Annotated in this window: 49 protein-coding genes and 1 other annotated feature (2 of these 50 only partly in view); of the genes, 41 read left to right on the top strand and 8 right to left on the bottom strand. The window is 52.9% G+C overall.

Going from position 1 to position 57671, the window contains the following annotated elements; all coding sequences use genetic code 11:
- Positions 1 to 507, bottom strand: partial view of a methyltransferase domain-containing protein gene (locus MKX76_RS16220; protein ID WP_144879152.1) — the 5' portion only. The gene continues 318 nt to the left of window position 1, outside the view; the window shows 507 of its 825 coding nt (coding positions 1-507); it begins with the start codon at positions 505 to 507; its stop codon lies beyond the left edge, outside the window.
- Between the two features lie 487 nt (positions 508 to 994).
- Here MKX76_RS16220 and MKX76_RS16215 point away from each other — a divergent pair, with 487 nt between their 5' ends.
- From MKX76_RS16215 to MKX76_RS16200, 4 genes are all read left to right on the top strand, one after another.
- Positions 995 to 1561 carry a DUF4256 domain-containing protein gene (locus MKX76_RS16215; protein ID WP_373872055.1) on the top strand — a complete coding sequence of 189 codons (567 nt, stop codon included), beginning with the start codon at positions 995 to 997 and terminating at the stop codon, positions 1559 to 1561.
- Positions 1562 to 1814: 253 nt separating this feature from the next.
- Positions 1815 to 2168, top strand: a complete 354-nt coding sequence (locus tag MKX76_RS16210) for a VOC family protein (protein WP_144879148.1) — start codon at positions 1815 to 1817, stop codon at positions 2166 to 2168.
- A 39-nt stretch (positions 2169 to 2207) separates the two neighbouring features.
- Complete coding sequence (locus MKX76_RS16205; RefSeq protein WP_341034189.1) at positions 2208 to 3605, top strand: MDR family MFS transporter; 1398 nt, start codon at positions 2208 to 2210, stop codon at positions 3603 to 3605.
- Between the two features lie 150 nt (positions 3606 to 3755).
- Entirely contained in the window at positions 3756 to 4331 is a 576-nt protein-coding gene (locus MKX76_RS16200) for a PadR family transcriptional regulator (RefSeq protein ID WP_213615983.1), read from the top strand.
- A 181-nt stretch (positions 4332 to 4512) separates the two neighbouring features.
- Here the strand turns inward: MKX76_RS16200 and MKX76_RS16195 are convergent, their stop codons facing one another.
- Positions 4513 to 5067 carry a histidine phosphatase family protein gene (locus MKX76_RS16195; RefSeq protein ID WP_144879144.1) on the bottom strand — a complete coding sequence of 185 codons (555 nt, stop codon included), beginning with the start codon at positions 5065 to 5067 and terminating at the stop codon, positions 4513 to 4515.
- 208 nt (positions 5068 to 5275) lie between these two features.
- Positions 5276 to 5506 (top strand) — a binding site (T-box leader).
- A gap of 56 nt (positions 5507 to 5562) precedes the next feature.
- Here MKX76_RS16195 and MKX76_RS16190 point away from each other — a divergent pair.
- The 13 genes from MKX76_RS16190 to MKX76_RS16130 all read left to right on the top strand — a co-directional run bounded on the left by MKX76_RS16190 (position 5563) and on the right by MKX76_RS16130 (position 16546).
- Positions 5563 to 6369 carry a class I SAM-dependent methyltransferase gene (locus tag MKX76_RS16190; RefSeq protein ID WP_341034188.1) on the top strand — a complete coding sequence of 269 codons (807 nt, stop codon included), beginning with the start codon at positions 5563 to 5565 and terminating at the stop codon, positions 6367 to 6369.
- Between the two features lie 76 nt (positions 6370 to 6445).
- On the top strand, positions 6446 to 7912 hold the full coding sequence (locus tag MKX76_RS16185) for a serine hydrolase domain-containing protein (RefSeq protein WP_341034187.1): 1467 nt from the start codon (positions 6446 to 6448) through the stop codon (positions 7910 to 7912).
- A 45-nt stretch (positions 7913 to 7957) separates the two neighbouring features.
- Entirely contained in the window at positions 7958 to 8749 is a 792-nt protein-coding gene (locus MKX76_RS16180) for a class I SAM-dependent methyltransferase (protein ID WP_051425067.1), read from the top strand.
- An 18-nt stretch (positions 8750 to 8767) separates the two neighbouring features.
- On the top strand, positions 8768 to 9316 hold the full coding sequence (locus MKX76_RS16175) for a histidine phosphatase family protein (RefSeq protein ID WP_341035052.1): 549 nt from the start codon (positions 8768 to 8770) through the stop codon (positions 9314 to 9316).
- Between the two features lie 173 nt (positions 9317 to 9489).
- Positions 9490 to 9867: a MerR family transcriptional regulator gene (locus tag MKX76_RS16170; protein ID WP_341034186.1), complete on the top strand. Its 378-nt coding sequence runs from the start codon at positions 9490 to 9492 to the stop codon at positions 9865 to 9867.
- Between the two features lie 3 nt (positions 9868 to 9870).
- Entirely contained in the window at positions 9871 to 10188 is a 318-nt protein-coding gene (locus tag MKX76_RS16165; RefSeq protein ID WP_007130915.1) for a thioredoxin family protein, read from the top strand.
- Between the two features lie 386 nt (positions 10189 to 10574).
- Positions 10575 to 11450 (top strand): 23S ribosomal RNA methyltransferase Erm, encoded by an 876-nt coding sequence (gene erm, locus MKX76_RS16160; RefSeq protein ID WP_341034185.1) that lies wholly within the window; start codon positions 10575 to 10577, stop codon positions 11448 to 11450.
- A gap of 200 nt (positions 11451 to 11650) precedes the next feature.
- Positions 11651 to 11833 (top strand): hypothetical protein, encoded by a 183-nt coding sequence (locus tag MKX76_RS16155; RefSeq protein WP_341034184.1) that lies wholly within the window; start codon positions 11651 to 11653, stop codon positions 11831 to 11833.
- A gap of 114 nt (positions 11834 to 11947) precedes the next feature.
- Entirely contained in the window at positions 11948 to 12328 is a 381-nt protein-coding gene (locus MKX76_RS16150; protein ID WP_341034183.1) for a CPBP family intramembrane glutamic endopeptidase, read from the top strand.
- A gap of 132 nt (positions 12329 to 12460) precedes the next feature.
- Positions 12461 to 12841 (top strand): MerR family transcriptional regulator, encoded by a 381-nt coding sequence (locus MKX76_RS16145; RefSeq protein ID WP_007130912.1) that lies wholly within the window; start codon positions 12461 to 12463, stop codon positions 12839 to 12841.
- Positions 12834 to 13586, top strand: coding sequence for an SDR family oxidoreductase (locus MKX76_RS16140; protein ID WP_144878429.1), 753 nt, complete (start codon positions 12834 to 12836; stop codon positions 13584 to 13586). The genes MKX76_RS16145 and MKX76_RS16140 overlap by 8 nt, the downstream gene beginning before the upstream one ends.
- 30 nt (positions 13587 to 13616) lie before the next feature.
- A complete protein-coding gene (locus MKX76_RS16135; protein WP_007130910.1) occupies positions 13617 to 14516 on the top strand; it encodes a hypothetical protein in 900 nt (299 codons plus the stop codon).
- Positions 14517 to 14599: 83 nt separating this feature from the next.
- Positions 14600 to 16546: a PAS domain S-box protein gene (locus tag MKX76_RS16130; protein WP_341034181.1), complete on the top strand. Its 1947-nt coding sequence runs from the start codon at positions 14600 to 14602 to the stop codon at positions 16544 to 16546.
- Positions 16547 to 16700: 154 nt separating this feature from the next.
- On the opposite strand, the gene MKX76_RS16125 is transcribed toward MKX76_RS16130, so the two are convergent.
- From MKX76_RS16125 to MKX76_RS16115, 3 genes are all read right to left on the bottom strand, one after another.
- Positions 16701 to 20156: a copper amine oxidase N-terminal domain-containing protein gene (locus tag MKX76_RS16125; protein WP_341034180.1), complete on the bottom strand. Its 3456-nt coding sequence runs from the start codon at positions 20154 to 20156 to the stop codon at positions 16701 to 16703.
- A 207-nt stretch (positions 20157 to 20363) separates the two neighbouring features.
- On the bottom strand, positions 20364 to 21797 hold the full coding sequence (locus MKX76_RS16120) for a HAMP domain-containing sensor histidine kinase (protein ID WP_144878431.1): 1434 nt from the start codon (positions 21795 to 21797) through the stop codon (positions 20364 to 20366).
- Positions 21794 to 22531 carry a response regulator transcription factor gene (locus MKX76_RS16115; RefSeq protein WP_028404515.1) on the bottom strand — a complete coding sequence of 246 codons (738 nt, stop codon included), beginning with the start codon at positions 22529 to 22531 and terminating at the stop codon, positions 21794 to 21796. The genes MKX76_RS16120 and MKX76_RS16115 overlap by 4 nt, the downstream gene beginning before the upstream one ends.
- Positions 22532 to 22710: 179 nt before the next feature.
- On the opposite strand from MKX76_RS16115, the gene MKX76_RS16110 reads away from it, so the two are divergent.
- The 4 genes from MKX76_RS16110 to MKX76_RS16095 all read left to right on the top strand — a co-directional run bounded on the left by MKX76_RS16110 (position 22711) and on the right by MKX76_RS16095 (position 29444).
- On the top strand, positions 22711 to 24198 hold the full coding sequence (locus tag MKX76_RS16110; RefSeq protein ID WP_144878432.1) for an alpha/beta hydrolase family protein: 1488 nt from the start codon (positions 22711 to 22713) through the stop codon (positions 24196 to 24198).
- Between the two features lie 126 nt (positions 24199 to 24324).
- On the top strand, positions 24325 to 25341 hold the full coding sequence (locus MKX76_RS16105; RefSeq protein WP_144878433.1) for a C45 family autoproteolytic acyltransferase/hydolase: 1017 nt from the start codon (positions 24325 to 24327) through the stop codon (positions 25339 to 25341).
- 514 nt (positions 25342 to 25855) lie between these two features.
- Positions 25856 to 27601 (top strand): ABC transporter ATP-binding protein, encoded by a 1746-nt coding sequence (locus MKX76_RS16100; protein WP_341035051.1) that lies wholly within the window; start codon positions 25856 to 25858, stop codon positions 27599 to 27601.
- The gene (locus tag MKX76_RS16095) at positions 27582 to 29444 is read left to right on the top strand and encodes an ABC transporter ATP-binding protein (RefSeq protein ID WP_341034178.1); all 1863 of its coding nucleotides are present in this window, start codon (positions 27582 to 27584) and stop codon (positions 29442 to 29444) included. The genes MKX76_RS16100 and MKX76_RS16095 overlap by 20 nt, the downstream gene beginning before the upstream one ends.
- A gap of 243 nt (positions 29445 to 29687) precedes the next feature.
- Here MKX76_RS16095 and MKX76_RS16090 read toward each other — a convergent pair whose 3' ends face one another.
- Complete coding sequence (locus MKX76_RS16090; RefSeq protein WP_341034177.1) at positions 29688 to 31079, bottom strand: MFS transporter; 1392 nt, start codon at positions 31077 to 31079, stop codon at positions 29688 to 29690.
- A 119-nt stretch (positions 31080 to 31198) separates the two neighbouring features.
- Between MKX76_RS16090 and MKX76_RS16085 the strand changes: the two genes are divergently transcribed.
- The 18 genes from MKX76_RS16085 to pepT all read left to right on the top strand — a co-directional run bounded on the left by MKX76_RS16085 (position 31199) and on the right by pepT (position 52994).
- The gene (locus tag MKX76_RS16085; protein WP_028404518.1) at positions 31199 to 32137 is read left to right on the top strand and encodes a LysR family transcriptional regulator; all 939 of its coding nucleotides are present in this window, start codon (positions 31199 to 31201) and stop codon (positions 32135 to 32137) included.
- Between the two features lie 788 nt (positions 32138 to 32925).
- Entirely contained in the window at positions 32926 to 33702 is a 777-nt protein-coding gene (locus tag MKX76_RS16080; RefSeq protein WP_341034176.1) for an ABC transporter permease, read from the top strand.
- Positions 33699 to 34499 (top strand): ABC transporter permease, encoded by an 801-nt coding sequence (locus MKX76_RS16075; protein WP_028404521.1) that lies wholly within the window; start codon positions 33699 to 33701, stop codon positions 34497 to 34499. Before MKX76_RS16080 ends, MKX76_RS16075 begins: the two co-directional genes overlap by 4 nt.
- A 17-nt stretch (positions 34500 to 34516) precedes the next feature.
- Positions 34517 to 35509 carry an ABC transporter ATP-binding protein gene (locus MKX76_RS16070; RefSeq protein ID WP_341034174.1) on the top strand — a complete coding sequence of 331 codons (993 nt, stop codon included), beginning with the start codon at positions 34517 to 34519 and terminating at the stop codon, positions 35507 to 35509.
- Positions 35510 to 35688: 179 nt separating this feature from the next.
- Positions 35689 to 36201 (top strand): DUF3995 domain-containing protein, encoded by a 513-nt coding sequence (locus MKX76_RS16065; RefSeq protein WP_341034173.1) that lies wholly within the window; start codon positions 35689 to 35691, stop codon positions 36199 to 36201.
- Positions 36202 to 36417: 216 nt separating this feature from the next.
- On the top strand, positions 36418 to 38388 hold the full coding sequence (locus MKX76_RS16060; protein ID WP_341034172.1) for a tetratricopeptide repeat protein: 1971 nt from the start codon (positions 36418 to 36420) through the stop codon (positions 38386 to 38388).
- 169 nt (positions 38389 to 38557) lie between these two features.
- Positions 38558 to 39316: a methionine ABC transporter ATP-binding protein gene (locus tag MKX76_RS16055; protein ID WP_341035050.1), complete on the top strand. Its 759-nt coding sequence runs from the start codon at positions 38558 to 38560 to the stop codon at positions 39314 to 39316.
- Complete coding sequence (locus tag MKX76_RS16050; protein WP_007130892.1) at positions 39303 to 40007, top strand: methionine ABC transporter permease; 705 nt, start codon at positions 39303 to 39305, stop codon at positions 40005 to 40007. Before MKX76_RS16055 ends, MKX76_RS16050 begins: the two co-directional genes overlap by 14 nt.
- Positions 40008 to 40085: 78 nt before the next feature.
- The gene (locus tag MKX76_RS16045; protein ID WP_341034170.1) at positions 40086 to 40919 is read left to right on the top strand and encodes a MetQ/NlpA family ABC transporter substrate-binding protein; all 834 of its coding nucleotides are present in this window, start codon (positions 40086 to 40088) and stop codon (positions 40917 to 40919) included.
- Between the two features lie 186 nt (positions 40920 to 41105).
- Complete coding sequence (locus tag MKX76_RS16040; RefSeq protein ID WP_007130890.1) at positions 41106 to 41726, top strand: LysE family translocator; 621 nt, start codon at positions 41106 to 41108, stop codon at positions 41724 to 41726.
- A 283-nt stretch (positions 41727 to 42009) separates the two neighbouring features.
- Positions 42010 to 43080, top strand: coding sequence for a LacI family DNA-binding transcriptional regulator (locus tag MKX76_RS16035; RefSeq protein WP_312889665.1), 1071 nt, complete (start codon positions 42010 to 42012; stop codon positions 43078 to 43080).
- Between the two features lie 118 nt (positions 43081 to 43198).
- The gene (locus MKX76_RS16030) at positions 43199 to 44374 is read left to right on the top strand and encodes a Gfo/Idh/MocA family protein (RefSeq protein WP_007130888.1); all 1176 of its coding nucleotides are present in this window, start codon (positions 43199 to 43201) and stop codon (positions 44372 to 44374) included.
- Positions 44375 to 44470: 96 nt separating this feature from the next.
- Complete coding sequence (locus tag MKX76_RS16025; RefSeq protein WP_050954053.1) at positions 44471 to 45388, top strand: ABC transporter permease; 918 nt, start codon at positions 44471 to 44473, stop codon at positions 45386 to 45388.
- 37 nt (positions 45389 to 45425) lie between these two features.
- The gene (locus tag MKX76_RS16020) at positions 45426 to 46283 is read left to right on the top strand and encodes a carbohydrate ABC transporter permease (protein ID WP_445669854.1); all 858 of its coding nucleotides are present in this window, start codon (positions 45426 to 45428) and stop codon (positions 46281 to 46283) included.
- A gap of 52 nt (positions 46284 to 46335) precedes the next feature.
- The gene (locus MKX76_RS16015; RefSeq protein ID WP_341034167.1) at positions 46336 to 47937 is read left to right on the top strand and encodes an extracellular solute-binding protein; all 1602 of its coding nucleotides are present in this window, start codon (positions 46336 to 46338) and stop codon (positions 47935 to 47937) included.
- Positions 47938 to 47949: 12 nt separating this feature from the next.
- Complete coding sequence (locus MKX76_RS16010; protein ID WP_341034165.1) at positions 47950 to 50310, top strand: glycoside hydrolase domain-containing protein; 2361 nt, start codon at positions 47950 to 47952, stop codon at positions 50308 to 50310.
- 70 nt (positions 50311 to 50380) lie between these two features.
- Positions 50381 to 51211, top strand: a complete 831-nt coding sequence (locus MKX76_RS16005) for an MBL fold metallo-hydrolase (RefSeq protein WP_251537090.1) — start codon at positions 50381 to 50383, stop codon at positions 51209 to 51211.
- Between the two features lie 550 nt (positions 51212 to 51761).
- Complete coding sequence (pepT, locus tag MKX76_RS16000; protein WP_213616090.1) at positions 51762 to 52994, top strand: peptidase T; 1233 nt, start codon at positions 51762 to 51764, stop codon at positions 52992 to 52994.
- A gap of 275 nt (positions 52995 to 53269) precedes the next feature.
- Here the strand turns inward: pepT and MKX76_RS15995 are convergent, their stop codons facing one another.
- Complete coding sequence (locus tag MKX76_RS15995; protein WP_213616005.1) at positions 53270 to 54151, bottom strand: AraC family transcriptional regulator; 882 nt, start codon at positions 54149 to 54151, stop codon at positions 53270 to 53272.
- A gap of 203 nt (positions 54152 to 54354) precedes the next feature.
- On the opposite strand from MKX76_RS15995, the gene MKX76_RS15990 reads away from it, so the two are divergent.
- Positions 54355 to 55653: an alpha-glucosidase/alpha-galactosidase gene (locus MKX76_RS15990; protein ID WP_341034164.1), complete on the top strand. Its 1299-nt coding sequence runs from the start codon at positions 54355 to 54357 to the stop codon at positions 55651 to 55653.
- Positions 55654 to 55902: 249 nt separating this feature from the next.
- Here MKX76_RS15990 and MKX76_RS15985 read toward each other — a convergent pair whose 3' ends face one another.
- Positions 55903 to 57051, bottom strand: a complete 1149-nt coding sequence (locus MKX76_RS15985) for a HAMP domain-containing sensor histidine kinase (RefSeq protein ID WP_341034163.1) — start codon at positions 57049 to 57051, stop codon at positions 55903 to 55905.
- A 393-nt stretch (positions 57052 to 57444) separates the two neighbouring features.
- Here MKX76_RS15985 and MKX76_RS15980 point away from each other — a divergent pair, with 393 nt between their 5' ends.
- Positions 57445 to 57671, top strand: partial view of an ABC transporter substrate-binding protein gene (locus MKX76_RS15980; protein ID WP_007130876.1) — the 5' portion only. 1615 nt of this gene lie beyond the right edge of the window; only the first 227 of its 1842 coding nucleotides appear in the window; its start codon is at positions 57445 to 57447; the stop codon falls past the right edge of the window.

The following is a 57671-nucleotide window of genomic DNA, read 5'->3' as shown; positions in this document are numbered from 1 at the left end:
AGTATCTAAACGGTAATCCAAAATGTCTGCCTTAAAGACATGAACGTGAACTCCGGTTTTTTCAGCAAGGCTTCTTGTCTTCTCGATCCCCGCGTCAGAAACGTCAAATGCGCTAACCTCATATCCATTTCTTGCAAAGAATACGGCGTCTTTCCCTTCGCCGCAACCAATATCCAGTAATCTCAGGCGTTTGGTCGGAGGCATAAGTTGCAAGACCTGATAGCATGCATCATTAGGCTCAGTCCCCCAGTAATAATCTTGTGTTTTATATTCTTCCTCATAAATCGTAATCCGTTTGTCCTGCGCTGTATACCCAAGAAGTTTATCGATGCTTACTTCTAACGATCTCGATAACTCAGGGAGTAATGCAATATCAGGCATCGACTGAGCATTCTCCCATTTGGAGACTGCTTGGAAAGAAAGCCCAAGGATTTGTGCAAGCTCTTCTTGGGTAAGTCCCTTCTCTTTGCGGTATATGGCTATGTTCCTTGCTAATGTTTCCTTCATGATCTCTCACGCTCCTTCTAGTAAACCAATTGTATTGGAGCTGCCTGCAATGAACAATAACTTCATATTTGAGCTTTTATAATATTCAACCACCAGTTGAGCCAATAATAATTCATAGAGTCGCTTCCTGAGAGGGCGTAAGTTAAAGCCGACAGAGTCTATCATTGCTGAGAAAAAGCAAACCATAAGAAATGGACGCTTTTGATTTGATATAAAATAGGGCTAAATTGCGAGTTTCATCGGTGTATAATATGGAAAGGACTGATGATGATGTTGGAAAGATCTAGAAGAAAGGACATCGCATCAAGAATCGTCAAAGCGCCGCCGCACGCAGTTTATGAAGCATTCATGAATCCTAAGGCACTCGTTGCCTGGCTTCCGCCGGAAGGGATGGAAGGCCGGATCGACGCATTCGATGCCCGGGAGGGCAGCATTGAATGCAACATATATGCCCGATAGTAGATGCGGCAGATCAAGCGAAGGAGAAATGAACATGACAATGAGGGAGTTATCGCCAGAACAACGTGAAGAACTACTCCAAACATTGAAAGCCCGTTTCGAGAAAAACATGAACCGCCATCCAGGACTTGAATGGGCTGACGTACAAGCAAAGCTTGAAGCAAATCCTGAAAAACTGTGGTCGCTCCATGAAATGGAGGAAACCGGCGGAGAGCCGGATGTCGTTGGTCACGACGGCAAGACAGGCGAGTACATATTCTATGATTGTTCGGCTGAAAGTCCAAAAGGCCGCAGGAGCGTCTGCTATGACCGCGAAGCGCTGGAGTCAAGGAAAGAACATAAACCGAAAAGCAGTGCCGTCGAAATGGCAGCTGCCATGGGCATTGAGCTGTTAACGGAAGAGCAGTACCGGGAGCTGCAGCAGCTTGGCAATTTCGATATGAAGACATCGAGCTGGGTGATCACACCTGAAAGGATTCGAAAACTCGGCGGGGCCCTCTTTTGCGATCGCCGTTACGACACGGTCTTTGTATACCATAATGGAGCGGAATCCTACTATGCAGCCAGGGGGTTCCGCGGCTCGCTAAGAGTCTAAAAAACAGGGAGTCGGCGCTGCTGCGGGGCTTCCATGGTTTTGGATTGTACTAATAGATCCGCACGTCGATTGAGAATTTTTAATGGAATAGGAAATGTTTTTAGGGAGCGTCTTTTTGGGCGCTCTCTTTTTATTTGGCTGGCAGGGAATGGGGCTAGCTTTGGTAATTATTATTATATCAATTTAATATGTTTACTTATTATATTATTTTGATATAATAAAAATCGATCAAACAAATAAGGAGGAAAACACGATGTTTAAGAGTGGCAATGTAACGGTGATGGTGTCGGATATGAAGAAGGCGGAGCAATTTTATGTCGAAACCCTTGGATTAAAGCTGTTGCCTGAAAGCGACGGGCATTTTGCGCAGATCGAAGCACCAGGGGTGACGATCGGACTCCTGCATCTAGACGGCGAACATGGGGGTGACCCGGTAAATTCGGGCAGCATGTCGATTGGCTTGGAGGTAGAAGAAATGAAGTCGGCCATCGAGACACTTAAGTCTCGCGGCGTAGAGTTCCATCATGCTGTAGAAGGCGAAGCCGCCAAAGTCGTACATTTCAGTGACCCTGACGGCAATGCCCTCTACTTGGTTTGTAACCGATAAGCCGAGGAAATTGAGACAAAGTAAGGAGGCATCTTCGGCATGGGCCCGAAAACCAATGTCATTATGGTCGTTGCCGGATTGCTGGCGGCGATGTTTATCGGCGCTTTGGACGCGACAGTCGTCGCCACCGCGACGCCGCATATCATCACGGATTTGCATGGCCAGAACCTGTTCAGTTGGGTGTTCGCCGTTTATACGCTGACTACTTGCGTGGCGACGCCCATTTTCGGCAAGCTGGCCGATTTGTTCGGGCGCAAAGCCGTGTTCGCGGTCGGCATCGGTTTATTCGTCCTCGGTTCCATATTGTGCGGGGCTGCACAGTCGATGCTTGAGCTCATTTGGTTCCGGGCTTTGCAAGGCTTCGGTGCCGGGGCACTCGCGCCCGTATGCTTTACGATTATCGGCGACTTGTTCTCGGGCAAGCAGCGCGGCAAAATGATGGGGATTTTCTCATCCGTTTGGTCTGTAGCTGGCCTTCTAGGCCCACTGATCGGGGGGTATTTCGTCGATCAGGTGTCATGGCGCTGGATATTCTACATCAACGTGCCGATCGGTGCCGCGGCCCTGCTGCTGGTCGTCCTATTTTTGCACCAACCGATCGAACGCCGGGCGAAAAAGATCGATTACCTCGGAGCGCTGACCTTTACCGTATCCTTCTCTACGCTCCTTTATGCACTGCTGAGCGGGGGAGCCGAGCATTCGTGGAATTCCCCGTTGATCGTGGGGCTGTTCACGGCATCCGCCGTATTTTTAATGCTGTTCCTCTGGATTGAGAAACATGCGGATGAACCCATGATCCCTTTGTCGATTTTCCGGATTCGCGTATTGAACGTGACCAATATCAGCGGTTTTCTGACGTTCGGCATTACGACAGGGTTGACGGTTTACACGCCGATCTGGATTCAGTCGGTGCTCGGGAACTCCGCGACGAGCTCGGGACTGATCGTCATGCCGATGTCCCTGGCCTGGCCGCTTGCCGCCAACATCGCTGGCAGGCTGATGTACCGGGTCGGGGTGAAAACCTCGATTGTATTCGGGTCTGCTCTGGTAGTGGCCGGCTCAGTCTGGCTTATTGCGCTTCAGTTGAACTCCCCTTACGTATTCTGGATTGGCATCCTCATTCTAATCGGGCTGGGAATGGGCTTCGTGGCGACACCGTCCACGGTTGTCGTGCAATCGGTCGTCGGCTGGGAGCAACGCGGCGTCGCGAACGCTTCCAGCATGCTGTTCCGTTCGCTGGGCCAAACGGTCGGCATCGCGGTGTTCGGTACGATTTATAACCAACATGTGACATCCCTCAGCTCCAGATCGGAGCTGGCTGCCGGTTTGCATGCCGTTTTTCTGCTCCTGTTCGGCATAGCGGTTGCGAACATGCTTGCCGTGATGCTTCTGCCAAAACGTCGTAATATGATGGCGCAGCAGCAGGCCGGGGGATAGAGGAGTGGACAATAGGCCGACAATCGGCCCTCCAAACGGATCGGACTTGGAAAAGTCGCGGTGACCGCGGCTTTTCTGTTTTTTCAGCCCACCGTATGTTATACTGTTGTTTACTTAATAGCAGTAGAACGGATAAGGGAGGCCATTCGCTTGTACGAATTGTTCATACTCGGCGAATTGATGAATAACCCGATGCACGGCTATTTGCTGCATCAGATTTTGAACGGAATTGTTGGACCCACGCGAAAGGTCAGCTGGGGGGCGATTTATCCGCTTATCCACAGCATGCTTGCAGACGGTCTGATCGAACAGGTTCCCGATGAACAACCGGAGGGTGCCCGGCAGGGAAGAGGTAAAAAGGTAAAGACTTATAAACTTACAGACGAAGGCAGAATTCGTTTTTTCCGGCTGATGGAAGAACCGATTCCATACTCCCCGGATTACGAGCTGCATTTTTATACGAAATTGAAAAACTTTGAAATGATCAGCAAGGAATTGCAGTTTTTGATTTTACACCAATACAAGGATTACCTGCGTTATGAAATCCGTCATGAAGAAGAACGGTTGGAATATGCTAGCAAGGACGAGCGGATTCCTGCCGGAGAGCAGCGCTACATTCAGATCTTTTTCCGGCATCGACTGGAGAAGCTCCGCTTTGACGAAGAGTGGGTTTTACAGTTAATCGATAGCCATCGAGCGGAAGGAAAAGAGCTTGAACGGAAGTAAGAGCTGATAAGCTGAAAGCAAACCATGAGAAGTGGTCGACCATAGTGAACTCGAAATGACAATGTGTCGAAAATATGGACTGAAATAATAGAGAAGAGGGGCATGCCCCTCTTCTTGTTTTTTTAATCAGCTCTGGTGACATTGAATCGTATTAAGACCCTCACCAAGTGGATGGCGAGGGTCAGTTCCATATCCGTTGTACCTCCACAAGGTCTTGATCGCTGAAGCTTAGCTTGTAAATGTCAGGCATATCGAGCTGTCTCCAGAAGCTAAAATCAAACCGCGGATCGAAATGGTTCATGATCAACACCATGATGTTTCCATGAGTCCCGATGGCGATGTTGTTCCCTTTATACTGTTCCAGTACTCTTTCAAGTGCCCGGACCCCTCTCGATTGGGCAGCCTGATTGGACTCTCCGCCTTCCCAGGCGAAAGAGTAGTCCTCCCACACCTTGGCGACTGCATGCTCGAAGTCGTCGACGGGGTGCTCTGATAATAATCGTTCTCGAAAATCTTCTTCGAGGATGATCCCGGCCCCGATTCGTTCCGCTAGCCCCTCGATCGTTTGAACGGCTCTCTTATACGGACTCGATATGAGGACATGAATATATTCAGGCTCCAGCAGCTCCGCAACTCTTGCAGCGTCCTGATGTCCGCGTTCCGATAAGGGTCTGTTTCGTTCATCCGGGGAATATACCGAGTGCGCATGCCGAACGAAATAGAGGTTTGTCATCATGTGCGCCAACCAACTCTCTTCTCAAGATTATGCACCATATTTTAACATATCGATCGATGCAATATAAGCTGAAGGATTGAACGGGATTAGGAAGAAGCAGCGTAGAAGCCTCTATTGCTTCACCATCCGCTCCCGGAATATTGGATATTGAAATGGGTGTTGACAGGGATTATTTGGAAGGGGTATACTGTGTGAAATTTAATCAAGGGAAAACGCAATGAATGGGAACAGTAAGGAGCTGCATTGTTCAGAGAGCTGTCGGTATCGGTGGGAGACAGTCAATCAGGCCCTGAAGCTCACCCATGAGCGGTGAGGCTGAATTTCAGTAGGTCTTAACGGATGACCTCCGTCAGAAGGTTCCAAGATCATTCGCGGATTCTTTAGGCTTCCAGCGAATTGAAAAGAGTGGTACCGCGAGGGAAAACCTATCGCCTCTTTATAGGCATAGGTTTTTTTTTGTAACAACAAACCATGAATAAAAGGCAGGGGATCGGCATGGAACATGTGATTGAATACTATTCCCGGTTCGATGAGTGGGGAAGGCTGGATCGGGAGCCGCTCGAATTTATCATTAACTGGCATTATATGAGGCATTATTTGCCTTCAAGCGGGAGGGTATTGGATAACGGCGCAGGGCCCGGAAAATATGCGATGGCATTAGCGGAGCAGGGCTATCAAGTCACCCTTTCCGATTTAACGCCCCGGCTTGTTGAAACGGCAAGGGAGAAGGCGGCCGAACGGGGGCTCATGGAACGCTTCGCCGGCTTTCATGTATTGAATGCAACGAATTTAAACGGATTTCCCGATGAGTCCTTCGATGCCTCGCTCATGTTAGGACCCCTCTATCATTTGCAGCGGGAAGAAGAACGAATTCGTGCCGTTCGAGAGCTGTTCCGTGTTACGAAGCAGGAAGGGATGGTGTTTGTTGCTTTCCAGAGCCGAATGCGGATGACATTGACGTCGTTACAATTCCCGGATTTCTGGAAGCCGAATAACACGATGGATGCGATCGATCAGTTCCGCAGGACAGGGATACTTAATCACGCCGATCCGGGGCGCTTTACGGGTGCGTATTATTTCAACATTGATGAGATCAAGCCCTTCATGGAAAGCCATGGATTCGAAACGATCGATTTGATCGGCTCTTCTAGCATCGGCGGCTTGCTGTCGCAGGAACAGCTGCAGGCATGGGAGGACAAGGGCGAGTCTGAACAGCTGCTGAACACGCTGAATGATATGGCAAGGGACCCATCCATTGCGGGGATCTCCTCTCATTTGCTGTACATCGGCAAAAGGAAATAGCGGCAGAACCGTGAAATTATACGTACGCCAACGAAAAATACATCGATATATATAAAAGGATAGGGGAGGAGCACGGTTGGAACGTATCATCAACATCGCGAAATCTGGGCATCAAGGATTGTCAGCCGCCGCCATAAACTCGTTCTTTACGCGGCTTGAGCAGCAGGCCCTGGAAGTGAATCATTTTATTCTGCTGAAGGAGGGGAGGACGGTGGCCGAATGGTACCGCGCCCCCTACCGGAAGGAATGCCCGCAGTTGCTGTTTTCCTTGAGCAAAAGCTTTACCTCGATCGCAGCGGGGATCGCCTGGGATCAAGGATACTTGGAGCTTTACGACCCGGTCATCTCGTTCTTTCCCGATGAACTCCCGGGCCGGGTGTCACCGAATCTTGCGAAAATGACCGTGCATCATCTGTTGTCCATGAGCACCGGCCATCTCGGCAACATCTATCCTGCAATCGCGAGGGAGGAGAACTGGGTCAGGGCGTTCCTTGCCCAAGAAGTCGAGCTTGAACCGGGAGAACGCTATTGCTACACCACGCACGCTACCTATATGGTGGCCGCCATAATCGAGAAGGTGACCGGCCAAAGTCTGGTTGATTTTCTGATGCCCCGCTTGTTTGAACCGCTGGGGATTTCAAGGCCAACCTGGGAGACGTGCCCAATGGGCATCGCGGCTGGAGGAATGGGTCTCAGTCTTACCACCGCAGACGTGGCCAAGTTCGGCCAGATGCTGTTAAACCGGGGGATGTATGAAGGCAAGCGAATCGTATCGGAGCGGTATATTGAGCTTGCTGCATCCGAGCAGAGCGATAACCGTCCAGGCGTAGAACGGGTCGACTGGGCACAAGGGTATGGGTATCAGTTTCACCTATGCCGCCGGGGCTGTTACCGGGGGGACGGCTCCTTTGGCCAGATGTGCTTTGTGGCCCCTCGCGAAAACATCGTCATTGCAGTGAACGCCAGCTTTAAGAGTATGGCCCGCCTTCAGGTTCTGCTGGATTTGATTTATGAAGAGCTGCTGGACGCTAAGAATATTCAGCAGTCCGAGGACTTTCAGGACGATCCCCGGCTGCAGCAGACCATAGCTTCCATCAGCTCCAAGGAGCCGGAAATACGGCCGATACCGGCCGGTGTACCGGATCTGCATCTTCGCACCTACGGATTGAGTGACAATGACAATCCGCAAGGGCTGAACCGAATCGGTTTTCGCTTGCGGGACTCTAAGCTATCGCTTCTGCTGGGCTATGGTCGTGAGGAGGACAGCGAGCAGCTCCTGGAGCTCGACTTTACGCAACCGGAGCAAACGCGGCATAGGTTCCATAAAGATTTGTCCATGCCTTTGCAAGAGGTGGTGACCTATGCTGCTTGGCTGGATAAACGGATGTTGCGGCTGAATCTGTATTATATTGAAACGCCATATGTGGTTACCTACACGATGACGTTCGAGGGAGAGAGCATCGATGTCCAATTTCAGATCAACGTCTCCTTCCATTTGTCCGATTATCGGGCTTCCGGGAGGCTAATGAATAAGAAGCTTTGACTTCGTATGCAATCATTCGAATTGATGAAAGGGAGATTGTGAGCGATGAGTGATTGGAAGGAATTAACCAAGGAGTCGCAGGTGCGTTGGAATGAGATTGCGGGCTTTTGGGACGATTACATGGGGGAGCATAGCAATCGTTTCCATCGCGAGATCATCCGCCCGGGCACGGAGCATTTGTTGGAAGTATCGGAGGGTCACGAGGTGCTGGACATCGGCTGCGGCAACGGCAATTTTGCCAGAAGATTAGCTGAACTGGGCGCCAATGTGACGGCTGTGGACTACAGCTTCGAGATGATCCAACGGGCGAAGGCAAGATCGGCCGGCGCTCTGGACCGTATCGATTACCGGGTCGTCGACGCAACCGATCACGATGCGCTGCTCAGCCTCGGTGAGGAGAGATTTGACCGCGCTGTCTCCAATATGGCGCTCATGGATATCTCGGACATTACGGTGCTGGCAAACGCGCTCCATAAGCTGCTGCGTAAGCACGGGACCTTCGTGTTCTCGATCATGCATCCATGCTTCCAGCCGCCGGGTCTGCACAAAATTCACGAAAAGGTGGATAAGGACGGACACATCGTCTCTGAACACCGTATTCAAATTTCCAAGTACCTGGAGCCGGAACCGATGGAATCGATCGGCATTCAAGGCCAGCCGGTTCCTCACCTGGTATTTCACAGGCCGCTGTCGTATTATATGAACGTTTTCTTTAAGTGCGGCTTTGTTCTTAACGGGCTGGAAGAGCCCAGCTTTCATAAAGACGGTCTGGAGCAGGGCAAGTTCGACTGGTACGAGATTCCGCCTGCCGTTATCTTCCGGTTCCGTAAGGATTGAGGACGGACGATGACGAAGCTGAGGAACATTTATGTCGTGAGGCATTGCCAAGCCGAAGGGCAGGCACCGGAAGCCAGGTTAACCGGCACCGGCATGCTGCAGGCGGCAAGGCTTGCCGAGTTTTTCTCGGATCACGCGATCGATTGTATGGTTTCAAGTCCATATGCGAGGGCGCGGCAAAGTATTGCCCCGCTTGCCGAACGGTTAGGCTTGGAGGTAACCCTGGATGAAAGGCTTACGGAGAGGGTATTATCCGGATCGCCTTCACCTGATTGGCGGGAGAAGCTTCGGCTTACTTATGACGATATGGACTTATGTTATGATGGCGGGGAGTCCAGCAGTACGGCGATGAAGCGGGCCGTTCAAGCGGTTGAGGATATTCTAAACCAAGGCTGCCGCAATGCCGTCCTCGTTTCGCACGGCAATCTGATCTCGTTGCTGCTGAAATATTTTGATGACCGGATCGGATTCAAGGAGTGGGAGGCGCTAACCAACCCGGATGTGTATCGGTTGTCCTTTCCGATCGATGGCGGAAGTCCAAGCTTGCTTCGGATCTGGCCCGCATGACTTTTTCGCTGATTGCATGACCTTATAAGCGGATTGCAGAATCTGGGTGAATATAGAGGTCTTAACGACTTCACAAATATTATAGCTGTAATTATGCATCTGCCTCTTGACCCTGACACTAATGTCAGGGTTTATGATAGGTTCAAGATCATGAAGGAGGTGGCGTTAACGGTATGAAAATCGGAGAGCTTTCAGCCCGGACCGGCGTGAGCATCCGTTCGCTCCGTTACTATGACAAGCAAGGCTTGCTCACGCCGACTCGCCTTGAGAACGGCTACCGGGAGTACTCGCCGTTTGCGGAACAGCAGGTACGGACGATCCAGCTATATCTTAATCTCGGGCTATCGACAGAGCAGATCGCCGGCTTTCTCCACTGCGTCATGAAGAATAAAGAAGCGTTCTGTAAGGAGGTCGTCCCGGTGTACCGTGAAAAGTTAGCCGAGATCGAGGAACAAATCGCTCTGTTGTCGGCGGTGAAGTCCAACCTGGAGGAACGCATCCGGTCCATTATGGAAGAAGATCCGCCAAATCAACCGCTGGAAGGAGAATGAGCAATGAGCCTGCAAACCGTCAGTACATCAGCATTTCGCAGCGCGGTGCGCCAGAAGGATGTAGTTTTGGTTAGTTTTAGTACGAAATGGTGCCCGCCATGCAAAGTGCTTCGCCCGATCCTTGAAGAGCTGGGGAATGAAAAGGGGAATCGCCTGTCGGTGCTGCAAGTCGACTGTGACGCGTCGCCGGAGCTTGCTGCACGTTATGGAATCATGTCCACGCCGACCGTCATCGTGTTCCATCAAGGCGAACCGGTCAATAAACTCGTCGGGTTGAGACCGAAGAAGGCCTATGAGGCGGCGCTTGCGCGCTATGCCTAACGGTGGCGATAAAAACGGACTGGGAACAAGCGCGTGTGCCGGAGCATATAAATGGATTTTGCGCGATGAGGTATAACTGTGGTTAAGGGGAGCTGAATGCTCCTCTTTTTTATCCAGCGACGGGAACTCAAGGGATATAGCCCTTTGGTAAAGAATGATTTACACTGAAAATCCCCTGGGGGTCGCCCGGGTGCCTATGCTATACTATGGGTGTTTTTGATTTCGTTAAAGGAGGCTTGTCCTTAGCATGTGTTGCATCGCATACATTCGGATTCGGTAATGAGGGTACAGAGCATTTAGATCCTGCCGTTTTTTGATCAATGACGGCAAGGTTTATTTGAGCTGTGCCTTTTTCATTACTAAACGAATGAATGAGGTGCATATTTGTGTCTAAAAACAATCGACATTGTCATCATAAATCGAAGAACAATCCTAACAATTTCTCCGCGCAGCATCGGTTGATCAACAAACGGCTCGTGCTTGATATGATTGACCTCGCGCGCATCCAGCGCCACGAAACCGTTCTGGATCTCGGTGCCGGGACAGGAGCGATCACCTTTCAGCTCGCGGAAAGAGCGGCTAACGTCATCGCCGTCGAGACCGATCCGGAGTACGTCAACAAACTAAAGAGCCGGGCAGAGACGGGACATATGCAGAATGTCCGCGTGGTGCCGGCAGATATATTACAGATTCAGCTTCCGCGCCGGGAGTTTGTCGTGGTCGCGAATATTCCCTACTCGATCACGACACCGATTCTGGGGAAGCTGCTGGATCATCCGGCCGTCCCCCTTCAAAGAGCCGTGCTGCTGGTGGAGCTTGGGGCGGCCAAACGTTTTACCGGACGGCTCGTCCGGAATCCGCGAATGTTAGGCTGGAGAATGAGTTATGAATTTCAGCTTGTCCGATCGGTCGCGCCCTCGAATTTTTCACCGCCGCCGAAGGTGGATTCAGGCATCCTTACCATTCGCAGAAGGAAAGATCCTCTGGTTCCTCCAAAGCATCATGCCAGGTTTATGGCGCTGGCAGCTTATACCTTGCGATATCCGGATCTCCCACTGCCAGAGGCATTGTCCGGGGTATTCACCCCGCCGCAAATGACTCGGTTGATCCGGCAGCTTGGGGTCGATCGAGGATTTCCGGTCAGCCGGTTGGACGAAGCGGGGTGGGGACAGCTATTCTCCGCGATGCTGAAGCATGTTCCGCCGGAGCGGTGGCCGAGAACGCCGCTGCCTGGATTCGGTAAACCGAAAAAGCGGAGGTAGTCCAAGAAAGCGTATGAATCGATCAAGCTGGCAAATAACCAAGAGAGGCGAAAGAGAGGCGACACGCCTCTCTTTTTTGCTTTTTGCTTATGTTCTCCTCATTAATATAGGTAGTCCGCCTCTTCACCAGCTGCCGGTATGTTATGATAGAAGAAGTTTGAACCTTTTATTGGAAATGATGCTAAAGGAGTTTCATATCTATGAAATCCAGAACGAAAGCCTGGTCCTTAATCGCGATCATTCTCGTAAGCTGTATCGTGATGGCCTATGTGGATGCTGTCATAAGGCCGAATTATGCGGTCAAATCGGTCATCAAAATGCTGCTGTTCCTTACGCTGCCGATCGGCTATGCGCTGATGGGCGGAGGGGTTCCGTTTCGGTAGCTGTTCAACTTCGAGAAAAAAGGTCTGCTGGCCTCGCTCCTGCTCGGAGCCGGCGTATTTGCATTCATCCTTGCCAGTTATGCTCTCATCGGGCCGCTCTTTGATTTTTCACGGGTGACCGGAGCCCTTCAGCAGCATATCGGCGTCAACGCCGGCAACTTCGTGTTCGTCGCGATTTACATATCGTTTGTGAACTCGTTGCTGGAGGAATTCTTCTTCCGGGGCTTTGCCTTCTTCACCTTGAAGGATCAAGTCGGCCGCACATTCGCTTATCTGTTCAGTGCGGGAGCATTTGCCGTCTATCATATTGCGATGATGACCAGCTGGTTTACGCTGCCGCTGTTCCTGCTCCTGATCGCGAGCCTGTTCATCGCGGGCCTGCTGTTTAACTGGCTGAACGAGCGAAACGGCAACATTTACGCTTCCTGGATGGTTCATTTGTGTGCGAATCTCGCTATTAATACAATTGGATTTATATTGTTTGACATCATATAGAGACAGGTCTAGAGACAGGCCGAAGACACAGCTGGTCAAGATTGCTCTTGGCCGGCTTTTTTGGCATTGACCTTCACATGATGTGATGGTTTACAATGCGAATACATCGAAACGAAAAAGGAGCTGCTGCATGTGCATATCAGCGAATTATCGGATAAAACCGGGGTGAGTCTCCGATCGCTTCGTTATTATGAGGAAAAGGAGCTGCTGCGCCCTGATCGATCGGCCAATGGCTACCGTCAATATGCGGAATCCGATATCGAGCGGGTCCGCCTGATTCAAATGTATTTCGGCTTAGGCTTAACGGTAAAGGAGATTGTGAGCTTTTTTGAATGCGCCTTTGACGACAGCCCCAAACAGGAGTGCCTGCCGAGCGCTATCGAAGTGGGCAGAAAGAAGCTGGATGAAATCACGCGCCGGATGGAGCAGCTGCAGCAGGCAAAGACTCATTTGGAGCAGAGCATTGCGAGATGGGAACGCATTTTACGTAAAGGAGATGGGAGCCGTGAGTAGAAACTTTGATCCGTCCAGGGATCGGGTAGCCGTCGTTACCGGAGGGAATCGGGGCATTGGCAAGGAAATCGCCCGCCAGCTGGGGGCCCAAGGAATCGTTGTTATCATGACATCGCGGGATGAGGAGAAAGGGCGCCAGGCAGTGCAAGACCTGCATGCAGAGGGGCACCGGGCGGCACTGCATGTGCTGGATATCGATCAAGCGGATGAGGCAGAACGGCTGATGGCGTTTGTTCGGACGGAATATGGACGGCTGGATGTGCTTGTGAACAATGCGGGGGTCATTTTGGATCAAGGAATCTCGATCCTGGATGTCGAAGAACGTCTGATACGGGCTACTTTCGAAACGAACTTCTTCGGCGCGCTGCGGATGACCCAGGCTGCAATTCCTTTGATGAAGCTGCATGACTATGGTCGAATCGTCAACATATCTTCAGGCCTCGGTGCATTCGAAATCATGGATGGCAGCTTGGATCCGGGCTTCAAGCTAGGGGGAGCATCGTCCGCCTACCGGATGTCCAAGACGATGCTGAATGCGATGACCTGTCTTGTTTCCCAAGAGGTGGCAGGTACCGGAATCAAGGTAAATGCGGTATGCCCGGGACGGGTTCGGACTGATATGGGAGGAGCGGATGCCCCGCTCTCCGTCGCGGAGGGTGCGGATACGGCCGTATGGCTCGCTACCCTTGATGATGCCGGCCCAAGCGGAGGATACTTTCGAGAGCGGAGAAGGATTGCCTGGTGAACCACTATAAAGCAATTGGAGGGTATCGCATTGAATGATAGGGGAGATTACGGTAAGTATGCCGTTCCTGAGACGATTAAGGAGCTGCTGAAGTTTGAAGAGGAACTGAAAGACAACGGCTTGTCACTGGATTTTCATTTGGGGCTGATTATGGAAGGCCGTCGTTTCAGATATATCTCAACGCCGCCGGATGTCATTCCATTTGCCTCAGCGGGCGTTGACGGCATTCACTATGGGTTTCTAACGGACTTCGGGACGGTATCCGATTTGGAGCAGGCCTATATCGTTTGCGTATCCCCGATGGATATTGGTGATGAAGTATGGCTAGTTGCCCCAAGCATCCGTGACTTTTTACGTGTGGTATATACAGACAACATCATCCTGTACAACCATTTTCGGGCTGCGGATGATTTACGCGAGCATATGCAGCAGCGGGAGACCGAATACGACAGTGAGGAGAGATTGCAGGCTAAGCGGATGCTGCGGGAGCGATTTGCGATAGAGCCGATCCCCGACATGCCCCGGTATATTGCGGAGCTGAGTCGAAAGCGGGCGGAGGAGATTGCCTTATCGACCAAATCCCCCTTGGGAGTTGTGCGATGGTCTCCGGATGATTCCGTGGAGGGAGTCCGGCTGCTACCGGATGAAACTACGGATTTGGAATCGGTTCGCCTTTTTTTTCTGAAAGCACCGAGGCTGCCGAAACTGGCGTTTATCCGTGACGCTCAAACCTCTCAGCTGCTGTACGATGACCCGGAGATACGGAAGCTGGTGACAAATGAGCTTATCGATATGGGGCTGGAAGAGGAGGCTGTTCAGCTCAACATTCCCTTTGAGGAAGTGGAGTCATATAGTGAACAGATGGCGCCGCAGTACGGGGAGAGTACCCTTTTGAACTTAACGTGGATTGATGAAGAAACTTTTGAATGAGATTCATAGAAAAAAACCTCCAAATTAAAAGACTTATTCTTTGTCTGCTGATGTATAATATTCGGTATTAGGAGGTGCCGAGTATGAGTGAAGCTAACATTTTTGGTCATCAAGCGTTGTTTGAGCATGTATACAAGAGTGCTCCGATTGGCATTGCCCTAGTTACGATCGAAGGAAATTGGATCAGTGTTAACCCGGCAGCATGCAAAATGTTCGGATTTACCGAGAAAGAATTGATGCAGCAGCCGGCTACGGATTATATATATTCCGATAACGTCGATAGTCCGGAGAAGCTGGTTCAGTCCTTAAGCGAGAAGGTCCCGACGGTCGCTTTGGAAAAACAATTTACGCATAAAGACGGCAGACGGATTTGGACTTCTGTTCACGTATCCCTCGTGCGCGATGAGAAGGACAAGACCCCGCTGTTTTTTATTTCGCAAATGGTCGATATTACCGACAGCAAGGTGGCCGAACAGAAGCTTCAGGAAAGTATCGAACGATATACCTCATTAAAAAAATATAATCACGACGCCATCATTTCCTTTAATCTCCAAGGGGAAATTATGAACGGGAATCAGATGGCCGAGCAGCTTACGGGATATACGATTCCCGAATTGGCCGGAAAGCGTATATCTCTTCTGATGGGAGAACACAACTTGAGACGGGTGCTCTCCGATTCAGCCGACTATACCTCCGCCGAGAAATCGATCAACGGGATCAGGCACAAGGACGGGCATATGGTCGAGGTGCTCGCCACCTTGGCGCCGATCGTTATTCATAATAAGAATGTCGGTTTCTACATTATCGCGAAGGACATGACCGAGCAGAAGAAGCTTATCATCGAGAAGGAAGCTGCCGAGAAAACCAACAAGGCCAAGAGTGAGTTCCTGGCCATGATGAGCCATGAAATCAGAACCCCGATGAATGGCGTAATCGGCATGACGGATTTGATATTGGATACCGATCTGGATGAGGAGCAGCGGGAATATGTCCAGATCATCAAGAAGAGCGGCACCACACTGCTGAATATTATTAACGATATTCTGGACTTCTCTAAGATCGAGTCCGGCCGAACCGAGCTGTCCGAAGAAACCTTCAGTCTTCGAAACACGCTGTCGGAAACCATGAACCTGATGCTCCCGAAGGCGCTTGAAAAAAATATTGAGGTGACCACCTCGGTAGCTCCCGATGTTCAGGATCAAGTGTACGGTGACATGACGAAGCTGCGGCAGGTGCTGATGAATCTGCTTAGCAATGCCGTGAAATTTACGCCGACCGGCTCTGTCTCCGTCTCGGTGTCATGTATTCAGAGCATCCATGGATCGGGGCTGATCCAATTCTCCGTAACCGATACGGGAATTGGGGTACCAAGCGAGAAGGTCCCCCAATTGTTCGAGCCGTTCTATCAGGTGGATCATTACATGACCCGCCAAGTGGAAGGTACCGGTCTCGGTCTGGCGATCTGCAAGAAGCTTGTGGAGCTGATGGGCGGCAAAATCTGGTATGAACCGAATCCGAAGCAGAACGGATCCGTCTTTACGTTTAACGTTCAATTGAAGTACCCTTTGGTTGCGGTGAATGAAGGAGAGGAGAATCCGGTTCAGGAGCTCGATGATGCTGACGGCAATGCCTTCAAAATTTTGATTGTGGAAGACAATGAAGTGAATCAGCTGGTGCTAAAGAAAATCATTGAGAAGCTCGGTTATTCATCGGAGACTGTCCCCAATGGGCTGGAAGCGGTTGAGGCCTATAAGAAGTATCCGTATGATTTGATATTCATGGATATTCAGATGCCGTTCATGGACGGGATGGAAGCTGCCAGAATCATTAAGCAGAGCGCTCCTGCGGATAAGCGCCCTTATGTTGTCGCTGTCACGGCTCACGCAATCAAGGGCGATCGCGAGAAGTATTTGGCGATGGGCATGGATGAATATGTGAGCAAGCCTGTCAGTATGCAGGCGGTATCGGATGTTATCGATATTTTCCGTAGTACCCGAGTGAACAGTTCCACGGACGGCTCGACGGCTTAACCGATGCAACGAGCCTTTTGGCTATGCGGATAAAACGTCCGGTATTTTGGTGAGCTTGTAAATCATTAAAGGAGCTGTCTCCTGCGGTTTTTCAACCGCGGGGGACAGCTCCTTTTTGCTTACGATATTAATGGCATAAGCCTCATGTGGATGCTTAAGGTGTTGCAGTTGTTTTCTTGATAACAAAGGCTTTGGACGGTGCCGACAATGCCGGAGCCTGGGTAGCCGTAGCCGAGAGCGGCTTCTTCGTGTCATTTGCTGCGGACAGAACGAATACAACGTATTCGGTGTCCGGCTTGATGGCTTCTCCCTTGGCATCTTTGAGATCATCGATCTTGGTTGTCAATTCTTCAGCAATGTCTTTGCCGGTTACGGCAATGCTTCCGGAGACGTGATTCTTCGCATCGGCAACTTTGAATTTACTCACTTCGCTTTTGGATACGATGAAGACGCGGTACTCACCAATATTGCGCTCATCCGCTGCCTTCTTAAAGCTCACCTTCACTTTATCTCCCGTGCCATTCAGCTCGGCCTTTACATCGGTCACCTGAGTCGGGGAGGGAATCGTAAAGGGCTGTGAAGATGAAGACAGTTTATTCTTGGTCGAGACGGTTCCGTCAGCCACAACAAGGATATAGACTCTGTAAGAGCTGCCGGCTTTGATTGGGTTGCCGTCGACATCCTTCGTTTCAGCTGGCAAAAGGCTGTCGTACTGTCCTTGCGGCGGCGCGACTGGTGTGTAGTTTCCTTGTTTAACCAGGCTGGCTTCAGCTTCCCCAAACGCTTTCGCATCAGGTACGACCATGATCCGGTATTCACTTATAGTGCCCGCGTTATCTGCAGGAGTAAACCGCACTTTGATATCGCTGGCGTTGCCGTTGTTGCCCTCAATTCCTGCGTACACATCGGAAGGAACGGCGACTTGAGTCCCCTCAAGCACGATCGGACCGTATGGCTGGGACAGTGCATTGGTGCTTCCGCCATCGTTACTAACGGATAAGACGAACACATGGTAAGGCACCTTGTTGCGGATGTCTTTGCCGTTTACGTCCTTCGTCCCTGGTCTTAAAGTGTTATCAAAAGAATTACCTACAGGCACGAAATCGTATCGATCTTGATTTTGTACCGCGTTAGCTTGCTCTAATTTGAAATTTTGGGCATCCCCAGCCTCAACGATCATGATGCGATATCCGTAAATATTGGTTTCGTTGGTTGCTTTGTCGAATTTGACCTTGATGTCGCTGGCGTCGCCTTTATTCCCAACATCCTCAACGGATCTGATGGTTGCCGTGCCGACCTGTGTTTTGCCCTGAAGCTTGATCTCGTTCGATCTTGGAGAAATGGCGTTGACGCCATAGGTGCCGACTGACAGCACGTATACGCGGTAGCCCGTGCCGTTCTTAATCAATTCTCCATCTGTATCTCGAGCGTTCGAATCCAGTCGGACGGAATAACCCGAATTTTTGTTCACTCTTGTAAAGTATCCATTATTCGTAGCATCGTTTACTGACAGTGACTTGGAAGACTTCACGACAAATACTCTGTAATGGTCGATGTAATACTCGTCGGAAGGACGACTGAACGAAACTCTCAGGTCGCTGCCGTTGCCATTGTCGCCGATGTCTTCCACTACAGGCGTCGAAACCGGACTGACACTTTGATTGTTACCGCTGAGCGTAATCGCCGATGAAGCAGAGGACAGGGCGTGATTGCTGCCCGAATATGCGTAGGACATAACATATACGCGGTAGCTTACGCCGTTGCGAATCAATGCGCCGTCAGTATCGCGGCTGTCGGATGACAGATTGAGCCTGTAATTGTTGTAGCCGGTTTTGTTTACTTGCGTGTAATAAGAGTTGTTTTCCGCTCTGCTTAAATCAAAATAGTTATAATCCGAGGATTTTACGACAAACACCCGGTAATGGCTAATATTGCTTTCGTCCGAAGCCCGGTTAAATGAAATTTCCAGATCCCGGCCGTTTCCGTAATTGCCTACATCACTGACGTACAGGCTGGAGATCGTTCCTACACGATAGCTGTTGTTCGTCAGGATGATGGAACTCGAAGCGGAAGAAAGAACATTGTTGTTCTGGCTTTGATTGTCGAGGGCCATTACGAATACCCGGTAATATACGCCGTTACGAATCAAGGCGCCGTCCACGTCCCGAGCTCCCGAACCGAGCGTGAGAGTATTATTGCTTGATTTGCTGACATTCGTGTAGTAGGAGCTTGAACTGATGGCATTCGCCCGGCTTACGCTGAAGTTATGATAGTCGCTCTCCTTGACCACGAAGATCCGGTAGCCGCTGATGGAAGACTCATTGGATACCCGGTTGAAGCTGACGCGAAGGTCGCGCCCGTCGCCGTAATCGCTCACGTCGGTCACCTGCGAGATGCTTGGAACCGTCGTGGTGCCTGTGCTGAGCGTAATCGAAGACGAACCGGAAGACAGCTTGCTTGCGATTGCGTTCTCGTTGCTGCTGACGGACAGAACAAATACCGTATAAGCGACGCCGCTGCGGATATATTCGCCCGACGTGTCTCTTGACGTGGAGCTGAAGCCCGTTGTTAGGGTCGTATTGCTTGAACTGGATTTATTGACGGTCGTGTAGTTCGTGCTAGCTACCGCCTTCGCTGCTGCCAGGTCGAATTTCGCTGCGTCTTTGGATTTCACGACAAACACCTGGTAATTCGAAATGTTGCTTTCACTCTGAGCGCGGGTAAAGCTAACCGACAGATCGCGGCCATCGCCGTAATTGCTGACGTCGCTGGCCTTCACATTCGTCGCCGCAGCGACTGCATTCGAATTCGTCAGCGTCAGTGACGGGGAAGCAGGGGACAACGCATAGTTGCCGCTAGTATTCCCTACGGTCAGCACATACGCCTTATACGGCTGATTATTTCGGATCAAATCTCCATTCGTATCCGTCGTACTGGCTGAGAGGGTTCGGGTGAGATCCGAGCCGGTCGGAAGCACGGACGTGTAGGCCGTCGAAGGCAGGCGCTGTGCTTCGGCAGAGCTGAGTGACTGGGATTGCTTCACGATAAACACGCGATAATGCGAAACCTGCGACTCCGTAGAGGATTTGGAGAAGCTGACCGACAGATCGCGTCCGTCTCCGGCGTTGCCGATATCCCGGAGGGTTACGTGGTTAACTCCCGTAAATCCGATATCCGGTTCCGAAGACGTGGTAATGGTAACCGTTTTGGTTCTGGAGTTCCAGCCGATCTTCTCGCCGAGCGATTCACTGACGAAGCGGACCGGAACCATCGTGTTGCCCTTCAGGTTTTTCGCCGGAACGTCTAAAGATACGGTCTTGCCATTAATCGTAGCCGTTTTGGAGTTGATCTTCAGCACGATGGTGGTGCCGTCTTTCACGGCCGTGACCGTTTTCGTCTTCTGATTCCATTTCACGGATGCATCCAGCGCTTCGAAGATCACCCGCATCGGCAGCATGACCCGTCCTTGAATCATGACCGGCGCTTGCGGTGTTTTCAAGCGGACGCCGTCGATCACGACGCTGATATTAACTGCCGCCTGTGCCTGTGACTGGAATAGGAATGGAACAATGAGTATAGCTGCTAGCAAGGCAGTCCATATTCTTTTCACACACTCAACCTCCTGAATTCAATCTTGTTATTATTTTCCTCTACAATATGACGCATTCGCCCGGAATAAAGTTTCATGGTTAACGTCGGCAGCGTAAATATTTTTTTGCACCTGGCAGCGCTCAAAGGGGGAAAGCCCTTGTACCGTAAGGCATCCCCCTTCCTGAAGCATGGTCAGCAGGCCGTCTGTTGCTTCCTCCACCGTGTATCATTTCGCCCGCGGCTCGTCCAGACCGTTTATAGACTCCCGGAATAACCGGATCCGAATGACCGTGCCTTCCGCGTCCGGATCCAGCCATATCCTCCCGCCGTGCCGCTCAACCACGCTCTTCGCGATGGATAATCCGAGTCCGCTGCCTCCGTCGCTTTTCCGGGCACGGTCTCCGCGAACGAACGGCTCGAACACCGAGTGTCTCACGTTCTCGGAAATTCCCGGACCATTGTCGCCTACGGTCAGCAGCGCGCCGTCAGGCATCGCCTCGAGCTCCAGCCAGACGCTCGCGCCTGGCGGGTTGTATTTCAGAGCATTCGCCAATATATTCGTGAGCGCCCGGCGCATGAGATCATCCTGATAGGACAGTTTGACCGGCTTATCGGCAATGCGGATGTCGAAGCCGATTCCCTTCCGCTCGAACGAATCGTACAGATCGGCGGCCGTCGTGCGGCACAGCTCGGCAAAATCCCCTGGCTGAGGCTCAAAAGGCATATCCGCGCTCTCCAGCTTCGTCAGTTCAAACAGGTCGTTCACGAGGGAAGCGATCAGTTTCGACTTGGCATGAATCCGGCCGGCATATTTCCGGCGCTGCTCCGGATCCTCTTCCATGCCGAGCTGCAGCACCTCCGCATATCCCTGGATCGTGGATATCGGCGTTTTCAAGTCATGCGAAATGTCCATCATCAGCCGCATCCGTTCTTGTTCCAGCTTTCGCTTATCCGACTCCGCCTGCTCAAGCCTGTCCGCCATCCGGTTGAAATGATGCCGAAGCTGCATCAGCTCCTTGCTGGCGTTATAACGGAGCCGCTCCCCGCCCCCTCCTTCGGCGATCCGTTCAAGACCCCGGGATACGTCCGCTAACGGATTCGTAAACTTCCGCGCGGTCAACCGTCCGTACAGCCATAAACTAAACAGAAATGCAGCGGCGAACCACAGCAGGCCGCGCAGCAATATTCCCGTAAACGCATCGGTGATGTCCGCGGTCGTCTTCACCAGGCGGCTTTCCTTCTTGACCGCCCCGTCCGGTATCGTTACAAGCAGCCGATATTCTTCGCCCGATGATTGGAAAGGGGCGAGGGAACGGTAGTCCGACCGGTTTCCTTCGTAGAACAAGGCGTAGAGTTCTTCCTCCGAATAGGAGGTTTGGGCTTCCCCGGCCCCTTTGCCCCTCGCAAAAACGACATTCAAGCGCTGATCCAGCACCTGGATGTACCCTCCGAAAGACTCCACGGTCTCGTAAGGGATGCTCTCCCAATCCTCCCGGACCAGACGGTCCGCTTCCACCATGGGCAGCGTTCGGTTTACATAGGCGTCGCGGGCATCATACATGCCGTCATACACCAGAAATCCGATGATCCCGAGGATGACGGAGAACAGCGCATAATTGATCATCAGGCTCGCATGTACGCTTCGGCGCTTCGTCATCATAGAGCATCCTCTGCGCTCAGCTTATAGCCGAGCCCTTTAACCGTGATCAAAAACTGCGGCTCCCGCGGATCGTCCTCCAGCTTATCCCTCAGCCTGCTGATCTGGACCATGACCGTATTGCTGTCTTCCAGATACGGCTCGTTCCATACGCTCTCATATATTTGACGCTTCGTGAATATCCGGCCCGGCGCCTCCATCAACAGCTTGAGCAGCTTGTACTCCAGCGGCCCGAGCGTAATCGTCACGCCCCGTTTGTACAACACGCAGGCTTCATGGTCCAGAACCAGCGGTCCGTTTACGGTCCGAAGCGGTTCAGCCGCCCGAAGCGGCTCCGCCCCCTTAAGATCGTAAAACCGCCTTAGCTGCGCCTTGATTCTCGCCACGACTTCGATCGGACTGAACGGCTTGGAGATGAAATCGTCCGCCCCGAGCCCAAGCCCGGTAACTTTATCGACATCTCCGCTCCTGGCCGACAAAATAATGACGGGCAGCCTGAGCTTCTCACGGATGCGCGCGATCAACTGATAACCGTCCAGCTCCGGCATCATGATGTCGATCACTGCAAGGTCGATCCGCTCTCGCTGCAGCAGATTCCACGCTTCCCGGCCGCTGGATGCTTCCAGTACGCGATAGTGCTCGCGCTCAAGGAACAGCCGCAGCAGCTCGGTGATGTCCGCTTCGTCATCGGCGATTAAGATTGTACGTTCTTCGCTTGGTTTCGCATAAGGTTCCACTTGGTTTCTTCCTTTCAATCATCGACGGCCTGGCCGCTTGCTCTATATAGAACTATACACCGTAACGATCGGTTCAGGCATCGGCTTGGGGGAAATGTAAGGATAATGTAAGGTTCCCGACAGTCAGGCTACAGGCAGGAATGATACGCTGAGGATACGACAACGATTGGAGGATGTTTATGCGTACACTCGAAACGGCACTATGGATCACGAATCTCGCTATCGTCATCGGATGCGTCATGCTATCGCGAAAACGCCGCCGCCCGGTTAGCTTCTGCTCCTGGGCCGCGGCCTTGAGCGCAGCATTAAGCTTCGCGCAAATATTCGCGGAAGGATACCGCTGGCAGATGCTGCCGGTTTATGCCGCCAGCCTGGCTGCAGGGGGAATGGCGCTATATCATGCCGGGACTTCGCGCAAGAAGACAAGGAACGCCGCCTCGGACATGAGCGGTAATCCGCGCCCACGGCTTCGCGGATTCAAGCGTTTGATGATCGCTTTGGTATTATGCTTGTATGCCATCCTGTCGGCAGCCCTGCCATCGCTTCTGCCGGTGTTTACGTTTGCCGAACCGCAAGGAACGTACAAGGTCGGAACAACGACAATGATGCTGGAGGATGAACGAAGGGAAGAGCCGGCTACGGAGGATCGGGCGGATCGGCGCAGGCTCATGATTCAAATCTGGTATCCGGCGGAAGCCGGCACAGGCAGCGGCAAGGCGCCATACATCGAGCATCTGCCGACCGTTCTGGAAGGCCTGCGCCAGTCGATTTCAATGCCTCCGTTCCTGCTGAGCCAGCTAAAGTATGTGCAGCCTTATGCCATGCAGGATGCGGAAGTATCCCGGGATCAGGAGCGATATCCCGTGCTGCTCTTCTCTCACGGGCTTTCCGGCTTTCGGAACCAGAACACGTTTCAGGTAACGGAGCTTGCCAGCCGGGGATATATCGTGGTCGGCATCGACCATGCCTATGACGCCGCCGCCGTCGTGTTCCCGGACCGGACCGCCATGCTCAAGCTTGGCAATTTATCGGGCTTTGATGCCTACGAGGAGAAGAGCCGGCTCTGGGTGGAGGATGCGAAATTTGTCCTGGACGAGCTGGAGCGGATGAGCGGGCCTGCCGCTTCAGGGTTCTTGTCCGGGCGGCTCGACATGGACAAGATCGGCATGTTCGGCCACTCGTTCGGCGGGGCGACCGCGGCGCAAATGCTGCTGGCGGACAGCCGGGTGAAGGCCGCACTGAATATGGACGGAACCCTATACGGACAGCCGGTGCCGGAAGGCGGCTTTGGCAAGCCGTATATGCAGATGAATGCTGAGCTAAGCATCGACCGTGCCGTATTTGAACAATCGCTGGACCGGGCGATGGCGTCTTCCGGCCGCAGCCGGGAGGATTACGAGCAGTTCTGGGCCGAGTCGGTCGAACGCCGAAGCCGCGCGGAGTCGGGTGAAGCGCATACGATCATATTTGCCCATGCGAACCATATGAGCTTTACGGATTTTTACCTGTTCTCCCCGCTGCTTCCGCCCAAGGGTGCGGAGCCAAGGCAGATGCACAGCTCGATCAACGCGCTGTCCGAGGCCTTTTTCGATCAATATGTGAAAGGCGATCCGGGCGCCTCGGTTGAAAAGACCGCGCTCAGCCTGCCGGGACTGATCCGACCGTAAATTTTCAACTCCAGCCAAGCATGGTGACATGCCGGGCTGGAGTTTTTGATAGTAAGAATGAACCCCATTCATCTATAATGGAATCAGGATTTTATTTCCAAATGGAATGTGACAAGGGGGATTGAAATGTCGGAGTATCACGTCCGCATTTTGCAGCTTCGGGAGGATGCCCGTGCCAACGGATACAGCTTGGGCCGCAGCCTGCAAGGACATTCGATTGTGCAAGCGTTCGAAGCGATGACCAAGCCGGAGATTGATACAGACCGGATGCGCGGCATTTACCGCACGTTTGCTCCGGTGCTGCTGGAAGAGCTTGAGGGGCTGGCGGAGGGGCTGAAGCTTCCGTTCGGCAGGGCAGCCGCTTTATTCAGCGGATACGATGTGCCGAAGATTGCTGCGATGGGCTGCTCTGCCCTGATGACCCGCGGGTTTTACGCCAGAAATTATGATTTTGCCCCTGAGTTCTATGACGGACTGTTTACGCTGTCCCAAACAGGCCAAGGCTATGCGACGGCCGGCTACAATTTGCAAGGGATCGGCAGGCATGACGGCGTCAATGAGAAGGGACTCGCCGCCGGCTTGCATTTTGTCAGCTTCGAAGGATACCGGACGGGCGTGTCCCCTTGGATCAGCGTGCGGATGGTTCTCGAGTCCTGCGCGACCGTAGAGGAGGCCGCCGACATGCTGCGGAGCATTCCGCATGCGGCGTGTTACAACTTTTCGATCGGGGATGCGCATGGCAGCATGGCGATTGCCGAAGCAAGCCCGGATCAAGTGCTCATCCGTACTGGCGAGGAGGCGATGGCTTGCGTGAACCATTATGAAACGCTAACGGGCCGTAACCGCCCGTCCATTGAGCATTCCCTTCGCCGGAAACGCTACCTCGAAAGTTTGGATCCGGAGCGGTTAACTGCCGCGGAAGCCTTCGACATATTTAAGAACCGGCAATCCCCGCTATTCTTCACGGATTACGACCAGCTCTTCGGAACGCTTCACACCTTCGCGTATTCGTATGAGGACGGCGTCGTATTAACTTCCCTGGCGCAAGGCCATCCGCTCGAGTTTTCCTTCCGGGAATGGGTTCAGGGTAAAGATATCGAGGCTCGGGAGCTTACGGGGCGTATCGACGGTCAAAAGGAATAAAGCGATGCGAGAGAGGTCAAGCTCATGGATCCTTACTTAACGGTATTGTCAGGCGGTGACCCGGATAAGGGGACCAGTGAGCATCGTCACCGGGATGAAGGCCTGCTACGGCCGCATACGCGATGGTGGAGGGACGGTGGATCGTTCAATCGGTCAGCTATACGGAACGGGCCCCGTCGGCATTAGTCTCGAAACTGACGCCGGAGGATAGAGCGGCTTTCATGGAACCATGAAGGGAAGCCGATCGGTGGCGGTTACCATCTAAAGCGCTTCTTTCTAAATCGGGAGGAGCGCTTTTTTTCGTTGTTGGTCTCATGATTAACTGCGGGCTCCTGCTGCCTTAGAAAATGAATGTTATATTTTTTCGTTCAGCCGGCTAGTTCCAGGTGAAATTATATTATAATGTACATATTCGAGCTCTGATACGAAACAAAATTTGCGACTACAGGAAGACCCTGGTGGGAACATCATCATGAATCGAACATCCCGGTCTTCGGCTTCGGAGGAATTGCTTATGGGAATGGTCTTCTCGATTTTGAAAAAATACCGCGTTGCCGCGATTGCCGCACTCGTCATGATGCTGATCGAGCTTACCGTGGAGCTGATTCAGCCACTGCTCATCTCCAAAATTATCGACGACGGCATCCAGAAAGGAGATCTCCCGGTCGTATGGATGTGGGGAGGCGTCCTGCTGGGCAGTGCTGGCATCGCTTTCATTGCCGGCATTGCGAGCTCCTTCTTTGCCGCGCATACGAGCCAGGGGCTGGGCTATGATCTTCGGGACAAGCTGTATGACAAGGTTCAATCCTTCTCCTATTCGTTGTTTAACCGGTTCGCCACCTCCTCGCTTATAACGAGGCTGACGGGAGACGTGACCCAAATCCAGGAGACCGTGTTCATGGCGCTGCGGTTCATGAGCCGCGTGCCGCTGCTGGTGACGGGAAGCATTATCATGGCGCTGGTCGTCAATGCAAAGCTGGGCGTGCTGCTGGTGCTGACGGTTCCGGCATTGTTCATCTTTATCGCCTGGATGATGAGACGGGCAGCCGATGCGTTCCGTACCGTACAGCAGAAGCTGGACGCCGTCAACGGCGTCATCCAGGAGAATCTGACCGGCATCCGCCTGATTCGCGTGTTCGTTCGCATGGGGCACGAGATTCAACGCTTTGCCCGGACGTCGGGCGAGCTGATGAGCACGACCGTGTCGACGCTGCGGCTTACGGAGATCACGATGCCCTTCATCCTGCTCGTGATGAACGCCGGAATTATGGCCGTGCTGTGGTTCGGACGCAGCGATATCGCGGCGGGAAGCGCAAGCGTCGGCGAAGTGGTTGCCGTCATCAACTACTCTCTTCGCTGCATCGGAGCGATGTCGGCGCTGTCCTGGATCGTGGTCGCGTTCTCCCGCGGACGCGCCTCCGCGCAGCGGGCGCAGGAGGTTCTGCAGACGGAAGACCGGGAAGCCGATCAGGAGAACGGCCAACGATCCGCAATGAAGCGGATCGAAGGGGCCGTCGAGTTTGAGCAAGTCAGCTTCAGCTATCCCGGGAGCGATATCGATGTGCTGACGGATATTTCCTTCCGGGCCCGGGCAGGTGAGCGCATTGCGATCATGGGGGCGACCGGCTCCGGTAAATCCTCTCTCGTTCAGCTCATTCCGAGGCTGTATGAGCCGGATCAGGGCACGGTTAAGGTGGACGGCATGGATGTCGGCTCGATCTTGGCCGATCATCTTCGCGGCAGCATCGGTTATGTTCCGCAGGAGGTTCTGCTGTTCTCGGGCACGGTGCGGGAGAATATCGCCTGGGGCCGTGAAGACGCCACGCTGGAGGAGATTCAGGAGGCTGCGAGGCGCGCGCAAATTCACGATACGATCGAACGGCTGCCGAGCGGATATGACACGATGCTCGGTCAGCGCGGGGTCAATCTGTCGGGCGGCCAGAAGCAGCGGCTGTCGATTGCCAGGGCGCTTGTCCGCAAGCCGGCAATTCTCATCCTGGACGATAGCACGAGCGCGCTGGATGTGCGTACCGAAGCGGCGCTGCTGGATGCGCTGAAGGATCTATCCTGCACGACGTTTATCATTACGCAGAAGATCAGCTCTACGACTTCGGCCGATCTCATTCTGCTGCTCGACGATGGGCGCCTCATCGGAAAAGGGAACCATGAAACCTTGATGGAAAGCTCTCCGCTGTATCGCCGCATCTATGAATCCCAATATGGAGAGGAGGCCGGGAAGCATGCTCAAGGCATTCATTGAACCGTTCCGCCATCCGAGACCTCAGCTGGATTTGGGGAAAGGAACGGACGGCGCGTCAGGCCGCAAACCGAAGGCAAAGGCCAAAAACATGTCAGGCACGCTGGCCAGAATCTGGTCCTATCTTGCCCGGCGCAAGGGCAAGCTGGCTTTGGTGCTGCTGATGGTCATGCTAAGCTCGGGACTGTCCCTCCTGGGCCCTTATCTGCTTGGGATCGGCGTGGATGAGTTCTTGGTCAGTCTGAAAGGGCCGGAGGAGGCCCCCTACGATTCGGGCTGGATTTACTTCCTGATCGGCTTGGCAGCCGTCTACATTCTGCAGGCCCTGACGACCTGGCTTCATAACGTCTGGATGATCGGGATCGCCCAGGAGACCGTATACCGGATGCGCATGGAATTGTTCACGCATCTGCACCGGCTGCCGATTCCGTTCTACGGCAAACGGCAGCAGGGCGAAATTATGAGCCGTCTGACCAATGATATCGAGAATGTCAGCTCGACGCTGAACAGCTCGGCCATTCAAATCTTCTCGAGCGTGCTGACGCTGGCCGGAACGCTGACCGTCATGCTGTGGCTCAGTCCGCTGCTGACGCTGCTGACATTCCTGGTCGTTCCGCTCATGGTGCTGGGGATGCGCTGGATCACCCGGCGGACGGGGCCGCTGTTCAAGGAGCGCCAGCGCAATCTCGGCGATCTGAACGGCTATATCGAGGAAACGCTGTCCGGCCAGCGGGTGATCAAGGCATTCTCCCAGGAAGAGCGGGTAATCCGGGAATTTAATGAGCGCAACAAGCGGATTCGGTTATCCGGCTTCTGGGCGCAGAGCATTTCCGGCTTCATTCCGAAGCTGATGAACGGATTGAACAACCTCAGCTTTGCGATCGTAGCGGGAATCGGCGGCATTATGGCCATCAAGGGCTATATTTCGATCGGCACGATCATTATCTTCGAAAGCTATGCCAGACAGTTCACAAGACCGCTGAACGATTTGGCGAACCAGTGGAATACGCTGCTGTCGGCGATTGCAGGGGCAGAGCGGGTATTCGAAGTGCTGGACGAGGAAGTCGAGGCGAAGGATGAAGGGGCAGCCGTTACGTTAACGCATGTCGACGGGGCCGTAGCCTTCGAGAATGTTTCGTTCTCTTATGAAAAAGGAGGGGACACGCTGGAAGGCATCAGCTTCGAGGCCAAGCCCGGCGAGATGATCGCGCTTGTCGGCCCGACAGGCGCCGGCAAGACAACCCTGATCCAGCTGCTGTCCCGCTTCTATGATCCGGACAGCGGCCGGATTGCGCTGGACGGCCGGGACCTGTCCACCATACGCAGGGAGAGTCTGCGTTCGCAAATGGCCTTCGTGCTCCAGGATTCATTCCTATTCCAGGGAACCATCCGGGAGAATATCCGCTTCGGACGGCTGGATGCGACCGACGAAGAGGTTGAAGAGGCGGCCAAGCTGGCGAATGCGCATTCCTTTATTATGCGGATGAAGGACGGCTACGACAAAATGCTTAAGCCGGACGGAAGCGGAATCAGCCAGGGACAGAAGCAGCTGCTTGCGATTGCGCGTGCGATCTTGGCCAATCCCTCGATGCTGGTGCTGGATGAAGCGACGAGCAGCATCGATACCGTCACGGAGATCAAAATCCAGGAGGGCTTGCAGCGCTTGATGAAGGGGAGAACAAGCTTTGTCATCGCGCACCGTCTTAACACGATCCGCTCGGCAGACCGGATTCTCGTGCTGAAGGATGGGCGCCTGCTGGAGCAGGGCACCCATGACGAGCTGCTGAAGCAGGGCGGCTTCTACAGCGAGCTGTATCACAGCCAATTGAAGCGGGCGGCAATGTAAAGGCTCTGCGTGCAGTCTGCGAACGATGCGAATACAGGTTCGAAAAGCACACAGCAAAAGCAAAAGCAAAGCAATACCACCGGACGTTAACGGGCGAAGTATTATATTCGCTCTAAGCATCCGGTGGTATTTTTTTAATGCCTTTTGACGGTTAGTACTAGTCCTATCCTGCGCTGTCCGTTTGCAATCGAAGGAACAATCCCAGCAGCGTATTTGGTGGCCGGCTGCCCCAGAGCTTCGCCGTTATCCCTTGGATCCTGTTGCCTGAAGCTCCGGAGTACGCCGGGCGTTCCGTCCGAACTGTACGGCGTACAGCAGCAGGATGCCGAGCTGCACAGCCGCCAGAATGACATAGATGTTACTGTAGGTGGAAGCGCCTTGGTCTGTATTGAGCGGATTCCAGGCATGCGTGGCTCCTACATCAACAGCCTTCCCGTAGATCCCCGTGGCGATCGCTCCCGATAGAAAGTTCAGCAGGGAGAACAGTCCCATGCCGACCCCGGTCTGCTCTTTCGGCAAGGACAGTGAGATCGTCTTCGACAGCGAAATTTGCATGAACATTTGGCCGACATTGCCGAGAATCAGAATCAGCGCGATCCCAATCGGGGACACCCAGGCGAAGGAGGACAGCAGCACAAATCCGGCGATAAGCAGCGATGAAGCGGCATAGAACAGGTAAGAGGTTCCTTTCGTATCCGCCAGTTTGCCTCCGGTCCGCCCAAGAAATGCCGTAAGGACGGCACCCGGTACCATAATGAATCCGATCCAGCCAGGCTCAAGCCGATGAACGTCGGCGAGCAGCTGAGGCGTCAAAAACGGAAGGGCGTAGCCGATGCTCACAATGAATACGCCGAGCGTTAAGCCGACGGAGTAGCCGGCGTTGCGGAACAGGCGGGGCTGGACGAATGGCGTCTTAGCCGCTTTGATGCGAATCACGAATAGAATGAACAGGATGAGGCTGCCTGTGGCATAGATCCAGCCGCCTTGGGTAACGGCCAGCAGCAGCAGGGCAACCGTTCCGGCGAGCAGACCGCCGCCAAGCCAGTCAATCTTGCCGCCCTGCCCCTGCTCATCGCCCAAATATTTATGGTACAACGGGAGCGTAAACAAGATGACTAGCGGGATGAAGAACAGCCAACGCCAATGAAACACGCTTACCATGAGCGCCGATACGATCGGGCCGATGGCGCTGCCGATGGCGAGTCCCGTAGCGGTAATCCCGAGCGCCCGACCGCGGGTCTCCGCCGGAAAGTAACGTACCGGAATAATCATCGCGGTGGCGGGGATGACCGCAGCGCCGGAGGCTTGCAGGATGCGGCCGAGAAGCACCATCCAGTAAGCCTGCGATGCCAAACCGACCATGGAGCCGACGAAGAACAGCAGCAAGCCGAACGTAAGCAGATTTTTCAATTTATACGTATCGGCAAGCTTGCCGTATATGACGGAGCCGATGGCATAGATGAGCATATAAATCGAAGACACCCAGCTGACCTGCGCAAAGGATAACTGAAAGTCCTTGCTCATTTCAGGCAGGACGATGTTAAACATCGTTGCGCTCATGGATGAGAGAACCATCGTAAACGCCAAAATGCGTATCAATTGATTAGCATGGGGTCTTTCGGGATCGACGTGCATATCGATTCCCCCTTTCCTTTGATTACGATTTATTTTACAATCGATAGTTAATAAATAAAAATATATGTTAAGTTATGCATTCATATACTAAAGGTTATGGAAAGAGAGGTTGATTCATCATGGAACTGCTTCAGCTTCAATATTTTCAGACCGTGGCCCGGATGGAGCATATGACCAACGCCGCCAAGGAGCTGCGAATCGCCCAGCCTGCCCTGAGTAAGACGATTGCCCGCCTGGAAGAGGATCTGGGCGTTCCGCTCTTCGACCGGCAGAATCGGCAGATTAAGCTTAATTCGTTCGGTAAAGCGTTTCTGAAAAGCGTGGAAACCGCCTTGTCGGCGCTGGAGGAGGGGCGGCGCGAAGTGACGGACCTTGCGGGAATGGAGCGCGGGAGCATTCGCTTGGCGACAACGGCCTTAAACCGGCTTTCGAAGGCGCTGGGCGCGTTCCGTACCGCTTATCCGGAGGTGAACTTTCGAGTCGTCCAAATTCCCCCGAATGCCATGTTGGATATGGTGGGGATGCTGGAGAACGGCGAGGTGGATTTATGCTTTATAGCAGCATCGCTGGAGGAAGCTAAAATCCGGGAAATGCCTGTCCTGCAAGCAGAGGTGTATCTGGCTGTACCTGCAGGACACCGGCTGGAAGGACGCGAGTGCATCTCGCTCCAGGAGCTCTCGGGCGAAGCCTTCATCGAGTACAAGGAGGGACATCCGTTCCGTAAAATGAATGATGAGTTTTGCGAGTCGGCGGGGATCCGCCGAGAGGTCGTCTGCGAAGTGGATGAACCGGCAGCCCTTAACAGCCTGGTGTCAGCCGGGCTGGGGCTCGCATTTGTGCCCGGATGCAAAGGGGATGACAAGCCGCCGTATTCCATGCTGCGCATCGAATCTCCCTCCTGCCACCGAACCTTCTCCATAGCTTGGCTGGAACAGCGGTATTTGTCCAAGGCCGCGCTGCGGTTTCGGCAATTTCTCGTCGACTATTTTAATGAGCTGCAGGAGCCGGTGGAGCAAGAGCGGATGGAGCAAACGCAGGCGTTCCGGCAGCTGCAATAAATGGAGCAGCCCCAGCCGTGCCGGCAGCTGCAATAATTGATTTATCCCAATATAACCAGCGGGGCAGAGGCAGGATTAGGTCCAGGCGCTGAAAAGACGGAGCCGCAATCGGAACGTAAAGCGAAAGATGATTAGGCCTAGAGCGGATGTGGATGATTTCCCGGCTGCTGCGCAAGCCGCAAGATTTGAAGCGGCAGCACAAAACGATAGAGCCCCTTATCTCTTGTTCGGCTGCAACCCGGTAAGAGGGACGGGGGCTTTTTTGTCGTGTTTACGTTGTTTGTGAAATGGAAGATTCATAGAGGGAGTCGGCAGCCGGAAGCTGCCATAGGACCTGCTTAAAGCCGCAGAAGCCGTTAAGAAAAGAGATGCTGTGCGCTTAGGAGCATGGTAAGGATACTGATTCCGATCATGGTAATGCCGGCAAGCTTCATGAGCCAGATTCTGGGTTCGATATCTTCGCCATCTTCCCCGCGTCGTTTGAACCATCGGAATCCGGATTGCGGAACGCATACCATCCGAATGCGATTTGCATGATACCAAGCAGTATCAAAAACATAGGATTAGCCCCTTCACTTACTTATTTATTTACGCACCCTCTCCTAACTTGTTCCAAGATATGTAGGGCTAAATCCACTTTCTCTGCAGCGCTTGCATCCTTTACGCTTCTAACCCAAATTAACGGTTGCCATCTATGGAATGATCTGGTATGATGGTGTCCTTCTCTCATTTTCGCCTTGTCTGAAGTGGACGGGTCCGCCGTCTAATATGCTTATCGGAGGTGCTGCATGCTTTATTTCACTTTGGCTTCCAAAGCCTATGCCCGCAATTTGCAATACCGCGGGGCCCACATGGTGCACAATATCGCAAGCGCGATGTTCGGCTTCATGTACGCGTGCATCTGGATCGGTCTCGGTGCGGATCATGCGCTTGGAGAGTACGGAACGCAAGGGATGGTCGGCTATATCGCCTTTACCCAAGCCGCACTCTGGATCTCCAGCTTCATCACCAATGGCCTCGGCATTCCCCAAGCCGTCAGAACCGGCCATATTTCCCTGGATTTGATGCGTCCCGTCCATTTGTTCAGCCATCTGATGGCCAAGGAATGGGGCCAGATCGCTTATCAATTCATTTACAAATCGATTCCGATCTACGTGGTGTACTATTTCACATTTTCCTTGGAACTTCCCGGAAAAGCATCGAATCTTCTATTTGTAGCCCTTGCGCTGGCTGGTGCAGCTTATTTATCGATCTGCATCAATTATCTCATCGGCGCATCGGCGTTGTGGACGACGGAATCCTCATGGTTGTATTGGGGCAACCATGCGATGATCAACCTCCTCGCAGGCTTCTTTATTCCTATCGAATGGCTGCCTGGCTGGCTGCAAACGGCAGCTTGGTGGTCTCCGTACCCTTATCTGCTGTATGTTCCGACTCGATTGTATTTAGGTTTTGGCAACGTTTCTTATTTGTGGGGAACGTTATTTTGGTGCGTGCTGCTTACGCTGGCTTGCTTGCTGGCGACCGGCTTCTTGAGGCGCAAGGTGGAGGTGCAGGGAGGATGACCGCAAAATCCTGGCTGTCGCTGTATGCGCTGCTGATACGTACAAGCATCAAAAGCCGCATGCAATACAAATTCAATTTTGTGCTGGCTTCCATCCTGGCCGCATTGATTCAGATCTCCGAATTTCTGATGGTCGCGATCGTGCTCTATAAATTCGGCGCCATTCAGGGGTGGTCGATGCACGAAATCGGCTATCTGTTCGCGGTGATGACCTTATCGAAGACGCTGTACCGGACGTTCGCTGATGAGGTCCACCATCTGGAAAAGTATTTGGTGAACGGCGAGCTGGACCAGCTGCTCACGCGGCCGATGCCGGTGCTGCTTGCGCTGATGCCGCAAAAATTCCGCATCATGCTTGGCGAAGTGCTGCAAGGAGGCTTTCTGCTCTGGTGGTCGCTGAGCGGCATGATAGGGAGCGGGCAGGTGGGATGGAGCGCTGTACCGCAGACGTTATACATCATCCTGACCGGGGCTGTCATCCTGTTCTCGATCGGACTTGCTACCGCGACCTTCGGCTTCTGGACGACCCGAATCACCGAGCTGCAGAATCTGACGGAGGACGCCGCAAGGACCGCAGCCCAATACCCGCTGACGCTGTACCCGAAATGGATGTCGTCCATTCTTCTGATCCTCGTTCCGGTCGGACTCGTGAATTATGTCCCGTCCCTATACATACTTCGCGGCGAGCTGGGATGGTGGGTGCTGCCGGCTTTGGCGGGAGCCGCGCTGCTCTGTCTCGCGCTCAGCTTGAAATTCTGGCAGTTCGGTTTGACCAAATACCAAAGCACGGGCAGTTAAGGAAGGAGGCAAACAGCATGATCGAAGTTCAAGATATTCGCAAGTCATTCAAAACCCCCGTTGTAAAGGAAGGACGCTTCTCTGGAATCCGGACCCTGTTCTCGAGGGAATACCGGATCAAGGAGGCGGTTCGGGGGATCAGCTTCAAGGTGGACCGGGGCGAGTTCGTCGGATACATCGGACCGAACGGAGCCGGTAAATCAACGACCATCAAGATGCTGACCGGCATTCTGCACCCCACTTCCGGAGAGGTGATCATCGGGGGGATGAATCCGCATCGGGAGCGGCGAGCCGTCGTCAAGCGCCTGGGCGTGGTGTTCGGCCAGCGGAGTCAGCTGTGGTGGGATCTGCCGGTTCGGGATTCATTTGATATCTTGGCCAAAATGTATGCCGTCGATGAGGCGGACAAAGTGCGGAGACTCGAACAGTTTACGGAGCTGCTCGATCTGCAGGCGTTCTGGGAAACGCCAGTGCGCAAGCTGTCGCTCGGACAGCGCATGCGCGCCGATCTGGCCGCTGCCATGCTGCACGATCCGGATGTGCTTTTCCTAGACGAGCCGACCATCGGCCTCGACGTTAATGCCAAGCGCAATATTCGCCATTTTCTGAAGCTGATCAACGAGAAATTCGGGAAGACGATTCTGCTTACGACCCATGACATGGATGATATCGAGCAGCTGTGCAGCCGGGTGATGGTGATTAACGAAGGAAGGCTGTCTTATGACGGAACGGTTCGCTCGCTTCGGGATTCCATCGGATTGCCTACCCTCATTACGGTCACCTTCCGGGGACCGTTCCAAATCCCGGAGTCATTTATGGCGACTGGCGACAGCTCGGCCCAGGCCCGAATCCGAGTGACCCGCGTTCTGGACCAGAGCGTAACGATCGAGGCGAACCGGCGCGAAATGAATACGCTGGAAATTGTCAAGGAGCTGGGGAAATGGGGGGAGCTGGATGACATCGATATGCAGGATCCGGATTTCGAGGATGTCATTCACAAGGTTTACTAGCTGTCTTTCATATCGCTTTTCATTTTAACCCAATCTTAAACTTGAGGTCGCTTTACTTTTCATAACGGCATGTAGACTGTTAGTTGAACGAAAGGCTGGACTACGATTGCCGGGATGGAGAGTATGATTATACCGCCGATCACCTACGCCTGTTCAAACAACTAATAGAGGTGATAGAGATGATGGAGAAGAATCGTTCACGAGCGAGAATGGCCGGGTACATCGCCGGTATGGCTGCGCTCATGTATGCACTCCCCCATTTTTGGTGGGGATTAGGGATTGGGCTGGCTTTCCCAGGCGACTTCAAGGGGGCGCCGGGTGAATTTTGGAGCGTCTTGATCGGATATTGGGGAATGGGAGTTTTAGCGGTTTTTGGCGCTTTGTTCGCGTTTGCCTTTGCCATGCCATGGGGAGAGAGGCTGCCGAAGCTGCTGCTTCTCATCCCGGCCTGGATCGGTTCAGCAGGTCTAACGTTATGGGGATTCTCATACTTTGTCCTGAAATTTCAGCTTGCGATTGGCCGCGTGCAATCGGCTCTCGCCTTTGCGGTCCAGGATGCAAGCCCGATGGCGGTGTGGGGCTACTTCTGGTATGGACTCTTTCTCGTATGGGGAATATCGCTGGGGACGGCTGCATTGTATACCGCAAAGATCCGCAAGGAGAAGACCGAGCCGTCGCGGGTCACCGGCTGAGGGATCCCGTCGACCGGCCGGATACGACCGGAATCGAAGGTTGCAAAATTCTAATGGATGAAAGAGTGGACATTTCCGGAAACATTGTACAATATAATAGATATCATATCGGGGGACCTCCGGGGTCCTCTTTGCATTTTATTGCAAACCGTCATACAGTAGGAGTAAGATCAGAGATTTGAACTTGTTATTTAAATATATAGAGGGTGAACCGGCATGAAGTTAATGAAGCGGATCTGGCTGCGCATCGGAAACTATTATCGCAAGAAACAGGATTTTGAACAGGCATTGAAATATATGAGAAAAGGCGAGGGCGGGATTACGAGCTTTAATGATAAGCTCCTCTACGCCGAGCTGCTGCATAACGGTGGCTATTCGGATGAGGCTGTCGACTATTTGGGCCGCGTGATCGAGACCACCGGCAGCCATCGTGCTTATGAACGGCGGGCTCATATTTTGCGTGAGATGGACCGGGAGCTGGAGGCTATCGCGGACCTGGACCAGGCGATTGCATTAAATGCGGACAACTATATGAATTGGTATACCCGCGGGATCGCCTATAAAGACCTTAACCGGTACGAGGAGGCCATCCGCGATCTTAAGGAATCGATCAAGCGGGAAGATCCGAGCACGGTCATTTCCACGTATTATGAGCTTGGGATGACGTATTATGAGAGCCGGAATCCGGCGGAGGCCGCGAACTGCTTCCGTGTCAGCATCAAGGAGCCTTCCCGAGCCATTCCGATGTATTATTACATGCTGTCGGTTTGCCTGGACCTGATGGATGAACTGAAGGAAGCGGTGAGCGTCCTGGAGGAAGGGATCCAGCTAGCAGACCGGTATGAAGCGGAAGCCGACCAGGGTTATGCCCTGTTTGCTTCCAGCACGAATTACAGCTACGGCGCGTTTCTGTCGTTTCAGCGGCAGATGCGGGAAGCGTATTCGTTCCGGAAACATATGGCGGATCTGCACCTGCAGCTTGGGGCTTTCGATCAGGCGCTGGCGTATATATCGGAAGCGATCGAGCGTTACCCGGAAGCCTATGAGCTGTACTTGAAGCGGGCGGATATCCACAAAAAATCCGGCAGCATGCAATCCGCCAAGGCTGATCTGGAGCGTGCGATCGAAGCGGCTCCCGATGATTACCGCGGCTACTTCGAGCTGGCGCGGCTCTACCGCGAGGACGGGCTGGAGGAGCCGGCCTTCGAGCTGATCTCGAAGCTGTATGCCAGAATGCCCGAGTCGCCGCTCGTCTGCTACTGGATGGCGGACAGCTATTACCGGCTCGGACGCAACGAGGAGGCGCTGAAGCTGAACGATAAGCTGCTCCGGCTGGAGCCGGACGATGCGCCGAATTTCGTACAGCGCGCCGATATTCATATGGAGATGCATGATTTGCCGGCTGCCGAGAAGGCGCTGAAGAGCGCGATCGACATTCAGGATGCCTCCGAGATCCGAAACAAGCTCAGTTATGCGTTGTACCTGCAGGGGCGCAATGAGGAAGCGCTGCTGGAGCTGCAGGAGGCGGTCAAGCTGGACGAGGACTTTTCCACCCATCCGACCTATCTGGCGGCCAGCGGGCATATCTACAAGGAGATGGGCTTGTGGGATCTTGCGATCGATGCTTATTCCAACGCGATACAGGCGGTTCCGGGCAATCCGCGATTCTATGAATTCCGGGCAATCTGCTTCGTGGAGACCGGCCAGCTGGAGCGGGGGCTTGCCGATTGCTCGCAGGGTCTGGAGCTCGATCCGGAGTTCGGTAATCTGTACAGTTTGAGAAGCGGAATCTATTATTCCATGCTGGATTACAGCCGCGCCAAGGAAGATACGATGAAATTTCTGGAGCTTGTGCCGGGGCATCCGGGCGCTTATTTCCGGCTGGGTCAGATTCACTACAAGGACCATGACGAGGATGCCGCCTTGTATGCATTTGATCAGGTGCTCGAAGCCGTCCCGAATCATGCGGACAGCTATCTGTATAAAGCGCATATTTATTACGGCCAATTTGAGACGGAGGAGGCTGTTAACGCCATCGTCAATTGGAGCCTTCACCTGGATAAGGAGATGTCTCCGGGAGACAAGATCCAGGCGATCCAAGGTTTGGAGGGCTTCGAGGAGGATGTCTTGGAGCGGGCGGTTGAACGATTGACGGGGATGTACGGTCACCAGCTGTACTTGTCTTAGTTTCCAGGTAAAAAATGCTTGGCCTAAAAGCACCGCAAGATGGCTCACACTTTATCCGAACTTATGGTATGATTCTAATGTTATTGTTGCAGCTCGTTGCTCGCAGGCTGATCCAGCCGCGCGGGCTTTCTTCATGTGAGGGAGAAAGACAGGCAAGGGGGGATGTATTCTGATCTCGCTGCAGAAGGTGAATAAGAGCTTTGTTGATGGTAATGAACATTATCAAGTGATAAACAATGTATCCCTCGACATCGCTGAGGGAACGATTCATGGAATCATCGGTCCAAGCGGAGCCGGAAAGTCGACGCTGCTGCGTTTGATGAATGTGCTGGAGAGCCCCGATTCGGGCAGCGTGCAGGTGAACGGCCTCGAGCTTACCGCGCTCGGAAGCCGGGCTCTCAGGGAAGCGAGAAGGTCGATCGGCATGATCTTTCAGCATTTTCAGCTGGTCGGCAACCGGACGGCTTATGGAAATGTAGCTTTGCCGCTCGAGCTGGCAAAGACTCCGAGGGCAATCAGGGAGCAGCGCGTACTTGAAGTGATGAGATACGTCGGGCTGGAGGACAAGATGAGGCAGTATCCGGCGCAGCTCAGCGGGGGGCAGAAGCAGCGTGTCGCCATTGCGCGAGCGCTGGCGAATTCCCCTTCCGTTCTGCTCTGTGATGAGCCGACCTCATCGCTTGACCCGAAGACGACATCCGGCATCCTGGATGTGCTGCGGAAAATTAACCGGGAGCTTGGCGTTACCATCGTCATCGTGTCTCATGAGATGGATGCGGTGCACGCGATTTGCGATCGGGTGTCCGTCATGGAGAAGGGGCGTTTAACGAGAACCTACGACGTAAAATCATCGTCCGGGCTCTCTCAAACCAGGCTGGCGGCAGAAGCATCAAGGGAAGCGGAGGAACCGGACCATGGACGCGCCTAGCATTATTCAATATTTGAACGATTACTTCACATATGTGCAGCAGTATGACACGGAAATATGGCGCGCCATCGGCGAAACCTTCGTCATGGTCGGCATTTCGATTGCTGCGGCCGTATTTCTGGGTCTTCCGGTCGGAACAGTGTTATTTCTATGCCGAAAGGGACAGCTGTACGAGAACCGCCCGCTGTTCTCCGTCATGAACGGCTTGGTCAATATCATCCGTTCCTTCCCCTTCCTGCTGCTGGTGGTCATCATGATCCCGCTCACCCGTCTCATTGTTGGGACATCCATCGGTACGCTGGCGGCTGCCGTTCCGCTGTCGGTTGTCGCCATCGCATCCTACTCGAGACTGGTTGAGCAGTCGCTGCTGGAGGTGCCCAAGGAAGTGCTGGAGGCGGCCTCTTCGATGGGTGCGTCGACGCTGCAGATCATCTTCAAGTTTCTGTATGTCGAAGCCAGATCTGGCCTTACGCTCGGCCTTACGACATCGACCATCAGCTTCATTTCCTACTCGACGGTCATGGGGATCGTCGGCGGCGGCGGGGTCGGCGATTTTGCCATCCGTTACGGGTACCAGCGCTTTGAGACCGAAATCATGGTGTTTACCATCATCATTATGGTGATCTTGGTGCAATCGATTCAATTTGCGGGCAGTCTGGCTGCAAGATTGCTCGACAAACGGAAAGTCTGAGCGTCCGCGGGCATTTGCACTACACATGTAGTTACATTTTACACAAATCAATTATTTTACATGGGGGTAACAAAGACGATGAATAAAAAAATGGCGTTAATGATGCTGGCTCTGATCCTTCTTCTTGCCGGCTGCGGACAGAATCAGAATGGTAAAGAAGATCAAGAGAGCGGCCAATCCGGAGCTGGCGAGGAGGTTACCCTAAAGGTGGCTGCGCTTATCCCGCCGATGACGGATGTGCTCGAAATGGCGAAGCCCAAGCTGAAAGAGGAAGGCATCAACCTGGAAATCGTCATCCTGTCCGACAATGTGCAGCCGAACAATGCGCTGGCGAATAAGGAAGTGGATGCAAACTTCTTCCAGCACGTGCCGTACATGGAAGAATACAATGCCAATAACGGCTCGGAGCTCGTACCGGTGGTGCCGATCTATAACGCGGTGTTCGGGGCGTACTCCAAGCGTTACGACAAGATCGAGGACCTTCCCGAAGGTGCGACGATTGCGATTCCGAATGATCCTTCCAACATCGGACGTTCCTTGGTCATGTTCGAGAAGAACGGCTTGATTAAGCTGAAGGAAGGCGTCGGCATTAAAGCGACGCAGGCGGATATTATCGACAATCCGAAAAACTACAAGTTCAAGGAAGTCGATCTGCTCATGCTGGCGCGTACGCTGGACGATGTGGACATGGTTGCGATGACTCCGGCTTATGCCAAGCCGCTTGGCCTGACGCCGAAGAACGATGCGTTGATTACGGAAGGCAAAGATTCCGAGTTCACGATTACGCTGATTGCGCGCAAAGACAATGTCGATTCCGAGCCGATCCAGAAGCTGGCGAAGGCGATGACGAGCCAGGAAGTGAAGAAGTTTTTCGAGGATAACTACTCCGAGATCGCACTGCCTGCATTCTAAATTAAGCTATAGGTATAGCTGAATTTTTCATACTTGTTCTTTGAAGCCGCTCCGAGAGGGGCGGTTTTTTACGATTAGGAAGTCATTTAAGGTTCAGATTGATGGATCATTTCAAGGGTTGAAAAAAGCTGAATCACGCGTTAGTATTATTTATCAAAATTTTTTGGCTATTGTGGGGGAGCAATCATGAATGACATCCTGACGTTTCTCGTATTGATTATCTTTCTAATCATGTCACCGGGGGTCGATTTCGCATTAATCACGAAACGGACGCTCTCGGACGGCAGGAAAGAGGGGCTAAAAATTGCGCTGGGTATTTCATCCGGCGTGTTGGTTCACACAACAGCAGCCGCACTCGGTCTATCCTTGATCTTAATGAAATCTGCGCTCGCTTTCGAGGTCATTAAATATGTCGGTGCCATCTATTTAATTTACATAGGGGTATCATCCTTGGTCAGCCGGAAGCAGGCGCAAACTCATGCTCAACCTGTCGCATCCAAGCAATCGGCGTTTATGCAAGGGCTAATAACCAACACCTTGAATCCGAAAGTTGCGATTTTTTTCCTGACGTTTCTACCGCAATTCGTATCGCCGGACTACAATTCTAGCATGCAGTTTGCAATGATGGGACTCTGTTATGTCGTGCTTTCCATGGTTTGGTTTACGGCCATCGTTCTTATGTTAAGTTATATTCGACAATGGCTCATGTCCCCGAGAATTCAGAGCCTGATCGATAAAGCCACAGGGGTTGTTTTAATCGGATTCGGACTGAATATGATCTTTAGGGTCCAAAGAACAGGGCAATAAATATTTTAAAGGATAGGTACGCATAGGCCTGTCCTTATTTTCGTTTAGGGAGGTGGAGAGCTGAATGTGAGCTCATTGTTATCTCTGTATTAAGTTTGGCCCCAAATAATATGCAAAAAATTTACGGTCAATTTACAAAAAACTCTTTGACACCAACCGAAAACGGCTGTTATCATGACGTTAGCAGCAGTTCGTGTTTGGGCCAAAGTGCCAAAATAATTCATTGTTTTGGGTACATAGTTTTGGGTACATATATTGTCTTGAATTGCTTTTTTGATCGCGGATTGAGAGAAAGGAGAGTTCCATTATTGCTACTTTAAAGGATATAGCAAACCATGTTGGAGTATCGATCTCCACCGTATCACGAGTCATCAATAACGATACGAGCCGGCACATCAGCCAGGCCACCCGCACCAAAATTGTCGAGGCGGCCAAAGAGCTTGGCTATGCCCTCAACGAATCCGCCCGGCCGTCTCTAAAGAAGAATCATCCTCCGCAGACAACGGGGTATCGCCAGATTGGCTGCATCGTATCCGTTACGCAAAACAAGTATAATCATCCTTATTTCTCGCCGATTTTGCAGGGGATTGAGAAAAAGCTGTCCGAGCTGAACGGCGTGCTCACTTATGTGCTCACGATGGATGAAATCAAGGGTGAAGGGGCGATGAACAAGCTAGCACAGGATGCCCAGCTCGACGGCATGATTATCATCGAGGGAATTGACCCGAATGTGTATGAATTTATCAAACAATCTGTTCCTGCGGTTGTTGGCATCGATATATCCGATTCGACCGTGCCCGTGATTCTTTATGACCGCGTGGCTGCGGCGAAATCGGCCGTACAGCATTTGATCGAACGGGGGCATCGCCGGATCGGCTTTATCGGCGGGGCGGGACTTACAGGGGATCTCGAGCGGGAGAAGCGGTATCGCGGTTACCGTTATGCTATGGAGGAAGCCGGGCTGGATATGGATCCTCGGCTGGTCCTGAACACAGGCTGGGATGTGAATAACAGCTATACCCTTATGTACGAGCTCTTAAGCCTCCCGGACCATGAACGTCCGACCGCCATGTTCGCTGCGAGCGATATGATGGCGATATCCGCGATGCGGGCGGCGGCTGAGCATGGGCTTCAGGTTCCTCAGGATGTCGCCTTCGTGGGCCTGGATAATATCGAGGTCTCGCAGTATACTTCTCCTCCGCTATCCACCGTTCATATTCCCAAGGAGGAAATCGGCATGATGGCCGCCAAGGTGCTGATCGATCAAATCGAAGGCAAGAATCCTTTGCCGTTCAAGCTGTTTGTGCCTTATCAGTTGATGCTGCGGCAGTCTTCGGATTATTTTCGGGAGTAGAAAGAGTGTACACATAAATCATCGAGGTGCTGGTACGGTACCTCCTCTCTTTCTATACCCTTATTGGAAAATCGGATAGGATTTTGGGGCCAAAAATAATTGGCGGAGGAAGAAGGAAATGAATCAAATTCGATTAGGAATCATTGGACTGGGTTGGAGATCGGGGTTTACGAAGTATTGGCATCAGCCAAACGGGAGATCCCTCGTCGTTGCAGGTGCGGATACGGATCCTCTCAGACTAACCAAATTTCAACAAAATATTAACCCCGAGGCGGCGGTTACTCTGGATTACAGGGAGCTGCTGCAGCGGGAAGATATTGATGCGATCGTAATTACAACCCCTGATGACAGCCATGATGAAATCGCGGTTGCAGCGCTGCAGGCCGGAAAGCATGTGTACTGCGAGAAGCCGTTATCCATTACGGTCGAAGGCTGTGACCGGATATTGACTGCTTGGGCCCAATCAGGGAAACATTTCATGATCGGTTTTAATATGCGCTATATGAATATGTACCGCACGATGAAGGAGATTGTCGACAGCGGGGAGATCGGAGAGGTGAAGTCGGTATGGGTTCGACATTTCGTAGGCTTGGGCAGCGATTACTACTATCACAGCTGGCACGGCAGCTCAAGGAATACAACCTCGCTTCTGCTGCAGAAGGCTTCCCACGATATCGACCTGATTCACTGGCTGACCGGGCGATATACGAAGAAAGTAGCCGCTTTCGGCGGGGTGGATTATTTTGGCGGAACGAAGCCGAATGAGCTTACGTGCCCGGAATGCGGCGAAAAAGCGACTTGTCCCGAATACCGTTCGGGCCCGCTTGTGCAATGCGCTTTTCGCGAGGAAATCGACGTGGAGGACAACAGCATGGTGTTAATGGAGCTGGACGGGGGGATCAAAGCCTCGTATATGCAGTGTCATTTCACGCCTGACTATCAGCGGAACTACACCATTATCGGCACCGAGGGCCGCATCGAGAATGATGAGATCGCACAGCGGGTTTACGTCAAAACGCGCAAGTCCCAAACCTGGCGTGATCTATCGGATAAGATTTACGAGATTAAGAAAGCCGAGGGTTCGCATAACGGAGCCGATCCGATCATTTGCGAGGATTTTCTGGATATGATTCTGCAAAATAAAGAGCCCATCGCCGAACCGATCGCAGGCCGCATGAGCGTAGCGGTCGGCGTAGCCGCAACGGAATCGATGAGAAAGGGGGGGCAGTTAGTTTATGTAAAGGAGCCGGAGCCCTGGATGCTTGGACAGAAGAGCAGCCTATCCGGGACTTGATCGACATGCCGATAGAACCACACGCTCCAACGATGCGAAGGAGGGGGATTCTTAGTGAATACAGCACCTGCCAGGCGAACGGAGGCCCGAGAAGCCGTGCCCGCGAAGTGGAGGGCGTTTCGCCGAACATTCCGTAAAAATTGGGAATTATATTTGCTCATCACTCCCGTCGTTCTTTATTTCTTTATCTTTGATTACCTGCCGATGTACGGCATACAAATCGCGTTCAAAAACTTTGTAGCGGCCAAGGGGATATGGGCCAGCGAATGGATCGGGTTTGATCATTTCGAGCGTTTTTTTAACAGCTTTTATTTCGACCGATTGATTCTGAATACGCTCGGGATCAGCTTGTATCAGCTGGCCATCGGATTTCCGATTCCGCTTATCCTGGCACTCTTGCTCAATGAAGTAGGCAACCGGCATTTCAAGCGTTTTGTCCAAACGGTTACATACGCTCCCCATTTCCTATCAACGGTCGTCATGGTAGGACTCATCATCATTTTTCTCTCACCTCAGAACGGCATCATTAACCACCTTATCGCCTTTTTTGGCGGTGAACGCATCTCATTCATGACGGAGCCTGAATGGTTCAAATCGATTTATGTATTTTCGGGTGTATGGCAGGGCATGGGATGGAGCTCCATCATTTATCTTGCGGCGCTCGCCGGAATCGACCCGACGCTGCACGAAGCGGCCAAAGTGGATGGAGCGAGCAGGCTCCAGCGGATATGGAAGATCAACCTGCCGGGCATTATGCCAACCGTCGTCATTCTGCTTATTTTAAATGTCGGGCAGATCATGGGCATCGGCTTTGAAAAAATTTATCTGATGCAGAACGATCTGAATATCGAGAGCTCCGAAGTGATCTCCACCTATGTGTATACACAGGGGATTCTGGGAGCACAGTACAGCTTCTCCGCCGCGGTCGGCTTGTTTAACTCCTTGGTTAATCTGGTGCTGCTCGTGCTTGTGAACCGAATCGCCAAAAAAGTCAATGAAACCAGCTTATGGTAAGGAGGGGATCAGGGTGAAAGAATCCGTCCAGGATCGTATGACACTCATCGTAATTTATATCTTGCTGTCCATTATCCTGCTGCTTGTCCTGTATCCGCTGATTTTTGTCGTCAGCGCCTCGATCAGCGACCCGCTCACCGTATCGAGAGGAGAAATGTGGCTGTTTCCGAAGGATTTGTCCTTTATCGGCTACGAGCTGGTTTTTGCGAATAAGGAAATATGGACCGGCTATGCGAACACGCTGCTGTACACATTGGTGGGCACCGCAATCAATCTGGTTATGACCATATTTGCAGCCTATCCGTTATCGCGCAAAGATTTCGCGGGTCGGAATGTCATCACGGCTTACATCGTATTCACGATGTTTTTCAGCGGCGGCCTCATCCCAACGTATTTGCTCGTAAAAAACCTCGGGATGATCAACACGATGTGGGCGCTGATCATTCCGGGCGCGGTATCGGTGTGGAACATCATCATCATGCGCACCTTCTTCCAGACCTCCATTCCGAATGAGATTCAGGAATCGGCCTCGATCGACGGCTGCTCCAATATGCAGACGCTGTGGAGAATCGTGCTCCCGCTCTCCATGCCGATCATCGCGGTTATGATTTTGTTTTACAGCGTGGGGCACTGGAATTCCTACTTCAACGCACTCATCTATCAGAATGATCGGGATAAATACCCGCTGCAGCTGTTCTTAAGGGAAATCCTGATCAAATCCCAAGTGGACCAGATGGCCGGAAGCATGGATTTATCGGTGCAGAAGCATCTGATGGAGGCCGAGGCGATTAAATACGCCATCGTCATAGTGGCCAATTTACCTGTACTGCTGCTGTACCCGTTCCTTCAGAAGTATTTTGTCAAGGGTATGATGATCGGCGCTCTCAAGGGTTAGAAAACGGCTCTTGTTTCGCAATATATTTCGAAAAGTGGAGGTCTGAGAAAATATGGGGAATCATTTCAAGCGGTTCACTAAAGTCCTGCTCACAGGCGTGTTGACCGCAAGTCTGGCAACCGCCTGCGGCAGCGGAGGAAAGCCGGCGGCGGAGGAGCAGCCTAAGCAGCAAACGGCTGTAAATCCCACAGGGTTTCCGATCGTGGAGGAGCCTATCAAGCTTACGTTCTTCGCAGGGAAAGCCGCTTCGGCTCCAGCGGACTGGAACTCGCTCCCGGTATGGAAGGAATATGCCAAGCAGACGAACATCGAAGTCGATTTTCAATTGACGCCTGCAGAGAGTCTGGCGGAGAAGCGGAATCTGGTGCTCTCCGGCGGCGATTATCCGGATGCCTTCCACACGGCGCGGCTGTCTGCGAATGATTTGATGAATTATGGAGGCCAGGGCATTTTTATTCCGCTTAATGATTTGATCGACCAGTATGCGCCGAATTTCAAGAAGCTCCTGGAGGAGCATCCGGAGGTCAAGAAAGGAATGACGATGCCTGACGGCAACATCTATTCCTTCCCGACGTTTTATGACCCGAACTTTAAATCGGTGCTTATTGGAACCAAGCTGTGGTACAACCAAGCGTTTCTGGACGCGCTCGGCATGAAGGAGCCCGAAACGACGGACGAATATTACGAATACTTGAAGGCGGTCAAGACCCAGGACCCGAACAAGAACGGCAAAGCGGACGAAATTCCGTATGCCGCAAGCGGCATTGGATCCTTGCTCGATGAACTGAAGGGAGCGTGGGGGCTCGGCAACCGGGGGAACATTCATGGACGGGTGGATATGGATCCGCAGTCCGGTAAACTTCGGTTCATCCCTACCGATCCGAGATACAAAGAAGTGCTGGAATACTTGAATAAGCTGTACAAGGAAGGCCTCATGGTTCAGGATATCATGACCATCGAAGGTCCACAGGTGAACGCTCTGATGGATGAAGGGCTTGTCGGCTCCGCGGAAACCAACAGTCCGCATGCGATTGGCGGGGTAACGATCGAGCATTTTGTAGGGGCTCCGACGCTTAAGGGACCTTACGGCGACCAGATTTTCTCAAGAGCGCGTTCTCCGCTGATCGATGTCGGGGCTTTTGTCATCACCGATAAAAATCAGCATCCGGAAGCGACGGTCCGCTGGATTGACCACTTCTACAGCGAGGAGGGCAGCAAGCTGTTCTTCATGGGCGTGAAGGATGTCAGTTATGTAGAGAACCCTGACGGTTCGATTGAATATACCGAGGAAGCGCTGAAGGAGCAGTCAAAATTCGTCTCATGGGCAGGCGGGTTCTACCCGGCGATGCTGACGGACAAAACCTTCAAGGCCGGTGAAGCGACAGAGCCAAGCCTCGCAGCCGCGGCGAAAGTTGAAGGCCAGTGGCCGGAGGAGGTATGGCCGCAGTTTACGTATACCCAGGAGGAGCTTACCCAGTTCACGCCGCTTCATACGGACATCAATAAGTATGTTGATGAAATGACGGCCAAATTTGTTGTAGGCGATGTACCGTTCAGCGAATGGGATAAATATGTAAGCACCATTGAGAGAATGGGATTGTCGCAGTATCTCGAAATCTATACAGCCGCATATAATCGGTACAAGGCCGAGTAGGAGGGCGATAGGATGTGGAAAAAGGCTTGCTTGTCTCTGCTGTCGGTGATGCTGCTGTTGACGTCTTTCCTGCCCGGTTCGGCCGCGGCTAGCCAGGGCGACCTGTTCGATGTTTGGGTGCCGACCAATACGGAGAAGGTGATGCGGGATCAGGCTTTTCCGGGCGAGCCCAATTCCAGCATTCGGATCGGAGCCGCACGCAATGAATATGAGAGCGGCCAGGTCATCGTGAAAGCCAATCAACCACTACGCAAGCTGCAGGTATCCATGAGCGATCTGAAGCTTACGGACGGAAGCGCCAAAATCGGCCGAGAGCATATTCAATTGTTCAAACAGCATTACATTGAAGTAAAGACTTCCACAACGCCGGCTTATCCGGAAGGCTGGTATCCGGATGCCTTGATCCCGTTGAATCAGCAATTGGAAGTAGCCGAAGGACATAATCAAGGGATCTGGTTCAAAGTCTATGTGCCCAAAGGGCAGCATCCCGGTACGTATACTGGAGAAATGACACTGCACGAAACAGGAAATCCGGTCCGAATCCCAATCGAACTCACCGTATGGGATTTCGAGCTTACCGATGAGAGCCACGCCAAAACCAATTTCGGGGTCTGGGGCGGACCGGTTCAGGAAGCGCACGGCAATGTCGTGGGCGAGGAGGCATGGAAGTACATCGAGAAGTACTACTACGCATCCGTTGAGCACCGCCTGACGCCGGGATACTTGCCGATTCCGGACTCCGACATCGACAGCTACGTTGAACGGGCGCCAAAGTATGTAAACGATCCGAGAATATCCGCCTACCGCTTGCCGTATTATCGGACGGCTGACGGGCAGCCGGATATACAGCGGAACAAGCAGCTGGTGGATCGTTTAAGGGAGGCAGGCCTGCTGTCTAAAGCGTATTATTATGTGTCCGAGATCGATGAACCGACACGCGATAAATATGCCCGTGTGAAGCAGATCAACGATGCTCTCGAACAGGCGGCTCCCGATGTTCCGCATCTCGTTACGATTCAGCCGGTCGATGAATTAGTCGGGGATGTGGATATTTGGGTAGCGGATATTGAAAAGTTCGATGAGGCTTTCGCCAAGGAGCGGCAGGCCGCCGGCGATTCGGTCTGGTGGTACACCTATGTGAAGCCGAAGCATCCGTTCCCTTCCTATCATCTGGATGATGACTTGGTCGGAACGCGGCTGTTAACCTGGATGCAGCGCGATCACGGCGTGGAGGGCACGTTATATTGGGCGACGACCCAGTTCCAGAAGTATGATGCCGCGCAGAAGAAATACGTCAGCCGTGATGTATGGACCGATCCGCTGGCATTCCCCGGGGCGAACGGCGATGGATATTTGTTTTATCCCGGAACGGAAGTAGGCGTCGACGGCCCGATTGGCACGATCCGTCTGGAAGTGCTCCGCGAGAGCATGGAGGATTACGAGTATCTGTGGCTGTATGAGCAGAAGCTGCGTGAAGCTGCCTCGAAGCTGGGCATAGCGGACGCCTTCCCGTATCGGGATGCGATGCGCCCATTCTATGACCGATTGTACGAGAACATCAAAACCTTCGAAGAGAACCCCGAGAAGGTGATGCAGGTACGAAGCGAGCTTGCACAGGAGATCGTTACCGCTTCGGAGGGTGCGCCGGTATTGGTTACGGTCGGCAGCCCAGCGGACGGAAGCCGCGAGGTTTCGATCTATGCGGAGAAAGGCTCGGAGGTAACAGTGAACGGACAGCAAGCGCCGATAACCGCTGAGGGAGCAGAGCACGATCAATTTTCGCTGGTGCTAAGCCTGGATCCCGGAGCCCAAGAGCTGGATATCGTCGTGAGCAAGGACGGATCGTCCAAAACCGTGAATCGGACCCTTGTCGTTTATGAAACCCATGCTCCGTATACGGTCGCTTTAAACGATGCCGAAACCGATGAAGCGATCAACCGCTTCACATCCCAGACGGTGGATACCGATCTCGCCAAGGTGAATGTCACCGAGGGGACCTACTCCATGAAGGCTGTGTTTTCGGCAAACGTGAATTTTCCGAATTTGCGGTTGTTTGATGCAGGGAAAGGATTCCGCAGCAGCGACTGGTCGGCATTCGAGACGCTGGAGTTCGACGTGTTCAATCCTGGCGAGACGGTACAATTCTACGTCAAGTTCCATCAGCTGGACGGGAAAAGCGATGATACCTTCATGCAGTATATTCGCGCAGGCAGCGGCGAAACCGTTAGCATTCCGCTTCGGCAGGTGAATTTGGACCTCAGCCGGATCAAGGGCATTGAGATCTGGATGTGGCGCCAGTCGGCTCCGCAGACCCTGTATTTCGACAACTTCCGGTTTACTTCCGCCGCGCCTCAGGATCCGATGACACCGTGAGGCAGGTGTGGCGGAGCAGGATATCAATCGGGTACCTAGCAACTCCATTTTGATAAAAAGAGGGGAACGCATGAAGCTGACTTTTCTGGGAACGGGGGCTGTGGAAGGAATTCCTTCCCCGTTCTGTGACTGCCTGACGTGCGAGCATGCCAGAGAAAACGGCGGACATAACAACCGGCGGCGGCAGAGCGTCTTAATCAATGATAATCTGCTCATCGATTTGGGGCCGGATATTTTCGCCTCCTGTGCCGGGCTGGGCATTGCCCTGCGCGACCTGGACTGCTTATTGATCACCCATAGCCACCTCGATCATTTCGATTCCGTTAATCTGATGCTGCGGGGCAAAGCGTTTCGTTTGGCAACCGAGCTGCCGGAGCTGACGATGCTTGCAGGGCCTTCCGTTTGGACGAAATGGGAGGACACCGGCGGGAATGACCAGGGGGCCGGGATTCTAAGGCGTATCATTCATCCGGGGCAAACGGTTCGGCTGAAGGAATATTCGGTTACGGCCATTGCAGCCTGCCATCACTTGCGGATCGGCGATGCGATGAATTACCTGATCGACGATGGGAAGGCTTCACTCCTATATGCATCGGATAGCGGGTATTACGAGGAAGACGTATGGGAATCGCTGCAGGGGCGCCGATTTGACGCCGTTGTGCTGGAGGGGACGATCTGGAACCGTCCTCCCGGAAAAGAGCACCTCAATCGATCGGACTTTGGCCGGATGGTGGAACGGCTGAAGCGCATCGGGGCCATTACCGATCAGACACAGCTCATTGCGACTCATTTCTCCCACCAATCCGTCGGTCCGCACCATGAATTGGCGGAAGAGGTCGGTCAATTCGGCGCCCAGTGCGCCTTCGATGGACTGACGGTTCATATCCTCCCTGAATCATAGGGGGGCAGGAGTTCTATTGTATTCGAGGGAGCTGATGCAATAGTAGGTCTATTCACTCGACAGATTGTTTTTTAGATCAAAAACGTATCAAATGAAGAAATGGCGGTGCTAAGGATGTGATCCTTGCACCGCCATTTCGCATGCGATCTTCTTTCATCCGCATGAACGAGGCGCCATGGTCCGATTTGCTGTAGCTGTTCCGGTCTCCGAGTCTTTCTTGGTGCTGTTCGTAAGTTTGAAGCCGAAATTTGGGGGCAGCAGCGATGGAAGGAACGATTCGTAAACGGAGCGCCTCCTAACAGAAAAAGAAGGCATCCCACCAGATCTAAGATCTTTTAGGTCATCCCCTCTCCTCTGGTGAAATTGACCTGAGCGGCGGCAACTGGATATAATGATGGATGATTAAGGAAGGGATGGCTGGCTAGCCTGACACTTTATAGTGAAGAATATCGATATAGATACAAAGAGCCGGGTATCCAATCCACAGCAAGTCCAATTGCTACGATATGACAGTACAAAATCGAAATACGCATGACGGGAGTTGAGAATGATGAAAAAAGAAGTGATCGACAGACTGATTCGATATGCGCAAATCGATACCCAGTCGGATGAAACCAGCAACACCTGCCCCTCGACCCCTGGCCAGCTGACACTGGGCCGTCTGCTTGTAGACGAGCTGAAGGAGATCGGCATGGAGGACGTGACGATGGATGAGAACGGTTATGTCATGGCTACCCTGCCGGCGAATACGGACAAGGATATCCCGACGATTGGCTTCCTGGCGCATGTGGATACGGCAACGGATTTCACGGGCGCAGGCGTAAAGCCGCAGATCGTTGAAGACTATGACGGAGGAGATATCGTACTTAACGCGAATCAGAACGTGGTGCTCTCTCCGCGAGATTTTCCGGAACTGGCTAACTACAAGGGCCACACGCTCATTACGACGGATGGGACAACGCTGCTTGGCGCCGACGATAAAGCCGGCATTGCCGAAATTATGACTGCCATGTCGTATCTGATTCAGCGTCCGGAGCTGAAGCACGGGAAGATCCGGGTTGCGTTCACGCCGGATGAGGAGATCGGCCGGGGACCGCATAAATTCGATGTCGAGGCTTTCGGAGCGAAATATGCGTATACGATGGATGGCGGACCGGTCGGAGAGCTTCAATATGAAAGCTTCAATGCGGCAGCGGCGCTGGTGACATGCAAAGGAAAGAATGTACACCCCGGAACGGCCAAAGCTAAAATGGTGAATGCTGCCAAAATTGCGATGGAAGTGCACGGCATGCTGCCGGCGGAGGAAGCGCCGGAGTTCACGGAGGGCTACGAGGGCTTCTTTCATCTCACCTCCATTGAGGGCGATGTCGAGCTGACCGAGCTCCGATATATTATTCGCGATCATGACCGGGAGCGCTTCGAGGAAAGAAAAGCGAAGCTGGCTTCCATTGTGGAGGAGCTTCAGCAGAAGTACGGAGCCGAACGGATCGTGCTGCAAATGCGGGATCAATATTACAATATGCGCGAGAAAATCGAGCCGGTGATCGAAGTGGTGGAGATTGCGAAGGCTGCGATGGAGAACCTGGGCATTCGGCCGATCATCGAGCCGATCCGCGGCGGTACCGATGGCTCCCAGCTGTCCTACATGGGACTGCCGACGCCGAATATATTTACGGGCGGGGAGAACTATCACGGGCGGTACGAATACGTGTCCGCAGACACGATGGTGCAGGCGGTCCAAACGATCGTCGAGATTGTCCAGCTCTATGAGGCAAGATCATAGGCCAGGTTTGCAATCACAGGCTGACAATGACAACAAAGCCGGAAGCTGCAGAGCTGACAATGACAACAAGCTGGGAGTTTCAGTGCTGACCAATGACAACAAGCTGGAAGTTTTAGTGCTGACAAATGACAGCAAAGCGGCAAACCTGAACATGACAAGGCTATCAAGGCCAAAGCTGCCGGGAGCAACATCCCGGCGGCTTTTTTGCGTTTGCCGGGGACCCAGGGCTGGACAGGCCATTGCCGGTCCTCCTGCCACTCCCGCCCCCGCTCCGCTTATCCAGACAATCCTTTACCCGGGCCGCTGCGGTATTCGCTGGGAGTCATGCCCGTCCATTTGCGGAACAGCTTGGAGAAGTAGAGGGCATCATTGAAGCCGACCGAAGAGGCGATTTCTTGAATCGAAAAGGATGTCCTCAGCAGGGATTTCGCCTTCTCCATTCGCACCCTCATCAGATACTGCATCGGGGATAACCCGGTATGCTGCTTGAAGGCCTTCGAGAGATGGGCGCGGTGGTAACCGAGTGTGCTCGCCAGCTGCCCGATCGACAGCTGCTGGTGATATTGCGTCGAGATGAGGCGCTCCGCCTGCCTTACACCGCGTTCAATATCAGCTACATCCCGCTCCCTTGAAGGCAGGTGCTGCTGATTCAGCATGGCAAGCTTGTGCAGCAGCAATCGGAGCCAGGCCGAGCCCTGCAGATCCTCAAGCCGCGGATAATCCGACTGATTAAAGCCGAGGCGAATGCGGCTGTACATGGATTTGAGCTCCTTCAGCTCCTCCGGGTCTTCGCAGCGGATGACCGGTCTTGCGGCGGTAATCCCCATATCCGCAAGCAGCAAGGGAGCCCCTTTCTCCTGAAAGGCGACCCAATGATAGTGCCATGGATTCCGGTCGTCCGCCTGATAACTGAACAGGACGCCCGGAAGAATGATGAACGTATCGCCCGCCTTGCAGGGATATACCTTGCCGGCACATTCGAATATGCCTTCGCCGTCGGTCACCGTATGAATTAAGCAGTAGTCGTGGATGGCCGGTCCGATTTTGTGCCTTGGTACCGGAATGCCTTCTCCGCTGAACAGCATGGTTAGGTCATGGGCGCCCGGGGAGGGGTTCATGCCGATCGCGTACAGGGAGTGGTCAGGCAGGATGGACATCGTGTATCAGCCCCCTTAGGAGGATTCCTTGTTCAATAATCTTAAGCCCTGAATGCATCTTTAAGAGTCACCCATAGATTAATGGATGAAACGACAAATGTCCATATCGCCCTTGTTTTGCTCCATATTCAAGGATGCAGGAATCACATATAGTTATTCATGTGAAAGCGCATTAATACATTGGGTTTAAGGAGGGCGTTATTATGTCCAAGATTACATTTATCGGAGCGGGAAGCAGTGTTTTTGCCAAAAACGTACTGGGAGACTGCATGCAGACTCCGGCGCTGCAGGGGTTCGAGCTTGCCTTGTTTGACATTGATCCCGTAAGACTGAAAGACTCCGAGAACATGCTGAATAATATAAAGAAGACGAGCGGCAGCACCTGCGTCATCAAATCCTACAGCGACCGCAAGGAAGCGCTCCGGGGCGCGAAGTACGTGATCAATGCGATTCAGGTCGGCGGTTATGACCCATGCACGATTACCGATTTTGAGGTTCCTAAGAAATACGGGCTGAGACAGACGATTGCCGACTCCGTCGGGATCGGGGGGATATTCCGCAACCTGCGCACGATTCCGGTCATGCTGGATTTTGCGGCCGACATCCGGGAGGTATGTCCGAATGCCCTGTTCCTGAACTATACGAACCCGATGGCGGTATTGACCAATGCGATGAACACGCTCGGCGGTGTTCAGACGGTAGGTCTGTGCCACAGCGTGCAGGCATGCATTCCGCATCTGTTCGATAATCTCGGGATGGACAAGGAAGGCGTGCAGGCCAAGATTGCAGGCATCAACCATATGGCCTGGCTGCTCGAGGTTACGAAGGACGGCGTTGACCTCTATCCGGAAATCAAGCGGCGGGCTGCCGAGAAGCAGAAGGAGAAGCATCACGATATGGTACGCCTGGAGATGATGCTGAACTTCGGCTACTATATTACCGAGTCCTCGGAGCATAACGCCGAGTATCATCCGTATTTCATTAAGCGGAATTATCCGGAGCTAATCGAGCGCTTCAACATTCCGCTGGACGAGTACCCGCGCCGCTGCGTGAATCAGATCGAGGGCTGGAAGCAGATGCGCGAAGAGCTGGTGAACAATAAAGATTTGACGCACAAGCGCTCCCATGAGTATGCGTCTTATATTTTGGAAGCGATGGAGACGAATGTTCCTTTCAAAATCGGGGGGAATGTGATGAACACCGGCTTGATCACAAATCTGCCGAAGGAAGCGTGCGTCGAGGTTCCGTGCCTGGTGGATGCGAGCGGCGTGACGCCGACCTACGTGGGCGATCTTCCACCGCAGTGCGCTGCGCTGAATCGCACGAATATCAACACCCAGCTGCTTACGCTGGAAGCGGCTGCGACCGGCAAGAAGGAGCATATCTATCATGCGGCGATGCTGGATCCGCATACGGCGGCAGAGCTGTCCATGGACGACATCAAGAGCCTGTGCGACGATCTGATCGAGGCGCACGGCGATTGGCTGCCGAAATTCCACTAAACGAAATCACAGGCTTCTTGAATAGAAATAGCAAGCGAGGCGGGAGGTATTCCCGCCTTTTTTGCGTGGGCAGACGGGAGTTTGGCTGCTCATTCTATATTGACGGGGCGGGCTCGGAATAGAAGGCGGTATCATTTTTACTGATAGAGTATAGCACCGGCATTGTAGCACCAAATATTGGATCAACAGCATTGCAGCACCAGCACAGCAGCATCAGCACAGCAGCACCGAAAGGTGCACCGGCCTCCATCAGCCTTTCACCCCCTCTGCAATCGGCAGCCGGATTAGAAATGTCGTACCGGACAGCGGCTCGCTGCTGACGGATACGCTTCCGTTCATCGCGCGGATGGCCTGGTAGGAGAAGGTTAATCCGAGTCCGGTTCCATTCATTTTGGTGGAATAGTAAATGGAGCCCAGCCGGTTTAACTGCTCCTCGGTCATGCCGATTCCGTTGTCCTCGATTTGGATGACGACATGAGGCGGCTCCTCCCGAATCGAAATCTCCACCGTACCTTTGGTGACGTCCTTGCTGGCTTCGATGGCATTCTTAATGAAATTGACCAGCAGCTGCTTCAGCTCCGCTGTGCTGCCGGATATGAAGATCGGCGTCTGGGGGCAGCGGACGTGAAGTGCGACATTATTCATATTCGCATAAGAGGTCATAACCTCGGCAACGGCCTGCATTTGGGAAATAAGCTCAAGTCGCTGCTGGAGCGAAGCGGCCGGCTTGCTGATGGACAAATATTCGGACAAAATCTGCTCGGTTCGCCGGATTTCCTCCATGCTGATTTCGAGAAACCGGTTCATTTTTTCGGGAGAGAAGGTTCCGCTCTTCATTAATTGCAGGAAGCCCAGGACGGTGGTTAACGGGTTGCGGACTTCATGGGCGAGCGAGGCGGCGACATGATTGACGGCCTCCGCTTTCTCGTTCTGGATATATTTCAAGGACAGCTCTTTGTCGGTTACCGATTTGTTGAACAGTGTGATCAGCAGCCAGATGCCAAGGGAATTCTGAACAGGGATGGCCAGAATGTTAAATACCAATTGGTTCATAATGTAATCAGGCTTCGTGATGTAGAGTACGGTAAGCGGGATGAAGGAGAAGCTGATTCCGGCCGTAAAAACGATCCATAGCCGATGCCGCGTTCTCTGATACACCGATGCGAGCATGACCGATAGCGGAAACGTAATCACAAGAATAATGATGGCGTCGATCACCCCGGTGCCGCCGATGTATAGCCGGTAGATCATAAATTCGACGAGTAATATCCAGCCCGTTGTCAGCCCTCCGAACAGGATGCCGAAGAACATAATGACATAGCGGATATCGAAGATCAGCCCAGCCTGCACCGATGAAGCGAAGGTCATGGACAGGATCAGGCAAAGCGAACAGATCATGATGATGAAGCTGCGGGAAGGAATAGTTGACGGTCAGATTCCTGTAATAGATGTTGTAGACAACGGAAGGCATTAACGCAAATAAGAGCTGCAGTAGAGTATCCTTAATCACAGTCAGCAGACAACACTCCTTTACTTGCTTCGCTAGGATAATTAGATTCCATTCCTCCACGTTTGCTCATGATCAACGCCCTCCAAAAATTCGACGCCTACCTTTCAAAATCCTTGGGGTTCATATTTCGGATTCAAAATTTATCTGTACTAAAGAAGAAATGAAGGGACATATAAATTCATCGAGAAAACGCTTCCGGCGAAGCGGCAGCACAATTCCGGCATTTTTGCCGGAGGAACGAGCACGATGAGCTACATTATTTGTGAATGGAGGGTTCACGAGTGAAGCTGAAAATCGTTATGAGACCCGTCTTCATTCTGTTGTTAGCCATTTCCTTCTTTATTGCCGGATGCCAGGGCGTTACGCCGCCATCGGCAACCGAGCCTCCGCCGTCCGGGGGAGAAACGCCGCCGTCCGGAGGAGAGACACCGGCCCCGGGGGGCAAGGATGAGCCTGCACCGCAAGGAGATCCGAAGGCGACGCCTAGAAACGAAACGCTGTATGTGAA

The sequence above is a fragment of the Paenibacillus sp. FSL R5-0810 genome, assembly GCF_038002285.1.
Lineage (GTDB): Bacteria > Bacillota > Bacilli > Paenibacillales > Paenibacillaceae > Paenibacillus_AQ > Paenibacillus_AQ lactis.
The sequence above is the reverse complement of the archived record's forward strand: the minus strand, read 5'-3'. Positions and strand labels throughout refer to the sequence as shown.

What these genes read in the sequence shown, in the direction of transcription:
- MKX76_RS16215 (WP_373872055.1), top strand. Translation starts at nt 995, where the DNA reads ATGAACATGACAATGAGGGAGTTATCGCCAGAACAACGTGAAGAACTA.
- MKX76_RS16010 (WP_341034165.1), top strand. Translation starts at nt 47,950, where the DNA reads ATGTGGAAAAAGGCTTGCTTGTCTCTGCTGTCGGTGATGCTGCTGTTG.
- MKX76_RS16045 (WP_341034170.1), top strand. Translation starts at nt 40,086, where the DNA reads ATGAATAAAAAAATGGCGTTAATGATGCTGGCTCTGATCCTTCTTCTT.
- MKX76_RS16060 (WP_341034172.1), top strand. Translation starts at nt 36,418, where the DNA reads ATGAAGTTAATGAAGCGGATCTGGCTGCGCATCGGAAACTATTATCGC.
- MKX76_RS16165 (WP_007130915.1), top strand. Translation starts at nt 9,871, where the DNA reads ATGAGCCTGCAAACCGTCAGTACATCAGCATTTCGCAGCGCGGTGCGC.
- MKX76_RS16095 (WP_341034178.1), top strand. Translation starts at nt 27,582, where the DNA reads ATGCTCAAGGCATTCATTGAACCGTTCCGCCATCCGAGACCTCAGCTG.
- MKX76_RS15990 (WP_341034164.1), top strand. Translation starts at nt 54,355, where the DNA reads ATGTCCAAGATTACATTTATCGGAGCGGGAAGCAGTGTTTTTGCCAAA.
- MKX76_RS16065 (WP_341034173.1), top strand. Translation starts at nt 35,689, where the DNA reads ATGATGGAGAAGAATCGTTCACGAGCGAGAATGGCCGGGTACATCGCC.
- MKX76_RS16105 (WP_144878433.1), top strand. Translation starts at nt 24,325, where the DNA reads ATGTCGGAGTATCACGTCCGCATTTTGCAGCTTCGGGAGGATGCCCGT.
- MKX76_RS16015 (WP_341034167.1), top strand. Translation starts at nt 46,336, where the DNA reads ATGGGGAATCATTTCAAGCGGTTCACTAAAGTCCTGCTCACAGGCGTG.
- MKX76_RS16180 (WP_051425067.1), top strand. Translation starts at nt 7,958, where the DNA reads ATGAGTGATTGGAAGGAATTAACCAAGGAGTCGCAGGTGCGTTGGAAT.
- pepT (WP_213616090.1), top strand. Translation starts at nt 51,762, where the DNA reads ATGAAAAAAGAAGTGATCGACAGACTGATTCGATATGCGCAAATCGAT.
- MKX76_RS16100 (WP_341035051.1), top strand. Translation starts at nt 25,856, where the DNA reads ATGGGAATGGTCTTCTCGATTTTGAAAAAATACCGCGTTGCCGCGATT.
- MKX76_RS16070 (WP_341034174.1), top strand. Translation starts at nt 34,517, where the DNA reads ATGATCGAAGTTCAAGATATTCGCAAGTCATTCAAAACCCCCGTTGTA.
- MKX76_RS16120 (WP_144878431.1), bottom strand. Translation starts at nt 21,797, where the DNA reads ATGATGACGAAGCGCCGAAGCGTACATGCGAGCCTGATGATCAATTAT.
- MKX76_RS16210 (WP_144879148.1), top strand. Translation starts at nt 1,815, where the DNA reads ATGTTTAAGAGTGGCAATGTAACGGTGATGGTGTCGGATATGAAGAAG.
- MKX76_RS15995 (WP_213616005.1), bottom strand. Translation starts at nt 54,151, where the DNA reads ATGTCCATCCTGCCTGACCACTCCCTGTACGCGATCGGCATGAACCCC.
- MKX76_RS16075 (WP_028404521.1), top strand. Translation starts at nt 33,699, where the DNA reads ATGACCGCAAAATCCTGGCTGTCGCTGTATGCGCTGCTGATACGTACA.
- MKX76_RS16005 (WP_251537090.1), top strand. Translation starts at nt 50,381, where the DNA reads ATGAAGCTGACTTTTCTGGGAACGGGGGCTGTGGAAGGAATTCCTTCC.
- MKX76_RS16205 (WP_341034189.1), top strand. Translation starts at nt 2,208, where the DNA reads ATGGGCCCGAAAACCAATGTCATTATGGTCGTTGCCGGATTGCTGGCG.
- MKX76_RS16080 (WP_341034176.1), top strand. Translation starts at nt 32,926, where the DNA reads ATGCTTTATTTCACTTTGGCTTCCAAAGCCTATGCCCGCAATTTGCAA.
- MKX76_RS16170 (WP_341034186.1), top strand. Translation starts at nt 9,490, where the DNA reads ATGAAAATCGGAGAGCTTTCAGCCCGGACCGGCGTGAGCATCCGTTCG.
- MKX76_RS16085 (WP_028404518.1), top strand. Translation starts at nt 31,199, where the DNA reads ATGGAACTGCTTCAGCTTCAATATTTTCAGACCGTGGCCCGGATGGAG.
- MKX76_RS16020 (WP_445669854.1), top strand. Translation starts at nt 45,426, where the DNA reads ATGACACTCATCGTAATTTATATCTTGCTGTCCATTATCCTGCTGCTT.
- MKX76_RS15985 (WP_341034163.1), bottom strand. Translation starts at nt 57,051, where the DNA reads ATGATCTGTTCGCTTTGCCTGATCCTGTCCATGACCTTCGCTTCATCG.
- MKX76_RS16040 (WP_007130890.1), top strand. Translation starts at nt 41,106, where the DNA reads ATGAATGACATCCTGACGTTTCTCGTATTGATTATCTTTCTAATCATG.
- MKX76_RS16110 (WP_144878432.1), top strand. Translation starts at nt 22,711, where the DNA reads ATGCGTACACTCGAAACGGCACTATGGATCACGAATCTCGCTATCGTC.
- MKX76_RS16190 (WP_341034188.1), top strand. Translation starts at nt 5,563, where the DNA reads ATGGAACATGTGATTGAATACTATTCCCGGTTCGATGAGTGGGGAAGG.
- MKX76_RS16030 (WP_007130888.1), top strand. Translation starts at nt 43,199, where the DNA reads ATGAATCAAATTCGATTAGGAATCATTGGACTGGGTTGGAGATCGGGG.
- MKX76_RS16090 (WP_341034177.1), bottom strand. Translation starts at nt 31,079, where the DNA reads ATGCACGTCGATCCCGAAAGACCCCATGCTAATCAATTGATACGCATT.
- MKX76_RS16155 (WP_341034184.1), top strand. Translation starts at nt 11,651, where the DNA reads ATGAAATCCAGAACGAAAGCCTGGTCCTTAATCGCGATCATTCTCGTA.
- MKX76_RS16130 (WP_341034181.1), top strand. Translation starts at nt 14,600, where the DNA reads ATGAGTGAAGCTAACATTTTTGGTCATCAAGCGTTGTTTGAGCATGTA.
- MKX76_RS16195 (WP_144879144.1), bottom strand. Translation starts at nt 5,067, where the DNA reads ATGATGACAAACCTCTATTTCGTTCGGCATGCGCACTCGGTATATTCC.
- MKX76_RS16050 (WP_007130892.1), top strand. Translation starts at nt 39,303, where the DNA reads ATGGACGCGCCTAGCATTATTCAATATTTGAACGATTACTTCACATAT.